Below are 49,969 nucleotides of genomic sequence, written 5' to 3' on the forward strand. Positions count from 1 at the left end.
AAGGCATCGACGAGATCGAGGCTCTCATAATACCAGCCGCTGCCATCCAGCGTCTTTTCGTATTCATCGGCGCAGTGGAACACGATGTAGCGCGCCTCCGGTTTCAGCCCGACCGATTGCAGCAGGGCGCCGAGCGGCAGGCCCGTCCATTTGCCGATCGCGCTCCAGCCTTCGACGCAGTCGTGCCGGGTGATCTGCGTGCGCGACGGCATCGCCTTCAACTGCGCGAGCGAGAATTGCGACGGCTTTTCCACCAGTCCGCCGACATCAAGCCTCCAGGTCGAGAACTGCCGGCTCATCCAGTCGAGATATTGCGGGTTATCGGGCATGCTGGTGCCGTTGGAGCGAAAGACCGGCGAGAGATCCGCCTCGCTGAATTCGCGGGCCAGCGCATCGTCGCCGAGCAGCAGGCGCTGCGTCTTCATGCTGAAGCCCTCGGCGATCTTCAGGACGGATTTCGTCCGGTCGCTTTCGACCAATGCGTCGCAGCCGGATAGCCCCAGTGCCGAGGCGGTCAAGGTCGAGCCGATCAGGAAACGGCGGCGGGTGATCAGGCGGCTCATCATTCGTCTCCCTGTTCGATGGCGTAGTAGCCGGTGATCATCGAACGTAGATTGTTGAAGACGCCCGACAGGATGACCATGGCGACATGCACCACGACAAAGGCGACGAGCGAGAAGGCGGTGAGGAAATGGATGGTGCGGGCCGATTGCCGGCCGCCGAAGACATCGAGCAGCCACGGTGCGACGGCATCAAAGCCCGGCGACATGGTGAGACCCGTCGCCAGCATCAGCGGCAGCAGCAGGAAGATCACCACGAGATAGGTCAGCTTCTGCAGCGTGTTGTAGTGCCGCGCTTCGGCGCCCTTGGGAAACCGCAGCCTGGCATGGTTGACGACTTCGTGCGCGAGATGGGCGGGCGTCAGTTCATCGACACCAGGCGCGAGATCACGGCGAAAATGTCGGCTGACCAGTCCGTAGACGAGATAGACGAAGCCGTTGAGGACGAAGAGCCAGGCAAAGAAGAAATGCCAGCGCCGGCCGGTCGACAGATCCTGATAGCTTGGAAGGGTAATCCAGCTTGGAAAACCCCTCGCCGTCGCCTCCCCGTCGACATTGGAGAGGCCGAGCACACCAGTCGTATCGAAGGCGAACGAACCGATATGTGTGCGCCCCTTTGCCTCACCGCCGTCCTCGACGGCATCCATCGAGATGAAGGACGGATCGTAGTCGGCGCCGTATTGGCCCCAGTAGAGCGCCGGATGGGCATTGAATATCTGCAGGCCGCTCATCAGCAGCACGGTCAGGCAAAGCACGTTCACCCAATGCGGCAGGCGCACGGCGAGGCTGTGGCGGTAGATGAGCGTGCGGCGGGTTTCTTTGCCGGCATCGGTCGTCGCCATGATCGTTCTCCGGATCGATGGAGTTTCAGGAACAAAGGACGCGGCCGCCGCGAAAAAAGTTTCAGCGGCCGCGCGGAAGCGGGCGCTTATTTCATCGCGTCGCAGGTCTTCATCATGTCGGTCTTCTTCATCGCGTCCTTTTCCATGCCGGCCTTGTGCATGCAGTCCTTCTTGGTGCCGGACATCTTCATGGCGTCTTTCGACATGTTGTCCGTATGCATCGTGTCCTTTTTCATCGTGTCGGTCTTCATGGCGTCCTCGGCCGAGGCGACGCCGGCGAGCGAAAGGCCGACGATAAAGGTGCAGGCTGCAAGGCTGGAAAGAAGCTTGGTCATGGAATTCTCCTCGGAGTAATTGGCGTGTCCGCCGGCTGCCTGCCGATGGCTCACATCCACCCATTCGAGGCGGCGTCGAGATGCGTTACAGCCTCACATCTATGTGATAGAGCAGTGATGCCAGAATTGTTTTCGCACTGCCCTGTAACCGACCGGCTGTTTTTCCGAATGAACTCTTCGACAACATGACATCAGCCCATTCGGAAGAAGCCCTGAAAGCCTTGATGCTTCTTTCCCTTGACGGAGACGAGGCGGCGTATCGGCGTTTGCTGACGGCTTCGCGCGCGCTGCTTGTCGGTTATTACAGCCGCAGGATGGCTGCGGCGGCGAAGGCGGATATGGAAGACCTGGTCCAGGAGACATTGCTGGCGCTGCATTCCCGCCGGTCCACCTATGACAGGGAAAGGCCTTTCACGGCCTGGTTCTTCTCGATCGCTCGCTACAAGCTGATCGACCACCATCGCGGCCGCGGTGGGCGCAGGCTCAGCGAGACCGAGCTTGGCGAGGAGATCGAAAGCGACTTCAGCGAGGAGGCGCTGACGGCCCGCATGGACGTCGAGCGTTTGCTCGACGGTTTGCCACCGAGACAGCAGGAACTGATCCGGCAGGTGAAGCTGGAGGGCCAGTCGGTCGCCGATGCCGCAAGCCGCACCGGCCAGTCCGAATCGGCGGTCAAAGTCGGTATCCACCGGGCGCTCAAGGCGCTCGGCGAGAGATTGCGAGGCGCATCGTGACAAAGACGGACGACATCATCGAAAGCCTGGTCGGCGACCTGAAGCCGGTGCCGCGCCATGCGCTGCGGCGCCGTTTCGCGCTTGGCCTATTGCCCGCCCTCGGGCTCTCGCTGCTGCTGATGCTGGCCATTCTCGGCCTCAGGGTCGATATGCCGGATGTGCTGATGCTGCCGGTCTTCTGGATTAAATCGGCTTATAATGCGTTGATTGCGGTGACAGCTCTCTTCGCCGTCGTTCGGCTTTCCCGTCCCGACGGTTCCGAAGGACGCTTTTTCGGTTTGCTTGCCACGATCTTTGCCGCGATGACGGCAGTCGCAGCCATCCAGCTGATGATGGCTCCCGTTGGATCTTCCCGAGTACTGATCCTTGGCTCCTCAGCGCTCCATTGCCCGCTGCTGATCATCGGCTTCGCATTGCCGGTCTATGCCGGCGTGGTCTGGGCGCTGCGTCGCGCCGCACCCTCCGATCTCAGGCTGACCGGCTTCGTCGCCGGCATTGCCGCGGGAGCAGCAGGCGCCTGGGTCTATTCGTGGTTTTGCACCGAAAACGGCATGCCCTTCGTGCTGATCTGGTATTCGCTCGGCATCCTGCTCACCGGCGCGCTCGGCGCCTTGACCGGTCCTCGGCTGCTCCGCTGGTAGATCCTTCTCTGCCGCCGCTGTCCATCTGCTCCGAAACTCAGGCGTTTGCTCCAAGATTTGATGGTGCGATCTCATCCGACCCACACAGGACACCTTCAGGAAACCTTTCTCGGTGTCGTCTCATTCCGCCGGCAGATTAAACCTGCCTCTGGCTCCGAGGCGGGCCAATACAGGCCGGGAAAACGGCCGGCCGGACCATTTCAGCACGCTTTCGCGAAAAACCTGTCGTTCCTCTTCTGAGGCGAACAATCTGGCCGGCCACGGGTGAGACACCAGTCTGGACATCCAAAAATGGAAAGTTCCCGCATCCTCTTCGAGCGCATAGAGTGACTGCCACGTGCACGTGACCGTCTGCCCCAGGACCGTGTAGCTGATTCCGCTCTCATCCACGGTAGACTCGACGGGCTTGCCGATAGTCCCCGCCTTCACCAGCCGCCTGCGATACATGGAACGCAGCAACCGCCGGAATGGCTTCAGCAGCAGAAAGGCCAGGAGCGCGCAGGCAACGACTGTAGCGAGGACATAGACAATGAATGTGCCGACGTCACCCGCCTGCCATTTGTCGAAATTGGTAATCAGCGCGACGAACAGCGCGACCGTTCCCGCGGCGCCGATAGTTGGACCAGGAGGCAGAAGCTGACGCGATGCATGCTGGACATCGAGATGGTCGTCGAGTTCCAAAGCGAAGGTTTTGCGAAAGGCGGGGCGATCCGCAGACGGCCAGATTTTCGGGACTGAGGCGGGGGGACCCTCGGACATGTTCAACCTGCCAAACCGGAGAATGCTCGACTAGAAAATTCTCCCATAGGTAGCAATTGCTTCCTCTTGCGTCAACGAGAGCCCAATCGCGTGCTTGTCGATTCCAGCATGGCGCAAATGCAGCCCACCCGACTGAGGGGGCATTCTTATCGCCAGTCAGTGCCTCATTACGCCGCCTGCGGCCGATATATCGTCCGGCGTATCCACGTCGAGATGGGCTGCATCGCCAACGTCGACATCGAGCACCGGCAGGCCCGACGTGGCGATGATACCGCGCGCACCGACGTCGCCTTCAAGTCGCAGGATCGCGTGATCGAGAGAACGTGGCAGAACAACCGGATTGCCGGGCTCGCCGCACGAGACGGCGCGCACAACGGCCTTGCCGCCCGCGCTGCGAAAGGCGGAAATCAGGGCATTCAGATGCGCGATGGAAATGCCGGGCATATCGGCCAGCATGACCAGAATGCCGTCGGTGCCGTCGGCACCCTTTGATGATAGTCCTGCGATGAGCGAACTCGCCATGCCATCGGCGTAATCGGGATTATCGACGAGAGCCAGCGGAAGCCCGCCGAGCGCGGCCTCGATCTCCGGCCGGCGATGCCCCGTGACTACAATAACGCAGGCTGCATCCGACCCGAGCGCGGTCAAGGCGCACCGTCGCACCAGCGGCACGCCGTCGAACTCGGCCAGCAGCTTGTGCTTCCCACCCTTGCCCATCCGGCTGGCCTTGCCGGCGGCGAGAATAACGATCGCGACCGACGCCTCAAGCATAAGCCATCAGTCTTGCCGCAGCGACATCTGCCAGAACCGACAGGGCCAGCGAGGTTGCATCCCGCGTCGGGCCGAACATTCCGATCGGCGCCTTGATACGATCGATCTCGTCCTGCCCGAAAGCGAGCGCCGTCAACCGCTCGACACGTCGGCGATGCGTGCGGCTGCTGCCGAGCGCGCCGATGTAGAACCCTGGCGAGACCAGCGCAGCCTCGAGAATGGCGGCTTCGGCGTCGAGGTCGTGATGCAGGAGCACGACGGCCGTGAAGCGATCGATGGCGCCGGCCGCCCTGCCCTCCTCGCCCTGCCCCCGGATGATCACATCGTAGCCGGAGGCCTCGGCCAGTCGTGCAACGGCCTGCGCTTCGATTGTCTGCCCGGACAGGACGACGCGGGTGCGGGGACGATAGACGCCGACGAAATCGCGCTGCAGCCAGCCGGCCCGTGGCGGCGGGTCTACCGGTTCGAGGCTCTGTTGCTCGGGTGAATAGGCCAGGCCTGCAGCCTGCCTCTGTCCGAGACGATCCAGAACATGCTGCAAAGCCCCGACATCTCTGAGAACATGGATGGCGAGGGAGATTCCGCCGCCGCAGGGAAGGACGATGTCAAAGAAGGGAGAGCCGTCGCCGAACTTCACCGTGCGGTCGCACCCATCCGCCATTGCCAGAAGCGCTTCGGAAGCCACTGCGGCTTCGACGCATCCGCCGGAGACATAGCCGCAGAACCGGCCATCGGCCGCGACAACCACGTGGGAGCCGAGGGTGCGGGCCGCGCCGCCGCGTATGTCGACGAGGGTGGCGAGCGCTACCGCTCCACCAGCATGGGCGTCTATCGCGAAGCGAAGCAGTTCCGCAGGATCGTCGGTGGCCGAGACCCGGACGGGAACGGGCGCCGCGATGGAGCCGAGTGTCTGATCCATGAGACGTCCTTGGGAAAGGGACGGCGATCCGGCGAGACCGCCGTCGACATCGTCAGGCCACATCCGGCAGGCCGCCGATCAGTTTGTCGAGCGTCAGGGGGTAATGCCGAACCCGCACGCCGGTTGCATTGTAGATGGCGTTGGCGATGGCGGCGGCGACGCCGCAAAGGCCAAGCTCGCCGACGCCTTTTGCCTTCATCGGCGAGGACATCGGATCGGTCTCGTCCATGAAGATCACCTCCTGGTACGGAATGTCGGCATGCACCGCCACTTCGTAGCCGGCGAGATCGTGGTTGACGAAGAAGCCGCGCCGGGTATCGACCGCCAGCTCCTCGGAGAGCGCTCCGCCGGCCCCCATCGTCATTGCGCCGATCACCTGGCTGCGGGCGGTGATCGGGTTGAGGATCCGGCCTGCGGCGCAGACCGCGAGCATCCTGCGGATGCGGCTTTCTCCGGTGGCGACGTCGACACCAACCTCCACGAAATGCGCTCCGAATGTCGATTGCTGATGTGTTTCGGTGAGATCGCCCCATTGGATCGTGTCCTCGCCGACAAGACCATCCGGACCGGCAGCTTCTGCAAGAGGCACCGAACGATTGCCCGAGCGGACCTCTCCATTCTCGAAGACGATGTCTTCGGAGTTGAAGCCGAGCTTCTTGGCGACGGCCTCACGCAGCTTGACGCAGGCTGCGTAGACGCCTGATGTCGAGGAATTGGCACCGAACTGTCCGCCGGAGCCCGCCGAGACAGGAAAACGCGAGTCGCCGAGCTGGACGGCAACCTTGTCAATGGTGACCCCCATCATTTCGGCGGCCGTCTGCGCGATGATCGTGTAGCTGCCGGTGCCGATGTCGGTCATGTCGGTTTCCACAGTCACGACGCCTTCCCGGTCGAGCTTTACCCGCGCGCCGGAGGGAAGCACGAGGTTGTTGCGGAAAGCAGCGGCAACGCCCATGCCGACCAGCCAGTTGCCCTCCCGTTTGAAACCCGGCCTTCCCCGTTCATTCCAGCCGAACCGCTCGGCGCCGAGCTTGAGGCAGCCGACGAGATTGCGCTGGGAAAAAGGCCGCTGCGGCTTTTCCGGATCGACCTGGGTGTCGTTGATGATGCGAAACTGCACGGGATCGATACCGACTTTCTCGGCAACCTCGTCGATGGCGATCTCGAGCGCCATCAGTCCCGGCGCCTCGCCGGGAGCACGCATGGCATTGCCCTCGGGCAGATGCAGCGTCGCCAGCCGCATCGCCGTCATGCGGTTCGCACCGGCATAGAGAAGGCGAGTCTGGTTGACAGCGGTCTCCAGGCCTCCGCCAGGAAGGTCCCCGGACCAGCTTTCGTGGGCAATGGCGATTATCTTGCCGTCACGCTCGGTTCCGATGCGAATCCGCTGGATCGTCGCCGGCCGGTGGGTCGTGTTGTTCATCATGAACGGCCGCGGCAGGGCAACCTTGACGGGGCGCCCAATCGCACGCGCCCCGACAACGGCCAGCACGGCATCGGCCCGCAGGAACAGCTTGCCGCCGAAGCCGCCGCCGATGAAGGGCGACATCAGGTGGATCTTCTCCTTGTCGATGTCGAGCGTCGTCGCAAGGTCGGACCTCCACCAGTCGACCATCTGGCTGGAGGTCCAGACGGTCACCTCTTCGCCGTTCCAAGCCGCGATCGATGCATGCGGCTCCATCATCGCATGCGACTGATCAGGCGTCGTATAGGTCGCGTCCAGAGTGACGGGAGCCGCGCCGAAGGCAGAATCGAAGTCGCCGGCCGCGGTATCGGGCTGCTGCGATTCATCCGGCTTGACGGCCGAATCCTTTGCCTGGGCGAGGTCGAACGCGCCCTTTTCCTCGGCATAGTCGACATTGACCAGAGCGGCTGCGGCGCGAGCCTGCTCGAAGGTCTCGGCGACGACGACCGCGATTGCCTGGTGATAATGCTGAACCTCGTCGCCCCCGAACAGCCTGGCGGTGTTGAACCTGCCCTTTTTCCGCTCGCCGATATCGAGCGTCGTCACCACGGCAAGCACGCCGGAAGCCCTCTTGGCGGCGGAGACATCCATGGATTTGATGCGCCCCTTGGCGATCGCCGCGCCGACGGGATAGCCATAGGCATAGCGCATGTTCGGATCGTGCCACTCATAGGCGTACATCGCCCGGCCGGTGGTCTTGAGCTGGCCGTCGATGCGGTGGATCGGCTGACCGACGACCTTCAGATTGTCGATCGGGTTGGTTGTCGCTGGTGTATCGAACTGCATGGCTCAACCCCTTGCTTCGGCCATGACCGCGCCGAGCGTGCGCTCGACCAGATCGACCTTGAAACGGTTCTGTTCGGTAGGATGGGCATCGGCGAGAAGGACGCCCGCCGCCGCCCGCGCGCCTTTCGGCAGCTCGGCATCGGCTGCCTCAATGCGCCACGGCTTATGGGCGACACCCCCGACGGCGACACGTCCTGTACCGTCCGGCTGGATAACGGCGCCGATCGAAACGAGTGCGAAGGCGTAGGAAGCGCGGTCTCGAACCTTGCGATAGATGTGCCTGCCGCCGATCGGGGGCGGTAGCAAGACCGCCGTGACGAACTCGCCGCGCTCAAGAACCGTCTCGATCTCAGGCGTGTCGCCGGGCAGCCGATGAAAGTCGCCGATCGGAATCGAGCGGCGGCTGCCGTCGGCCTTGACCGTCTCGATGACGGCATCGAGCGCCCGCATGGCGATCGCCATATCGCTCGGATGGGTAGCGATGCAGCTTTCGCTCACCCCGACCACCGCATGCTGGCGGCTGAAGCCGCCGATCGCGGAACAGCCGCTGCCCGGCTGCCGCTTATTGCACGGCTGGTTCGGGTCGTAGAAATAAGGACAGCGCGTCCGCTGCAGGAGGTTGCCGGCCGTCGTCGCCTTGTTACGCAGTTGGCCCGACGCGCCCGCGACCAGGGCGCGGGATAACAGAGCGTAGTCGCGGCGAACGGTTTCGTGGGCCGCAAGATCCGTGTTGCGGACCAAGGCGCCGATGCGCAGCCCGCCCTCCGGCGTAGCTTCGATCTTGTCGAGGCCGAGACCGTTGATGTCGATCAGATGCGCCGGCGTCTCGATTTCTAGCTTCATCAGGTCGAGCAGGTTGGTGCCGCCGGCGATGAACTTGATTTCAGGATTGGAGGCGGCCGCCTTGGCCGCGGCCTCGACGGACGAGGCGCGTTCATAGGTGAAGGCTCTCATGCTTTGATCCCCGCGACTTCCGAAATGGCATCGAGAATGTTGGAGTAGGCGCCGCACCGACAGATATTGCCGCTCATGCGTTCGCGGATCTCGGCGGGCGTGACGGCCGTCTGCGCAGTAAGGTCGCCTGTGACGTGGCTCGGTATGTTGGCCTTGATCTCCTCGAGCACAGCCACCGAGGAACAGATCTGTCCGGGTGTGCAGTAGCCGCACTGGAAGCCGTCATGTTTCACGAAGGCTGCCTGCATCGGATGAAGATGTCCGGGCTGTCCGAGACCTTCGATCGTGGTGATCCGGTCGCCTTCATGCATGACCGCCAGCGTCAGGCAGGAATTGATGCGGTGGCCGTCGACCATGACCGTGCATGCGCCGCATTGGCCATGGTCGCATCCCTTCTTCGTGCCTGTAAGATGCAGGTGCTCGCGCAACGCATCGAGCAGCGAAGTTCTGTTGTCGACCTCGAGATCGTATTTGTCGCCATTGACCGTGAGGGAAACTTTCGATGTATACGCCATTTCATTTCCTGGGGACTGTGCCGCCGCGGGAGTGACGGCTGCGCTTACCGCAACCGTTGCGGCCGACGAGATAAGCAAATCCCGACGGGAAAGTTCCAGTTGTGTCTGGCTTGGCATGATTGTTCCACCTTGCTCGTTAGACATCGGCGCGCGTCGACGCCGTCTTCAAAGCTAGTGCAACTCAGCCTTTTGATTAGGCCCGTTCCTTTGCATACGCTTATGAATTGAGGTCATGAATTCCTGCGCGGCAGCAGCGCAATGACATGCATCATTCGCCTAAAGGCGAGGCCGCGCCGTTGGGCGTCAGGGCGGCAGGTGAGCTTGTGTCGCGGATTCTGATCTGACCTCGGTCGAGCGTCATCTTTGCATCACGCGGCGCGGAGCGACCAATCGGACCGGCATGTTGCCTTCGAAGGATCTGCTGCCGCGTTGCATGTCCGCCGCGCCTTTGTCACTGTCCAATTGAAACTGATTGACCAGATCCCGCAGACGGCCTGCCTCGGAGGACAACGATGCGGCGGCAGCCGTCGACTGCTCGACCATTGCCGCATTTTGCTGGGTCGTCTGGTCCATTTGATTGACGGCGGTATTGATCTCGGCAAGTCCAGTCGACTGCTCGCGCGCCGAAGTGGCAATCGCATCCATGAGCTGGTTGATCTGGACGACGTACTCGCCGATCGACTTGAGCGACGTTCCGGTTTCGAGAACCAGTTTCACGCCATTTTGCACTTCGGTAGACGACTTTTGAATAAAGCCCTTGATTTCCTTGGCTGCTTGGGCAGCGCGTTGGGCAAGCTCACGGACTTCTTGTGCGACCACGGCAAAACCCTTGCCCGCCTCACCCGCACGGGCTGCCTCGACGCCGGCGTTCAGCGCCAGAAGGTTTGTCTGAAAGGCAATTTCATCGATTGCCCCAATGATGTTCGAAATCTGTTCTGAACTGTCCTCGATGCGTCGCATGGCCTGTTCCGCCTCCGATACGACGGTTGCCGACCGCTGAGCGCTGACATTGGCTTCCAGGGCCACATGGCGTGCCTCATCGGTGCGTTTGCTGGCCATCGTCACGTTCGACGTGATCTCGTCCAAGGCTGCGGCTGTCTCCTCAAGAGAAGCTGCCTGTTGCTCGGTACGTTTGGAAAGGTCCTGCGCGGCAGAGGCAATTTCACCGGTACCATTGTCTATGCTGTGCACGGTCTGCAGCACCGCGCCGATCGTCGCGCCCAATTGCCGGAGCGAAGCGTTGAAGTCTTCGCGCAAGGTTTCATATTCCGCGGCGAACTGTTCCGAGAGCTGGAAGGATATGTCGCCTGCCGCTAGCCGCCGCAGGCCTTCGCCCAATGTCGTGGTTGCGAAGCGCAATTGTTCAGCCTCGCGTTCGGCGCGCTGCTGGGCTGCAGCGCGCGCCGCCTCACTCTCACTGCGGGAGTCGGCGGCCTCCTTCTCAAGCCTGACGACGTTAAGGGCGTTCTGACGAAAGATCTCGACTGCGCTGGCCATATCGCCGACTTCGTCGGCGCGGCCGGCATAGGGAATATCACTGTCGAGGTCGCCGCCCGACAAACGCTTCATGGCGGATGCGGTTCTTCGGATCGGGTTGGCAATTCCTGATATGGCAAATACGATGCCCGCCATGGCAACGAGTAGGGCGATCGCTGCAGTTGCTGCCGTCAGGATGAAAGCGGAATCCGCCGTAGTGCCGCTCGCAGCTACGAAGCCTTCGGCCTGGCTGAGAATGAAGGCAACCAAATCCGCTACCGCCTTGTTCATCAGAGCAGCTTGCGGTTCCATATTTTCCTTGAAGAAACGAACGGCTTCAGGCGTCTTCCCGCTGGCCTCGAGCGCGATCATTTGATCTGCCAGTTCGCGGTATTTGCTGAGTTCCGGCTTGATCTGATTAATCAGTTCCCGGCCACGCGCCGTGCGAACACCGTTTTCATATTCGGCGACAATTTTGTCGAGCGCGATGCCTACGGCGTCGATCTCTTGCTTTCCGGCTTTCTGCTCCTCCACCGTGTCTTCCAGGAGATACTGAGCATAGCTCAGTTTCAGATCGAGGAAGTTGTCCTTGATCTCACGCGCCGTCACCAGCCGCTGCATCCAGAAGGTCCCGATCTGTTCAGCATTGACCCTCAGCGTCGACATAGTGGTCAGCGAAACATAGGACAGTCCAACCATGAACAGGCTGATGATAGACAGCTTTAGGATCAGGGCCTGCTTGATACTGGGGCGCTTCATGCGGGTCTCCTCGAAGCTTTGCTGGGACGACCGGCTTGCCGGTTGATGCAAAATCTGTCACCGGATTCAATAATTTAGTATTAACTAAACAGCGACCCCAGTGTCGTTTTTAGGAAACTTTTGCATCGGTAGAAACTTCCGCGATTAGTCCGAACGCAGCACGACTCAAAGTTCCTGGAAACCGCCGGAAAAAGCAGCCATGGCGAGCGAAAATCTCTCCTCGTCGGATCTCGAGACACCGCAATATGGCTCGACCGAGATCGACTCTGCGCCGATCGTCGGCCGTGGAGCGGAGCCAAAAGAAGTCGTGAAATTAACTTGTGTGGCGCCCGCCAGGGAGTGGAACGCCGCTGCCTGCCGCCCCACTACGTCGGCAGGCATCTGCACGCTTGCCAATCAGTCCAGGGAACACATACTGGATCCATGCAGCTATCAGAAAACCAACCTGCCGGCATCGAAATCTCCCTCTGGCAGTATTCCAGGAGCGAACGCGACTGGAACCGCTGGATGCGGTCGCTCTCACCGGATGAGCGGGATCGGGCGGCGACCTATCGGTTTGAACGGGATCGAGCCTCGTTTATTGCCGGCCGCTATCTCCTGCGGCGGCTGTTGAGCGGGTATGTCGCGACAGTGCCGAGCAAGGTCGTATTGGCCACGGACGAGCACGGCAAGCTGAGCTTTGAGGGTAGCGATAGACTGCAATTCAGCCTGTCCAATGCCGACGGGCTGGTGGCGGTCGCGGTTGCGTCGGGCTGCGAGCGCATCGGAATAGATTGCGAGCGCGCCGACACCGAGATCGAAGAGGTGACTTTAGACGCCTATTGCAGCCTGGAGGAACAACGCTGGCTCGATGAATTGCCCGCGCATGAACGTGCGCGAGCCGCCGTTGAGCTTTGGACGCTCAAGGAGAGCCATCTCAAGGCGCTTGGCGTGGGCTTGCGGGAAGATCCCCGCAATTTCGTCTTTTCCCGGAGGGTCGGCATCCCTGTCATGATCGGCGATCGCGACCGGCGATGGCATCATCGTTTGATCGAAAGTGGCAGCCAGCACGTCGTTGCGCTGGCTGCCTGCTGCCAATCCGGGCTCCCCGGCATTTCCACGCGCCTGTTTCAGGACGACAGCATGCCGTCAGAATAGCCGGCGCGCAGCTGATGCGGCATTGCCGAAGCGGTCTCGCTCGCCCAGGCCAGCTGCGCATTGTCCGGTTCCGCGTCGAAATGCTGCCGGCCAAGCAGCGTATTGACGATCGTCGCGCTGCGCCAGGCCATCAGGCTGAGCTGAGAGTCGGCGATACCATGCGAGTATCGGCCCGCATTCTGCGCAAACAACCGATTTGCCCTCGGGCCTGTCCATTGCATCGTGTAATCGTCGTTGAGGATGGGATAGCCGTTTCTGTCGAGCGTTATCCGTTCCCCCAGCGAGCCGAGAGCATCCGGCAAGCGGAACCGGTAGCCGGTTGCCAGGACCACCGCATCGGCGTGCAGCACCTCGATGCCGCCGTCGAATTGATTCCGGACGATGAGCCGATAGGCATTGCCGTTCCGCTCCATCTGGATCACGTCGCGGTTGGGCGCCAGAGATGCATTGAGCATGCTCGGCTCGAGGTAGCGCAAGGCGTAGAGGCGGCGGTAGATCGAATGGATCGTCGAGATCGACAGGCCGTCGCTGGTCAGGATCGAGTTCTTCAACGCCGCCTGCTTCTGCTCGCCGCCGAGCTTCAGATAGGCCTGCACATATTCCGGCGAGAAGACCTGGTTGGAAAACGGCGTGTCGTTGATCGGCTCGAAATTGTGACGCCGGCTGATCCAGGTCAGCTCCTTTATCGAACCGGGATCCCCAAGCAGGGCTTCCACGACCTCGCCGCCGCTCTGGCCGCCGCCGACCACGACGATGCGGGCGGCGCCGAGATTGCCGAGGCGCGATTTGGCCTCACTGTTGTGGAAGCAATTCGCACCGAGGAAGGGTTTTGCCCAGTCGGGCACGAAGGGCAAAGAGCCGGTGCCGATCACCAGGTTACGCGCGTCTTCCTGGCCGTTGTCGAAGCGTAGGACGAAGCGGTCGTCGCGATGCTCGACATCGCGGATCTCCGTCGAAAAGCGCAAGCCATCCACGCCCTGGGCGACCCAGGCGAGATAACGTGCGAATTCCTGCCGGGGAACGGCTTCGTAATTGGCGTTCAAGAAGGCGTAGAGCCGCTTATGAGCCACCAGATAGGAGACGAAGGACCAGCGGCTGGTCGGCAGGACCGGGGTGACGAGGTCCTTCAGGAAGGACGATTGCAGCTCGACGCCGGGCATCATCATGCCGGGATGCCAGTCGAAGGCGCCGCGCCGCTCGAAGAAGCGGCTGCGGACCTCGGGCACCGATTCCAGCAGGCAGGCAAGGCTCAGATTGGAAGGACCAATGCCGATGCCGGCAAGATCGAGAGGCTCGTTGAGGGCATCCCTGCGGGTAAATGCGACGGTCATGCGAAATCCTTCTCTGTTTCCTTGAGACGCAGGGCAAGCCTTGAGTGGAAGGCGGGAGACCCGATCATGTGCAGATGGTTGGTGCCGGTGATGATTTCGGCCGCATGCGCCCGCGGCGACAGGCGGCGCCAATCGATCAGGTTGAGGCCGCGGTTGAGGCTGTCGTCGGCCGCCCAGGGATAGATCGGCACATCATGGGGAACGAGCCGGTGCTTGCGGAAGATCAGGGCATTGTCGATCAGCACCCAGAACGTATGCTCGCGGCTGCTGATATCGGGCCCGTCTGTCGGAAGCGGATCCTTCTCGTCGCCGACGAAGCGCAGGAACTGCTCATAGGTCTCGGCGTCCATCGTCTGGAGCAACCGATCCCATTCGGCGCGCATCGCCGTCTTTTGCAGCCATGCCTGCACGTCGCGGTGCAGCATATCGCGTTCGCCCGGCCGGAAGCGCGGCTTGGCGCCGATCGCGAATTCCGATCCGAGGTCGCAAACATCGACCATCGCCATCATCCTGACATCGACCTCGTTGCCGAGGGTGCGAGCGGCCTCGTAAGCCAGCAAACCGCCCCAGGACCAGCCGAGGAAGGTGCAGGGCGCACCCCTGCTGTGCTTCCTGATATAGTCGACATAGCTCGCGATGATCTCTTCAACAGGCGCGCCGACTTCCTTCTTCTCGGACAGCGAGTGGCAAATGAAGCCGGTCGCCGGCTGGTCGGCCCCGAGATAATCGACAAGCTTCACATATTCGCGGGTGCTGACGAGAAGACCGGGGAAGCAATAGAGCCGCGGCTTGGCGCCAGAGGCGCGCAGCACGATCACTTCGGAGAGATCCCGCTCTTCCCCCTGCTCCATCACGCCGGCAAAGGCACGAATGGTCGGGTTGTTGAAGATATCGGCGACAGTGAGCGGAACCTTCGGCCGGCGCTGGCGCAGCAGAGAAAGAATGCGGATCGCTCCCAGCGAATTGCCGCCGATCGCGAAGAAATTATCCTCGACGCTGATTGCCTCCAGCTTCAGAACCTGGCGCCAGACATCCAGCACCTCTTCTTCGAGCGCGGTCGCCGGCTCGACGACGGCGCGCTTGACCGGCTGGGGTGCGGGCAGCGCGAAGCGGTCGAGCTTGCTGTTCGGATTGGTCGGCATCTTTTCCAGTTCGACCACGGCCGCCGGCACCATATAGGAGGGCAGGCTGCGTTCGAGGCCGGCGCGGACCGTCTCGACGTCCAGCTTGTCGTCCTTCTTCGCGACGACATAGGCAACCAGCGCCTTCTCTCCGGCATCGTCATCGCGCAGCACGACCAGGGCTTCACCGACGCCGGGCTGCTGGAGCAGCGCCGCTTCGATCTCGCCGAGCTCGATCCGGTAACCGCGCAGCTTCACCTGGTGGTCGACGCGGCCGACGAATTCGACGGTTCCGTCCTCGCGCCAGCGCGTCAGGTCGCCGGAGCGGTAAAGCCGGCCACCCTCCTTCGAGAAGGGATCGGGGATGAATCGGTCGGCCGTCGTATCAGGCTTGCCGAGATAGCCGCGCGCAATGCCCTCGCCGCCGATGTAGAGTTCGCCGGTCACGCCGATCGGGCACGGATTGAGATCGGGGTCGAGCACATAGACGCGCCTTAAACCGACGGCACGGCCGAGCGGGGCATAGACGCCCTGGAATTTCGTTCCGGCCCTCACCTTCCAAACCATCGGTGTCATGATGGTTTCTGTGGGACCGTAGCCGTTGATCAGCCATTCCGATTTCAGCGCCCGCGACAGGAGGTCGAAGGTCGATTGCGCCAGCCCCTCGCCACCGAAGGAATAGAGGCGCATCGGCGGCGCGCCGTCCGTGATGTCGGCCCATTCCGCCAGCTGCTGCAGATAGGTTGTGGGAATGCTCGCATTGTTGGCGCCGTGCTTGCGCATCGCCGTCAGCGTCTCTTCCGGCGTCCAGAGCGGCTGGTCGGGAAGGATGATGCTGCCGCCTTCCATCAGCGGGTTCATCCAGCGCTCATGGCCGCCGTCCGAGCTGAAGGGCAGGAACGGCAGCTCGCGGGACTCCGAGCTCATGCCGTAGACACGCGAGGTATTCTGCAGATGGTGCGTCAGCGGGCCGTGCTCGACGGCCACCCCCTTCGGCAATCCGGTCGACCCCGAAGTGTACATGACATAGGCGAGCTGATCCTTGTGGATGGGAACATAGAGCGGTGTCTCCGGCTCGCCGTCGAGATCGAGCTTGTCGAGTTCGAGGACGATGGCGTCGAGTTCCTCCGGCAGGCGATGGCGCAGCCAGCTGTGGGTGAGAACGATCTTCACCCCGCCGTCGCGCAGGATGTGGTGGTTGCGCACCGGCGGATGATCGGGCTCGACGGGGATATAGGCGCCGCCGGCCTTCAGCGTGGCGAGGATGCCGACGATCGCTTCCGGCGAACGCTTGATGAAGATCGCGACCGTCACCTCGGCGCGAACGCCGAGCTGCCGCAGCCGATGCCCGAGGCGGTTGGTGCTCGCCTCCAGCCAGCCATGGCTCCATTCCTCGTCGCCATAGACAATCGCCGTCTTTTCGGGCGTCCGGCGCGAATGGGCCGATATCAGCTCATGGACCGGCCTGTCGTCGTTGACGACGTCATCCTCGTAGGGCGCAGACAGCCAGTCGAGCTCGTCGCTGCCGACGAGTTCGATATCCTTGATCCTGAGGCCAGGCTGCGCAACGATCTGCTCGAGCACCAGGCCGAAATGTCTGGCGACACGGGCGATCAGGGCACCGTCATAGAGATCCTGGGCATAATCGATCAGCCCCCATGCGCTCCCGTCCAAACGCGCCTCGACAACCAGGGAAAGCTCGCTGTCGGCGCGCGCACCTGATGGTTCCAGGTTTGTCGCATGGCTCGCAACCGGATAGGGCTCGCGGAATTCGAACAGCGCCTTGACCACGGCTTCCTGGGCGGCGGCCTCGTCGACCACCAATTCCTGCGTGATGCGCTCCAGCGGCACGAGGCGGGCAAGCCCCTCCTCCGTCGCCATGGAGATCGCCGCGACGACCTCGTCGAGGGAGTTCTTGGAAGCAAGCGGCAGAACGAGGGGAAGAACCTGTTCGGCACGGCCGCGGCTGGCCAGATGCGCCGTACCGGGCCGCGCGACCAGGAGGCCGGTCAGCAGAGCGTAGTTGCCGCTATAGCGCGCCAGCAGCGCTGAGAAGGCGGCATGCAGCACACGTTCGACCTGAAATCCTTTTTCGCCCGCATGCCTTTCAAGCTTGCTCCAGAGCTCGGGGCCGATTTCAAAGCGATGCTGCGCACGCGCCACGCCAGCGAGGCCGCCGCTGTTGAAGCGGGTGGGAAAGGTCGATGCCGCATAATCGAGACCGATCGTCTCGCGCCAATAGGCAAGCGCTTCCCGCGCCTCGTCGGTCTCCAGCCATTCCTCTTCCCGCGTTCCGGCCGAAATTTCCGCCGGTTTGATGTCGCCGGTTTCACCGTCGAGAATTCGCGCCAGCGAAGCGGCGAGCGCGGATTTTTCGCGGTCGTCCGAGATGATCGGATGCAGCACGATCGTCAGCAGCGACTGCCCATCGGCAAGCTGGATGATCTGGATACGCGCGCCTGGCCCTTCCAGCAGATCGAAGCGCCTGTCGCGAAAGGCTTTCCGCGCGGCCAAGGCATCAGTCTCGGAAAGGGCGGTTCCTTCTTTTCCCAGGATCTCCATCGGCACGGCGTTCGATGCGCCGCGATATTGCTCGATGCGGCCGCCAGCCAGCCGGCGGAAGCGGGTGGTGAGTGACGGATGCTGAACCACGAGCGCGCGGCAGGCGCCGGCAATCGCCTCGGCGCCGATCGAGGCGCTCAACCGCAGCCCGATGACCTGGTCGGGAAAGACCGTGTAATTGCCGATCTGCTCCAGCGACCAGATGCGCTTCTGCGCGATCGTCAGCGGAAAGCTTTCGAAGACTGCGTCCACTGCCGCATCGGTCGGGCGGGCATCGGCGAAATTGGTGATCTGCTTGTTCATCTTGCCATCCGGATGTTTCAGAAACGCGCGTCGCTTGATATTGCCGAGCGCAGGGAGAGCGGGCGCGGATCGGCCCAGACCTGGCGGATATGCGCCAGGCATTCCTGCCGCGAACCGGCAAAACCCGCAGGCTGCCAGCTCACCGGAATCCGCTTGTCCTGCGGCCAGACCGAGTAGTGATGTTCGGTGTCGAAGACGACGATCCAGAGATCGTCGCCGGGCTCGAGATTATCCATTGAAGGCTCCTGCCGTGATTGACGTCATGCGCAAATGACGGATGCCACCGGCTGGAGTTTAGAAAATTGCTGAGAATTTTTTTCTTCTCTCGCCCCTAAATCCGGCCGAGGATGGATCGTCATTCTACCAAATCGGCACAGGAGCGGGCTTCATGCTCGCATCATCAAAAAGCCTGCCGATCAAGGAGAACATCATGGATTTCGACGCCGCCAAACAAAGGCGGGCTCTGCAGGCGCGCAGCTATGTCAGGCTTGCCCCTAATCTCGTCCATCTCAACACCGTGCACGGAAATCACGGAGTCGCCCTCGAAGTCGAAGGCGGCATCGCCTCGCTCACCTTCTATGAGGGCAATCCCGTGCAATCGGCCGAGCTTCTCATGACCGCCGCCGAAGCGGTGACGGCGCAGGACCGCTCGATCAAGTCTGTCGCCTTCGAAGGGCATCAGGCAAGCCTTTCCCGGCACATCTCGGGCGTCGGCGGAAGGCTCGATTCCGCGATCCTCTGGCAATGGCCCTCACTGTGGCTGCCGCAGCTTTCCTATCCGCTGCCGCCTGTGCAGGAGATGACCGCGGGCCGCTATCATCCGCGCCGGCCGGTTAAGCCGAAAGGCACGGTCTACCAGCGCTTCATCCCCTGGCTGGAGCGGGACATCAGCTTCAGGGTCGCCGATCCCGAAACCGATCTTGCCGCCTTTCACCGCTGGATGAACGACGAGCAGGTCAACACGATCTGGGAGGATGCCGGTTCGCTCGACAAGCACCGGCAGATTCTGCAGGAGAGGATCGCCGATCCGCATGTCCTGCCGCTGATCGGCAGTTTCGCAGACATCCCCTTCGGCTATTTCGAAGTCTACTGGGCCAAGGAGAACCGGCTGGGTCCCTTCTACGACGCGGACGATTACGATCGCGGCTGGCATGTCGCGATCGGCGAGCCCGACTATCGCGGCAAGAAATGGATCAGCGCATGGCTTCCTTCGCTGATGCATTTCATCTTCCTCGACGACCCCCGCACGAAGCGCATCGTCGGCGAGCCGCGCGCCAGCCACGAGCAGCAGATCCGCAACCTCGATCGTTCGGGCTTTGCCAAGGTCAAGCATTTCGACTTTCCGCATAAGCGGGCGCTCTTGGTGATGCTGACCCGTGAGCGCTTCTTCGGCGACCATCTCTGGGTGCCCGCATCATGAACGACATGAGCGGGATGAGCGGCAGCCTTCGGAAACGGCGGCTTGCGCCGGAAGATCTTGCCAGTCCGCAGCTTTTCCGGCTGCTGCTGCGGCTTGGGCTGCCGGCCATGTTCGGCCTGTCGATCAACGCCGCGCATCACACGATCAACATGGTCTTCGTCGGCATGATCGGCGAAGACCAGATCGCCGCGATCATGATCGTGCTGCCGATCCTGATGCTTGTCGCCGCTTTCGGCGAGGGCATCGGCGTCGGCGTGGCAACCGAGGTCGGGCGGGCGCTCGGCGCCGGCAACCGATCGAGAGCCGGCACCCTTGCCTCGGTCAGCCTTGCCGCAGGCGCCGCCTTCGGCGCGGCCAGTGCGCTCGCAATCGCCGCATTTCCGGATTTGCTGCTGTTCGCTGCCACGCCCGCGCTTCAGCCGCTGGCGCAGCATTATCTCCTCATCATCGCGGTCTCGATCCCGCTGACGATGGCGCAGATCATCCTCGATTTCCTGGCGATCGCCGAGGGCAATGCCCGCTTCAGCATGTGGACGCTGGTCGCCTGCTTCGCGCTGAACATCATCCTCGACCCGATCATGATCTTCGGTTTCGGCCTCGGCCTGCAGGGCGTGGCAATCGCCACCATCCTGTCCCAGCTCGTCGCACTTTCCATCTATGGCGTTTACCACGCCAGGCGCCTGGGGACGGTTCGGCTGACGCTCGGCTGGCGGTGGAGAGATATCGCAGACCTCCGACCGGTTCTTGCCGTGGGCGTACCGACGACGCTGACCAGTCTGGCAACGGCAGGCGCGATTGCCGCCATGCTGTCGCTCGCCGGCACCTATCATGGCGAAGCCGGCATTGCCGGCGTCGGGATTGCCTTGCGGCTGCTCGCCGTTGGAACACTTCCGGTGATCGGCCTTTCGCTTGGGGCCCAGTCCATCCTGAGTTTTGCCTGGGGCAGCGGGGATGTCGCCCGGGTGCTGTCGGCAGTCCGCATCCTGACTATGGTCACCAGCGCGGTCGGCGGCGTTTATGGACTGGCCGCACTCGGCTTTTCCGAAAAGCTCGCCTCGTTCTTCACCAAGGATCAGGCCGTGCTTTCGGTCGCAAGCCAGGCGATCGTCGCGACCCATCTTCCCTTTCTGCTGTTCGGCCTGCGGCAAACGCTGCTGGTCCTCTTCCAGGCACAGGGCAGGCCGAAAGCCGCGCTGGCAATCGGTCTGGCGCAGAATGGCTATCTGCTCCTGCCGCTGCTTGCGCTGCTGCCGCCCTTCCTCGGCTTTTCAGGCCTGCTCGCAGCCATGTTCCTCGCCTCTGCCCTGACCGGCCTGTTGTCTGCCGTTTGCCTGATGAGGACGCTCAGCGCACTCCGGCAGCGTTCGGCCGGCCATCCAGCCTCCATCCGTCCCTATCCCAGCTTTTGTCCATGAGAGGATAACCATGAACCAGTCGATCAACCCGCATGATCTCGGCGCCCATGCGATCGCCGACGATCTCTTCACGCCCGTCGATCCCGCAGCATTCAACGCCGTATCTCCCCCGATCTTCCAGACCTCGCTCTTCACCTACGACAGTTACGAAGCGATGGAGGATGTCTTCGCGGGCCGGGCGCGCAATTACATCTATTCGCGCGGCGACAATCCGACCGTCCGCGAATTCGAACTGCTGGTCGCCCGCCTCGAGGGCGCGGAGGATGGGCGCGCCTTCTCCAGCGGAACGGCCGCCATCACCTCGACGATCCTCAGCCTCGTGGAAGCCGGCGACCGGGTCGTTGCGGTCCGCCACCTCTATAATGACGTCTACCGCCTGCTGGTGAAGCTGCTCGGCCGGCTCGGCGTCGCCGTCGATTTCGTCGACCCCGCCGATCACGACGAGGTGCGCAAGGCGCTGTCGGGCGCCAAGCTGCTCTATCTCGAAAACCCGACATCCTTCGTCTTCGAACTGCAGGACATAACGGCGCTGTCGGCCATGGCGAAGGAGGCCGGCGTTACCACCGTCATCGACAATTCCTGGGCGACACCGCTCTTTCAGAAGCCGATCCAGCACGGGGTCGATATCGTCATTCACGCCGCGTCGAAATATCTCGGCGGCCACAGCGATACGGTCGCCGGCGTCGTCGTCGGCTCGAAGGAGGCGATCGCCAGGATCAACTCGACCTCCTACCCCTATGTCGGCGCCAAACTCTCGCCGTTCGAAGCCTGGCTGCTGTTGCGCGGCATGCGCACGCTGCGTGTCCGCCTCAAGGAGCATGAGCGCAGCGGGCTTCTGCTGGCCGACCAGCTGAAACAGCATCCGGCCATCGCCCGCGTCCGCCACCCGGCCTTTCAGGATCACCCCGGGCGGGCGACGCTGTCGGGTTATGCCGGGCTGTTTGCCTTCGACCTCACGCCCGACATCGATGTCGCGCGCTTCGTCAACGGGCTTCGCGACATCCGCCTCGGCGTCAGCTGGGGAGGACCGGAGACGCTGGTCGTTCCCGCCAAGGTCGCGCTGCAGATCCCCGACCGGATGACCTCTTTCATCCGATTCGGCGTGAGCGAGCAGACGATCCGTTTCGCCGTTGGGCTGGAAGAGCCGGAACTGCTGTGGAGCGATCTGCAGCAGGCGCTGCACGCCGCGAGACGTTAGACGCCTGCCGATGGTCATGATCGGGGCGGATGGCAGGCTCGGTGATTGCCAGATGGCAATGCTGCTCCGCCGCCTTGATCATGAAGTTGACGAGGGTGCGGGAGACACCGAGTTCGGCCGCAATATCCTTCTGCGGCACGCCGTTGAGGCGGTGGCGGATGAAGGCGTCATTGGTACGCTTCGGCAGAGCCTCGAGCGAGGCCAGCACATCGCGCAGGGTCTCGGCGGCGACAAGCTGGTCGAGCACGGTGGGGATGGGAGCGGTGATCTCCTCAACCTGATCGATCGACCTATAGTTGTTCATCCGCTGGCGCCGCCGGCGGCTCTCGTCGAGTGCGAGATTATAGACCATGCGAAAGGCGTAACCGATCGGGCAACGAATGTCGTCGGTTTTCACCCCATAGGCTTTGATAACTCCGTCCTGAAAGATATCCTCGGAATATGATCTTGATTTGACAACACTTTCAATCGTTTTCAAGAGTTTATCCTTGTTCTCGATCATAGCGTTGACCACGGCGTTTCCGTTCACATCACGATGCGATGCTCGCATAGTCCTGCACCCTTTTTACAAATGGAAAATCAGGCTCTGTCGTTGCTGGTCGGTTCGGTCTCGGCGCTCCTTTTTTGAGCGGAAGTGCACGATTTGATTGCAGTGTCTATTTTAAGGTGATAACAAGAGTCAAGTTTAAATCGACCGGATGAATGCGAGAAAAAATGGGAAGAACAGTCGAGATCCTGACAGGCAAGGCGGAGCTCTGCCGATCGATCATGGGAGCCCTGCCGGACTGGTTTTCAGAACCGGAGGTCATTGAAGCGAGTGCCGCGGCGCTCGAGGATCTGCCGGTGTTCGGCTATGTCGAGGCGGATGTCGTGACGGCGCTGATGGCCTTGAAGCCGCATCTGCCCGGCGCCGTCGAAATCGCGCTGATTGCGACGCGCCCCGAATATCACGGCCGCGGCGCCGGACGACATCTCCTCGACGAGGCCGAACGCTTCGGCCATCGATCCGGCGCCCGGCTGCTCACGGTCAAGACGCTCGCTCCGCGCGGCCGCGACGAACCGCAATTCGAGGCGACGCGGCGGTTCTACGACCGGAACGGCTTCGTCAGGGCGGAGGTTTTTGCCACGCTCTGGCATGAGGATCATCCGTGTCTGTTCATGGTCAAGCCGCTCGCGGCGACCGAGGCAGGCGAGACCGCATTTTGAGACGACGCGACTTTCTGCTTGGCGCCATGGCCATATCAAGCGCACCCACTATGACGCGCGCCGGCGACGGCGGCGTGGTTTCGCTCGACTATGGACTGGCATCGACAATGCTTGCGCTCGGCGCGGTACCGCGCGCGGTTGTCTCCTTGAGAAACTGGGGGGAATGGGTGGTCGTGCCGACAATGCCGCCCGATGTCGTCGATCTCGGCACCTCCTCGGAAATCAATCTCGAAGTGCTCACCAGCATCCGGCCGTCGCTCATTCTCAGCACCCCTTTTCTTGCGGCGCTGGATGAAAAACTGTCGCGGATCGCCCCCGTCGAGCGGTTCACCATCTATGCCGAGCACGCCGAGGCACTCGACTGTTCCTACGCCGAAACGCTGCGGCTCGGCACGATGATCGGGCGGCCACAGGAAGCAAAAGCATTTCTGTCTCTTGCCGACGCCACATTCGATCGTTTGCGGGAGCGGACGAAAAGCCTATCTTCGCCTCCAATTGCCGTCATCAATTTCATCGACAACAGACATGCGCGCATCTATGGCGGCCCGGGGCTTTTCGGCGGCGCCATGCGGCGCATCGGGCTCGATAATGCCTGGAAGGGCGAGGCCAGCTACTGGGGATTTCAAACGATCGGCCTGGAACAGCTCGCCGAACTCGACGAAGAGGCGCATCTGATCATCGTTTCGCCGCTGCTTCCGCCCGACGTCCTCACACAGCTTTCGCAAAGCCCACTCTGGACCAGCCTTCCCTTCGTCAAACGGCAACGGATTTCGGTCATCCCAGGCGTTCTGATGTTCGGAATGGTCCAGGAGGCGCTGCGGTTTTCCACCCTGGTCGTCGATGCCCTGGAGACTGCCGCCCGATGAAGGCCAGATTTTCTCATCTCGGGGCGCCCGCACTTGCGGTGCTGCTGCTCCTGTCCGGATTGGGCCTTGCCCTATTGGAGGTTTTGCCGGCCCTGCCCCATCTTAAGGCCGCGACCGGCGGTTACGATGCGCAACGCCTTCTCCTCCTCTATTCGACGCTTCCGCGCATGGCGACGGCTTTGATAACCGGCGCCGCCCTCGCGCTCTCCGGCACGATGCTGCAGCAGGTGCTGCGCAACCCGCTCGCCTCGCCGACGACGCTCGGGGTGTCGGCCGGCGCCAATCTGGCGCTGGTTTCGGTCATGCTCGCCTTTCCCTCGCTGACGGGATGGGGCCGCGACGCCGTCGCGCTTTCAGGAAGTGCGCTGGCTGCCCTCGCCATCTTCTCGATCAGCGCACGGCACGGCTTCTCGCCCTTTTCCCTCATCCTGTCGGGCCTGATTATCGGCCTCTGGTGCGGGGCGGCGGCAGCCATTCTGGTGCTGATGAACGATCAATATCTCTCGGGGATCTTCATCTGGGGCGCCGGATCGCTGTCGCAGCAAAGCTGGGCGATCCCGACATCGCTGCTGCCGAAGGTGGCGCTGCTTTCCGGGCTTGCCCTTCTGGCCACAAGGCCGCTCGCTCTCAGCCAACTCGGCGATGCCGGCGCAACAAGCCTCGGCCTGCCGGTCAAATGGGCACGGAGTTTCATCCTGGCGATTGCCATCGCACTCTGCGCGCTCGTCACCAGCGCTGTCGGCGTCATCGGCTTCATCGGGCTGGTCGCCCCGCAGATCGTGCGGCTCGCCGGCGCAAGACGGATCATCAGCCAGTTGATCTGGTCGCCGGTTGCCGGCGCCGGTCTTCTGCTGCTGACGGATCAGGCAATCAAGCTTCTTGCTCCCGGCGATTTCGTACCGACGGGAGCGGTGACCGCACTGCTCGGCGGACCGATCCTGATCGCTCTTCTGCCGCGTCTCGCCACGGCCTCGCGCACGCTGCCCGGCGTAACGCCGCCGCGGCATGCAGCCGGAAACAAAGCGGCATCATTCGCCGTTCTGCTTGCCTGCATCATCGCCTTGGCGATGGCCGCAATCTTCTTCGGCCGCGCAGCCGACGGCGCCTGGGCGTGGCTGCCGGCCGCCTCATGGGATGAAATCCTTCCGCTTCGGCTGCCGCGGGTCGCCGCCGCATTCGGTGCCGGAACCGTGCTCGGCGTGACGGGATTGATCCTGCAGCGGCTGACCGGAAACGAAATGGCGAGCCCCGAAGTGCTCGGGGTCTCGGCAGGAGCAACGCTCGGCGTTGCGGCTGCCATGTTCACCTTTGCCGCACCGGGACTGACGCTCCAGCTTGCCTTTGCCGGCGGGGGCGCTCTTGTCGTGCTGACGCTGATCTTCCTGTTGAGCGCGCGTTCCGGCTTCGGCCCGAACCGCGTGCTGCTCGCCGGCATCGCCTTCGGCGCGATCCTCGACGCCGGGATCGGCGTCCTTGCCGCGAGCGGCGATCCGCGGGGTCTGGCACTGATCCGCTGGATGGCGGGCTCGACCTATTTCGTCGACAATGCGGTGGCGGCAACCGCCCTTCTGATTGCGCTCGCCTGCCTCATCGCTGCCTTTCTCGCGAGCCGATGGCTTGCCCTGCTGCAGCTTGGGACCGAGACGGCAAGCGAACTCGGCCTGAGGATCGTTCCCGCACGTGCTGTTCTGTTCGGGCTTTCGGCGATCATGACGGCGGCGGCGACGCTCGTCGTCGGCCCCTTGAGCTTTATCGGATTGATGGCGCCGCACCTTGCCCATGGACTCGGTCTTCGCCGGCCCTCCACCCAGCTCCTCGCCGCCGCCCTGATCGGGGCCACCCTGCTGGTCATTGCCGACTGGACGGGGCGGATGATCGCTTTCCCCTATCAGATCCCCGCCGGATTGATCTCGGCTCTGGTCGGAGCGCCGATGTTGCTGATCGTTCTGCGCCGGCGGACGTGAATTGCAAGGCATTCGCATTTGAACGAGGGCCTGGGATAACGCAGCCCCACCATACGTATTATGCCGAACATCGGGTTGCGCCTGCACACATCACGCACTGTCTTCAAGCAGCGCTACACCGCCTTCCGGGCGATGACCCGTCTAAATGTCACGGTCGCAAACATCCCTGCCGGGGTAGGACGATACCTGTCTGCAGAAAAAAGTGAGCCGCTTCCGTGGCAACAGGAAAACGGGCTACGCCACCGGGCCGTCGCGGTCGACGGCCCGGTGGCGATAGCATGATCGACGATAAAGTCGGGCGGGAAGCCGCCCCCTTCATCTCAATCGCCGTGCTTACCACCGATACTTCAGTGTGCCGGTCATGTTGCGGCCCTGGCCGAGGTAGCAGAAGCCCTCGTTGCAAACGGTGTCGCGCTCGTCGGCAATGTTGCGGATATTGAAGGCAGCTGTCAGGCCTTCGTATTTCTTGTCGACTGCGCCGAAATCATAAGCTGCGGATGCATCGACATAGAAGCTCGAAGGGTTCTTCGAGGTGTTGGCGGTATCGGTCCAATTTTCGCTGACATAACGAACACCCGCGCCGACAGACAGGCCATGGAAGGGATTGGCTTCCTGGAACGTGTAGTTGGCCCAGAGGCTTGCGACATGCGAGGGTGTCACAGCCGGCGTGTTGCCTTCGTTGGTTCCCGCAGTCACCTCAGAATGATTGTAGGTGTAAGCGGCGATGAGGTCCCAGCCATTGCCCACGGCTGCGCGGGCTTCAAGCTCGATACCCTTTCCCGTCACCTCGCCGAGCGAGTCATAGGCGAGGGTCAACGGATCGACGAGCACCGGCTTGTTCTGTTCGACAATATGATAGGCGACCGCCGACAAGAGGATATCGGAGCCCGGCGGCTGGTACTTCACGCCGAGTTCGTATTGTTCACCCTCGGTCGGCTTGAGAATCTTGCCGGATGTCGACCGGTTGGTCACCGGGTCAAACGACGTCGAGTAAGAGACGAAGGGCGCAATGCCGTTGTCGAAGAGGTAAAGCGCGCCGGCCTGCCAGGAGAAGGCGTTTTTGTTGACGTCTTCCGAGTCGTTCAGGCCGAAGGAGGGGTAGGTCGTATCACGTGTCTGATTCACCCAGGTCTGTCGGCCGCCGAAATTGAAGCGCCAGTTGCCGGCCTCGATCTGGTCCAAGGCATAGACGCCGACCTGGCGCATATCGGCGTCGGCCACGATGAAGTTATAGGCCGGCGTGGCACCGGAGACGCCATAAGTCGGGTTGGCGATATCGAAATCGAATGCCGAATTGACGGCGCCGATGCCATAGCCCCAGTTCGACTGGAGATTGGTGTAGTCGACTCCGAACAGCATCGTATGGGCTAGCGGGCCCGTATCGAACTTCGCCTCCAGCTGATTGTCGACCTGGAAGACGTTCATTTCGTCGCGGATCGAACTTGCGTTGCGATGTGCGACGGTCCCGGTCCAGCTTGAGATGCCGAGGTAGCGGGCGCGAAGATCGAGATGCGAATAACGCAGATTCTGCCGGAACGTCAGGCCGTTGTCGAATTCATGCTCGAATTGATAGCCGACCTGCTGCTGCTTGACCTTCTGGTAGTCGTAGTCCGGATCGCTCTGCCTGATGTCGAGAATCTTGCCAGCTTCGGTCGTAACCGCACCGACATTGGAATTGGTCTCGTCGGACTGCACCAGACCATACACTGTCAAGGACGTGCCCTCGTCAGGCTTCCAGGTAAAGGACGGCGCCAGGAAATAGCGGTCGTCGGCAATATCGAAATTGGTATCGCCGCGCCGCGCAAGGCCGACGATGCGGTAGAGGAAATCGTCGTTGTCTTCGCTGATCGGCCCGCCGAAATCGAACATCCCCTGCACCCGATCCTTAGTGCCGTAGGTAATGCCGACTTCGCGAATCGGCTCTTCGGTCGGAAGCTTCGAGATCTTGTTGACGAGGCCACCCGGCGATCCCGAGCCGTAGAGAACGGACACCGGCCCCTTGATCACCTCGACGCGCTGCAGTTGATACGGGTCGGTGCGGAACATGCCGTAATTGATGTAGGGCTGGCGCAAGCTATCACGATAGTCGCCGACGGTTGTGACGTTGAAGCCACGAATGAAGATCTGGTCGAAACGCGGATCGAAGCCGTTCGGTCCAGTCGTCACGCCAGCGGTATAACGCACCGCCTCGATAACCGTCTGCGCACCGCGCTGCTCGATTTCCTTCTCGGTGGTGACCGAGACGGAACGCGGCGTTTCGACGAGCGGCGTGCTGATCTTGGTCGCGCCCGCGCTGTTCTTGGCCGTCACCGACGTCCGATCAGTCTTGCTATCAGAGGATGCACCTTGAATGACGATCGGTTCAAGCGTCGTCGCGGTGTCGCCTGCGGAGGCGCTCTGAGCGGAGGCCGGCGATGCAGCAATGCCGATCAGAACAACCGCCGTCGTGGCCAATAGGCTCTCTCTATAAATTCGCGGTAGATTATTAGAAACATTCAAAAAAACACGCGCCATCACTTGGTCCCTACGTCACAGATGCGCGCGGAACCTATGGAGCGAAATTGGCCTTGTCAACATAAGGTGATTGTTTTAGTCATCTTTTATTCGATAAAATCTCCGCGCGTGACTCTCCCGAACAGGTTGCACGCAATATCGAGGTCCGCGACGTTCTCCGCCGGGTGATTGCCGACGGAGGGCGGTTTTGTCGTGCGACAGGCCAAGTGCGGAGCGAGCGGCCAACGGCCGGCCTTGATGGGAATCGAACCGTGAATAGACTGTGGCCCGATGTGACACATTGTTGACGGCAGACTGTCATCATCCGGTACAAAATCATTAGGCCAAGCCCATCGTCTTTTCGGGCGAACTCCGCGGCCCGCCTTGTCTCCGGCCATCTTCTCCCTAGATCCGCCAGATGGATACCGAGCGAACCACAGCTCCTATCAAAGCGGTAAGGGCGTCTTCGCGGAAACCTCTCCAGAGGTTGAGCCCGGCCATCGCAGAGCAAGTCGAGCGCCTGCTCGGCGGACGCACGCGCGATATCCGCCTGCATGGGGAGCTGGCTCGGCTTTTTCGCGAACGCTCCTGGCCGCGCACGGCCAAGATCATCCGCGCATGGATGGTTTGGGTTATCGTGCTCGACATCCTGACATTGGCCCTCAATGCGATCCTGCTTCCGGCAGAAACCGTGATGTCGATGCTTTGGCCGGCGTCTATCCTTCCCCCCGCCGCCCTTGTCGCCGTGCTGGTCTTCCGGCGGCCGCACGCTTTGTGGCTGCAGGGCGTTTTCATCCTCTCGACGGTTTTTCTCATCCTGCTGTCGGTCGCCTTGGTGGGCGTCAACAGCGGCGGCGAGTTTTATGAGCGGCATTTGACCATCATGCTGTTTGTGGCCGTCACCGCCATCATCATCTTTCCCGTTCCGCTCGGCTGGGCGATGGCGATCGGTGCTTCCGCGCTTGGTCTCTATCTTGTGTTTCAGCTGCACAATCCCGGCATCGAAGCGGGAAGCGCTCTCGCCGGGACGCTGTTTTTCGCGAGCGGTGTGGCCGCAACCATCGTTGCCCGGCGCACGACAACCATCTTCGCTCAGAAGACTTTCCTGCTTGAGTTACGAGATCGCAGTCGCCTCGCAGAGCTGACCGACGCCAACTCGCAGCTGGAATTGCTGGCGCGGACCGATCCGCTGACGGGCGTCGCCAACCGGCGTTCGATGATGGAAACGCTCCATCACTTCTGGAACGAGGAGCTGAAACCTACGAGCGGCGCCGCGATGCTGATGTGCGATCTCGATGACTTCAAGCATCTCAACGACAATCTCGGGCATGCCGAAGGCGACCGCTGCCTGGTGAAAGTTGCCGGCATCATTCAGAGCAGCATGAGGGACGAGCGGGATCAGGTCGCCCGTTACGGAGGCGAAGAGTTTCTCGTCTTTCTACCTGGCTCCGATGAAAAGGAGGCCAAGGCGGTCGCCGAGAGAATCCGCAGCCGGGTTGAAGCCGCGTCTCTTCCCAATCCCACCTCCCGCGTCGTTCCCTGGGTCACGGTCAGCATTGGAATGGCGATATTGCAAAACGGTTGCGCCGTGTCCGCAGAGCACATGCAGCGCCAGGCGGATGCGGCGCTCTACCTTGCCAAGAAGACTGGCCGCAACCGCGTGGTGGTCCACACGCCAGAGGCCGAGCAGGCCAGCTGACCTTTCGCCGTGACCTCGGCTATTCGAACGCTGCTCTCGACAAGCTTTTGAGCGCCATCGGCAATCGGGGACCCGTGGGCATTCGTTTGGGCTTTCCCTATCCTTCGATAGACGCAGCGGGGGCGGTCAGGTTGCGACGCATCGCACGCCCCGAACTCGCCGATCTTTTCCTCTGAATTTGCTCGTGTCGGGCGGAGACAAATGATCTGGGGTTTGCTGGGCCAACATCGCCCTCCCGGAGTAACGGCAAGAGGCAGGAGAAGAATTTTCGGTTGTCGCAAATGAAAAATCTGATTTACTGCTACTCCGCTGCTTGGCTTTGAGGGGGATATTGCCGATGCCGTGGACACGCAGAGATATTGTGCTTGGTGGATTGGCGTTACTTGGCGCCGGTGCCGTTCAGAAACCCGCATTTGCCGCGGCGTCTTCCAATTTTGCCGGTACCGCTGTCGACAATGGCGTGACCTTCCAAAAGACCAACTTCGCCAAGATCGACAAGAAGTGGCAGCGTCAGGTCGTCAAATATTTCAGCAGCGAGCCGATCGGCACCGTCGTCGTCGATACCAGACACCATTTTCTCTACGTGATCATGGAGAACAAGACGGCCATCCGCTACGGCGTCGGCGTCGGCCGCGAGGGCTTCAAATGGTTTGGCCGCGCCACGATCGACGCCAAATCCCTTTGGCCGCGCTGGACGCCGCCGCCGGAAATGCGCAAGCGCCATCCCGAACTGCCGGAATTCGTGGAGGGAGGCTCACCGAAGAACCCGCTCGGGCCGCGCGCCATGTACCTGCATCGCGACGGCGTCGACACCGGCTATCGCTTCCATGGCACGCTTGAGCCGTGGAGTATCGGCAAGGATGCCTCCAGCGGCTGTATCCGTATGTTCAACGAAGACGCCATCGACCTTTATCAACGTTGCCCCATCGGCACGGCTGTTCAGGTTCTGCCGCATATTGCCGACCAGGCCGAAAGCGCCACTCAGGTCAGCCAAACAACCCCGGTCGAATAAGGATATCACCCTGATGTCTGCTACTGCAGAATATACGAGGCGCCTTCTCGCCGCGGCCATGCTCCTGGCGCTTGCCGCCTGCTCCACCACAGAGGTCGCCTCCCTGGAAGAACCCACGGCCGCGCCGATGACCGGCCAGACCAACGATCCCGCGCCCGGTTTCGAGAATGTCGCGGCCGGCAGCGAAGAGGATTTTATCCTCAATGTCGGCAGGCGGATCTATTTCAAGCAGGACTCCGCCGCGCTCGATTCCGTCGCCATGGCAACCTTGGACAACCAGGCCGTCTGGCTCAACAGGAACCCGACCTGGCTGCTCAAGCTGCAGGGATTTGCCGACGATTCCGGCTCCGCATCGAAAATGGAGACGCTGTCGCAGAAGCGCGCCGATGCGGCGATGGCCTATCTCGCCTCGAAGGGCGTGGACCCCAAGCGCATGTGGGCCAAAGGCTACGGCAACGACCGGGAAGTCCGCGACTGCACGGAGCGCTCCTGCAAAGTGCAGAACCGGCGCGTCGTCACCAATCTGCGCACCCAGCCCGACGCGGTCTGATCGCGGACGCCCCAACCGGTAACGGCTACGCTCGAATACGACATAGAGTCGCCGGCCTGCCTTTATTGCGAGGGCGGCAGCACATACTCGCGTGGGGACGGCAGATCGATGACGAACCTGATATCCCCCGCATTCGCCGCCACGACCAGCTGGTAGTCGCCCGGCTCGGCCCGGAAGGCGCCGGCCTCGACGTCGAAATAAGCGAGATCGCGCGGCCGGATCTTCATCACCGCCGTGCCGGTCTCGCCGGGCTGCAGCGAGAGCTTTGCGAAGGCGCGCAGTTCCTTGTCCGGCCGTTCCACCTTGGCCTTCGGCGAACTGATATAGAGTTGCACCAGTTCGGAGCCCGCCCGATCGCCTGTATTGGTCAGGTCGAGGCTGACGGTGATGCCGTCGGGCCCCATTTCCCCGGCCGACAGCCGCGGTTCACCCCAGCTGAAGCGCGTATAGCCGAGGCCGAAGCCGAAGGGGAAGAGCGGTTCGACGGCGCGAGTGTCGTGGTGACGGTAGCCGACGAACACGCCTTCGGCGTAGCGTACATGCCCATCCTTGCCGGGATAGATGGCGGGATCGCTCGTGATGGCGGAATTGTCGGCCAGCGCCTTCGGGAAGGTCTGCGGCAGGCGCCCGCCGGGCTCGACATCACCGAACAGGACATCGGCGGCGGCATTGCCGAGTTCCTGCCCCGGATACCAGATCTGCAGCACGGCGCGGACCTTGTCGAGCCAGGGCATTTCCACCGGACCGCCGGTCTGCAGCACAACGACGGTATTGGCATTGGCGGCGGCCACCTTCTCGATCAGTTCCTCCTGCCGGCCCGGCAGCCGCATGTCGGGCAGATCAAGCCCTTCCGTATCCCATTCACCGTCGCGGCCGACGAAGACAAGCGCGACATCGGTATTGCCGGCCGTCTCGACGGCTGCCGCGATATCGGCCTCACCGAGCGGCTTTTCGACGCCGAAACGAATGGCGATGAGGTTGATGCCGTCCCCGCTCGCGGTGGACGGCTCATATTCGACGGTGATCGCATAGGCCCGGCCGGCTTCGAGCGCCACCGTGCCGCGCTGTTCGTCATTGGCGGTGCCGAAATAGTTTTCGCCGCGGGTCCAGCCGTCATGGCCGTCAACCGTCAGCGCGCCATCGACGAAGAGCCGCGCCAGGCCGGCATTGGTCATGCCGAAAACATGATCGCCGCTCTCCTCCGGCACGAATTGCATGGTCATCCGGGCCGAGAAATCGGCCGGATCGAGTTCATCAGACGGCAGTTCGAACCAGAAGAACTCACCCTTGTCGACGGTCTCGACATGCAGCGGATTGCCCTGGCAGCCGCGGCCCTTGAAATATTCGACGAGGATTTTTCCCTTGAACACGTCGATCAGACGGTTATGGCGGCAGCCGACGGCGTGGCTGATGCTGTTGGCATTGGCAAGGGCGGCGCGAATGCCTTCGAGTGGGCTCACCGTATAATGCGCGGCGATCTGGGCGCTGCCGCCGCCCATGACGCGCGCGGTGGCGGCGTTCGGTCCGATGACGGCAATGCGGTCGAGCGAGGTCTTGGCAAGCGGCAGGATACCGTCGTTCTTGAGGAGGACCGTGCCCTCGGCGCCGAGGCGGCGGATCAGCGCCCGATCCTCCGGCAGATCGATCGCCCGCTCGGTGAGATCGGGTTTGCTCTCGAAGGCGCCGACCCGCTCGAGCAGCAGCAGCATGCGCCGCGCCGCCGCCTTCACGGTTTCGGCCTCGACCTTGCCCTCGCGCACGGCGGCAACCAATTTCTCGCCGCGATCGCGCGCCGGACCCGGCATTTCGAGATCGAGACCGGCATTGATCGTCTCGGCCGTCGAATGCGAGCCGAACCAGTCGGACATGACGATGCCGTCAAAACCCCATTCCTGGCGCAGCACCTCGGTTAGCAGCCAATGATGCTCGCTCGTATAGGTGCCGTTGAGGCGGTTATAGGAGGACATGACGGCCATCACGCCGGCGCGGCGGACGGCCTGTTCGAAGGGCGACAGGTAGATTTCGCGCAGCGTCCGCTCGTCGATATCGGAAGACATGGTCTGCCGCTCGATCTCGGATTCATTGCCGGCGAAGTGCTTGATGGTCGCCGCGATCCCTTCGCCCTGTACGCCGGCGATATAGGCGACGGCCAATTCGGCGGTCAGCATCGGATCTTCGGAATAACATTCGAAATTCCGGCCGTTGAGGCCGGAACGATGGATATTCACCGTCGGCGCCAACAGCACGGCGGCCCCCTTGCTCTTGGCCTGGCGCGCAAGGGCTGCACCCATCTGGGCGACGAGTTCGGGATTCCAGGTGGCGCCGAGCGCGATGCCGACGGGAAAGCAGGTGGCCTTGACGCCGGCGACCAAGGAGCCGGCGCCACGCGCGCCGTTCGGGCCGTCCGTCACCTTGATTTTCGGCACACCGAGACGCTCGACGGGAACGGTCGTCCAGAAATCGGCGCCGGATAGCAGGGAGACCTGCTCCTCGAGCGTCATCTGGTCGAGAATGGAATCGATCATGCAAGCCTCCCAAGGAAATCCTTAAACCTACCGATTACTCGGTATTTTTAGGATGTCAATCGGGCAGGCCTGATGTATGGATGGGAGCACAGGAGAAATCGGCTAAGAGCCGTGGCAGACGAGGACGATGACAGAATTGTCGGAACAGAAGGCCGGACCGGCGCAAAAGCGGCAGCGCCGATCCCGCAAGGGAGAGACACGCCGCGCCGAAATCCTGACGGCAGCGATGCGGCGCTTTGCCGAAGACGGCTACCAGAATGCCGCCATCGCCGACATCGCCCGCGATGTCGGCCTGTCGCTGCCCGGCCTGCTGCACCACTTCCCCACAAAGGTCGATCTGCTGCTTGCGATCCTGGCCAAGCGCGATCTCGAAAGCGCTGATTTCATCGGGCACTATCGTTCGGATCTCAGCGGCTTGCTGAAAGGCATGGTCGAGGTCTTCCGCCGCAACGCCGGAATGATCGAGGTCGTCAGAGCCTTCGCCATCCTCAATGCCGAGAGCCTGATGAAGGATCATCCCGCCAAGGCATGGTTCCTCACTCGCGCCATTGAGATGCAGAACGGCATCGCCGCGACTTTCGAGCGGGCTATCACCGATGGCTCGATCGATGATAAGACCGACAGCCGCGCGATGGCCGCCGAACTGATCGCCGTGATGGACGGGCTGCAGATGCTCTGGCTGCGCGACCCCGATCGCTTCGACATGGTCGGCGGCCTGGAAGCCTATGTCGGCCGGCTGCTGGCGAGCCTCGGTTTGGAAGGCTGATCGGCTTTATCGTCAAAGCGCGCCAGCCAGACCCGCTCCGCGGGCTCGTGGCGGAATTGGGCGAGTGCGGCTCAGCGAGCCGAATATCTCAAGCGACTATGCACCCCGCTCAGCCGCGCAATTTGCTGATATGGGAAATCAGTAATTTCGGTCGAGCCTTGATACTCGCGCTCGTTTTTCTGCTGTTTCAATGGAAATTTCGGTGCGCAGGACCGCCTTTTGGGCATCGGAAAAATCGGCAGCGGCTTGTTCTGCCCGCTCTTGGACGGCGAGCCGGGCGAGCTTGCGCGTCTCAAGCAACACTCCCGCATCGGCTTTACGGCTGCGCAACACGGATTGCCGCATCAGCGCGTCCTGCAGCTCAGCGCCGGAAACAATGCCGTCCTTGCACAATTCGTCGGCGACAGGGTTGCCTGCGGCCCGGCTCGCAGCGATCTCGTGCAGTTCGGAGGCTTTCATCTCCTCTTCGCTTGCCCGCGCGGCAGCCGCACGCGCCTCGGAGAGGCTGCGGCAAAGATTGTCCGCCCGCAGATTGCGTATCTCCAGCAACTGTTTGAGAGATCTCAACGCCGTCATGACCGCCGCTCAGGCGCCGTTGCTCGTCGACAGGATTTCCATCTGGCCGCCCTTGATGACCTTGATGCTGTCGGTCTGCTGCCGGCTCAGCACATCTTCGACGGCCTTGACGAACACGGCCGGGCCGCGCACCAGCACCAATCCGCTGGCCGCATCTTCACGCAACGCATCGTCGGGCAGGACCGGGAACAGCGCGCGGATGGCATTTTGCTCGGTCTTCCAGCTGCGGCCGCCGCGATCGAGGACGACGGTGGTGACCTCCTGCTTCGGCGCGATGATGATGCGGCTGCCGTCATAGGCCACGAAGAGATTGCTGGCATCGCCAAGCTTGACGAAGGCATTGGCGCCGCTTTCCCGGACGGACCAGTGCTCGACCTTGCCGCTGAGGGTCCCGACGGTGGTGACCGGAATGCCGGACATGAAGGACAGCGTCTGGACGACATCGCCAAGCGGCAGCGAGACGACATCGAGGCGCACTTCCCGTTCGCTGGCTCCGGCCGACAGGGGAAAAGCCGCCAGCAGTCCGAGTACAGCCATGTAAACAAAACGCGAAAACATATGAGTTTACCTCACAATCCGGATATCGTCCGCCAACAACATGATCGAAGGAGGCATGGATACGAAATAGCGATCATTAAGACTTCTCTGACTATATTGTTGCAGATCGCCAAGGCGCGGGGAACAGCCTCGATATCCACTTCGCGCATTTGGTGTACATATTGCGAATTAATAGTTTTTTAACATAAGATATTGAAATCTATTTTGAATTCTGCGAGGTTCTGGCCGCCAATCCATGCAAGGAGTTTAAGACATGGCTACCAGCACCAGTACTTCTACACTTGACGCGGGCATCAGCTCCGCAATTTCCGCCTTCAAGTCGGCTCAGAACGAAGCAACCGCGCAGAGCCTGCAGGTCGCAACCGAGATCACCAAGATCAACGGCGTCGCAAACGCCATCAAGAAGATCGGTCCGGGCTGATTGAACGCAATGGTGAGACGGGTTCGCCCGTCTCGCTTCCCCGCTCTCGAAGACAATAGAAGCCGCGCGACGGACGGTTCGGGAATAGATGGCTACCGATTTGGATTCCTCCTCACCGACATTCAACCCCGGCAAAGGCACCGCCGGCAACGCGGCTGCCGATAGCAGTGTATCCTTGCGCATCACGCGCGCCGGGCGAAGCTCCATTCTGCCGTTGGCGACGGAGCGACAGGTGGTCGGCGGCAGCGCCGATTGCGACCTGATCATCCTCGGCGACAAGCCGGAGCCCGCCTTGGCCATATGCCTGCAGCGCTCGCGCGGCTCCTACACGGTGTCGTTGACCGCACTGCGGGACGGCGTGACGGTCGATCGCCGCTCCATTCAGCGCGATCAGAAGATTACGCTTGAGAAAAACCAGACCCTCTCTTTCGACGGCACGACATGTCGGCTCGAAGGCCTTGGCGCCGGGCGCGTGCGCTTTGCGCCGCGCCGGATCGCCGCTGCCGGCCTTCTCGTGCTGGCGGCCATGCTTTTGCTGGCCGGCTTCTACAATAGCGATGCGCCGACGCAACAGGCGCCGCTCGTCAAGGCTCAAACGGCACCCGAACCGGCGCCGTCATCGGCTGCGATCGCCGCCGAAATCCGCCAGGCCGTGCGCATGGCGCAGCTTTCTCCCGATTTGAGCGTCGTCACCACCGCCGACGAAATCCGCATCGGCGAGGGATCGGCTCCTCTCAGCCTGCCCGACAAGACCAAGCTGCGCGGCATCATCGCGTCGATGAGCCGCCGCAGCTCCGTCGCCATCGTCGATCTCACCGCCCTCTCCTCCGGCCTCGACGGCTTCGTTGCCGCCGCCGGCTATACGCCCGTCAGGTTCATCATCGGCTCCGACGGCCACCGCTACGAGGAAGGCGATTTCGTCCCGAGCGGCTGGCGGATCAAGGAGATCCGCAACGACCAAATGGTCGTTTCCCGCGACAGTGAGGACGATACGGTCAATTTCGCCTCCGCCGGGAATGCCGATCCCAAGCTGGCCGAAATTTCCAGCAACGAACAAGATTAGCCGATGGCGTCGAAAGCCGGATCATGAAGGTAAGGTCATCCGCCATCGCCATGCTCGCGCAGCGCACGGACATGCTGCTTGCAGTGTTTTTCGCCTCCGTCGTGACGATGCTGGTGCTGCCGCTTCCGACAATCGTTCTGGACGTGCTGATCGCCTTCAATCTTTCCTTCGCCTTCGTGGTGCTGATCACCACGACCTATCTGAAGAGCGTCCTCGAAATCTCGACCTTTCCCGCCGTCATTCTGATCGGCACGCTGTTCCGGCTGGCCTTGACGATTTCCTCGACGCGGCTTGTGCTGGCGGATGCCGATGCCGGCGAGATCATCATGGCCTTCGGCGATTTCGTCGTCTCGGGCAACGTCGTCGTCGGCCTGATCATTTTCCTGATCGTGGCGCTGGTGCAGTTCATCGTGGTGACGAAGGGCGCCGAACGTATCGCCGAAGTCGGCGCACGTTTCACCCTCGACGCCATGCCGGGCAAGCAGCTCGCCATCGACAGCGACCTGCGGAACGGCCATATCAGCACGGATGCCGCCCAGAAGCGCCGGACGCGCCTCGAACAGGAAAGCCAGTTCTTCGGCGCGATGGACGGCGCGATGCGCTTCGTCAAGGGCGATGCGGTCGCCGGACTGGTGATCGTCGCCGTCAATCTCATCGGCGGCCTGGCGATCGGCATCTTCCAGAAGGGTCTGAGCTTTGCCGAGGCCGCCCATCTCTATACGCTGCTGTCGATCGGCGACGGCCTGGTCTCGCAGATCCCATCCATCCTCATGGCCGTCTCCGCCGGCATCGTCGTGACCCGTGTGTCCGACGACGGCAATGGCAGCCTCGGCAGCGATATCGGCCGCGAGCTCTTCCGCGAACCGCGCGCATTGGCGATTGCGGCGGCGCTGACGATCTGCGCGGGCTTCGTTCCGGGATTTCCGACCAGCGTGCTCAGTGCGATCGGCCTCTCCCTGGCGGGCCTCGCCTTCATGGTTCATCGCCGGCGCGCGGGCCAGCCTGCGGCCGGAGCGGCGAACGCAGTGGAAAGCGCCAATTCCTATCCGCTCGACAGGACGAAATATGGCGATCCCGTCGTCGCCACCGTCTCCCTGGAAACGCTGGCGCGACTCGAGGCGATGAGGCTCGGCGAAATGCTGGACGGGCGTATCCGCATGGCGGCGCGCGCCGTCGGCGTCTCCGTGACGGTGCCGACATTCAACGCCGATCCCCGCATGGCCGAGGATCTCATCCATCTTCAGGTCGAAAACGTGCCGGCCGGGCTCATCGGCTGCGGTCCTGAACGAACGGCCGAACAGATTGCCGACGACATGGTGCGCATCGTCCGCCGACATATCGGCGCGCTTTTCAGCGTCGACGATGCCGCGCAATGGCTGGGCAGCCTCGAACCGCGCCTCGGCAAGCTGGCGATCGATGTCGCCACCCAGGTCCCGCTGATGCTGACGGTCGCGGTTGTCAGGCGCCTGCTGGATTCCGGCGTGACGCTGTCTCAGCCGCGCGGACTTCTGGAAGTGATGCTGCACGCCGGCACCGATCATGAGCCGGAGGCTCTCGCCGAAAAGGCACGTGCCGCGCTGGTCAAGCAGATCGCTTTTGGGCTTCTCGACCGGCGTGGATTATTGCCCGCCCTAGTGCTTCCCGCCGAATGGGACCATCTCGTCCGGTCCTATGAGGCAAGCGGAGCAACCGAGAGGATCGAGACCGGCGAAAGACTGCGCCTGCTGGCCGAGAAAACCAGACAGGCCCTGGAGGACGCCAATGAGCAGGGACACGATCCCGTCATCATCGTGCCGGGCGAGTTGCGCTGGCTTACCCAGATTCTGATGATCGGCCACAACTGCCGCATTCCGGTGTTGGCGGCGGAGGAGATCGACCGGGAGATCGTGATCGAAACCGTTGGGGAGATCGGACAAATCCGAAACGCTGCCGGATTGCAACAAAGGTCGAGCTCATAGAACGAGCGAAATAGAAAAAGCCAGCAGGGGATGAATGCAATGTATGGCGTAGAGGGACAGAGGCCCATAGACTTCGACAGAACCTCCCGTTTCGACCTCGAGTCCGGCTGTCATGGCGGCGGCAACAAGGTCGATACCGACTCCAACCGCACCCACACCACGGATTTCACCACCAGCCAGACCCGCAAGGTCTCGCCCTTCGAAGACACCTCCGGCAATCCACCGATGCTGACCTCCTATGTGCCGAAGTCGCGGACGTCGGAAAGCGGCACGTCCGAAGGGAAGCAGGCCAAGACCTCGGAGACCACGACGGAAAAGTCCGATCTCTCCAGAGAAGGCGACGTCATCGTCGTCAACACGCCGATCGTCGTGGATGGAGGCGTGTTCGACGGCAAGGGCGCGACCTATACGGCCTCTTCCAAGCTCGGCGATGGCGGCCAGTCCGAAACCCAATCGCCGATCTTCATTCTCAAGAACGGCGCGACGCTCAAGAATGTCAATCTCGGCGAAAATGGCGCCGACGGCATTCATGTCTATGGCGGCGCGACGCTCGAAAACGTCAACTGGCAGAATGTCGGCGAGGATGCGCTGACGGTAAAAAGTACGGGCGACGTCACTATTATCGGCGGCTCCGCCAAGGGCGCGACCGACAAGATCTTCCAGATCAATGCCGACACGAAGTTCTATCTGAAGGATTTCGTCGCCGACGGCTTCACCACCCTCGTGCGCACCAATGGCGGCAAGCAGATCGACGCCGACGTCACCATCGATGGCGGCGCGTTCTCCAACGGCAGCAACGTTTTCCGCACCGACAGTTCGCTTGCCAGCGTGAGGTTCCTGTCCGATATCACCATGGACAGTGTGAAGAACTGGACGCGTGTGGGTGACAAGCAATCGGGCGTCTGAGACGCCCGGTCATAACGTGAAGATCGAGCGGGCGCCTCAAGCGTCCGCTTTTTCATTGCTGGCCTGGCCCTTGCCTGCGCGGTGGGCCGCTGCGCATTTCCGCGCCGATCTGCCGACGCGCCGATTTCAGCTTCGGATCGCCCTGGGTGTCCTTGTATTCGCGCCGCGCCTCGGTCTTGGTCATGCGATGCTCGTGCCTGAACAGCGCGCGCGAAATGCGGATATCGAAAAATGCCGCTGCCACCATGATGCCGGCAGCGATGACGAGGATCGAGCCGAGCAGATGGGCTGCCGTGGAGAGCGAACATGCCTCTCCGCAAAGAGGCGCCCAGAAAATCCCGTTGAGGAAATAGAGGATCGCACCGCCGCCGGCAGCGGCGAGCAAGACAAATTTGACCAGCCCCTTGATGAACTCGGCGATGCTGGCGAGCGAAAAAAGCCTCTTGATGCCGTCGAACGGATTGAGCCGGGTGAAATCGAAGCTCATATGCTTGAACGAGACGGGAAAGCCTTGTGCGTCGAGGATGGAGACCAGGATGGTCGCGGCAAGGCCCATCGCCAGCGGCAGCCATATGAGATCGAGCAGCGCCACACCTGTTTCGCTCAAGCCGACGGCGACGGCGTCGGAGAGATCGGCCCGGGAGGAGGATTGCAGAGCAGAATCGAAACTACGGGCGAAATCCGCGAGGATTCCCTGCAATCCCCAGGTGACATAAACCGCGATGGCGAGGACGGAGATCGCGACCGGGATTTCCTTCGAGCGCGGAACCTGGCCATCGCGGCGGAGCCGATCGAGCTTCACCCGGCTCGGCGGCAGGGTTTTTTCCTCGGTATCGTCATTTTTGGCCATGGCTCACCTCCAGCATGGCTTTCACCTCGTTGAAGCCATCGACCCAGAGATCGTGGAAATAGCTGGAGATGAAGGCCGTGTAGATGACGAGGATGACCATGACCGCGAAGTTCTTGATGGCGGGCAGGCTGTCGTTCAGCGGGAACTGTTTGGACGAGCGGCCGACGAAGGCCAGCGACAATTCGAGCGCACAGGTGACGATCATGAACGGGGCGGCGAGCAATCCGGCCGCTTTGAAGAGCCGGCCGAAAACACCGAGGATCATGTCGAGCGGGTCGTCGGGCATGGCGGGTGTCAGCTTCAAGAGCGGCCAGAGCTCGAAGGATTTGTAGAAAATCGCGACCAGATCGATGATACCGCCGGCGCCGACGAAAATCACCAGGGCGATCGACATCATCAGCGAACCGAGCGGCGCGGTTTCCAGCGCGTTGATCTGGTCGAAGAGATTGGCGGCATTGGCGCCGCGATAGACATCGGTCATATCGCCCGCCGCCTGCGCCGCCCAGAAGGGGATGCCGAGCCCCATGCCGAGCAAGGCCCCGAAGCAGAGCTCTTTGATCGCAAGGGCGGCGAGATCGAACCAGGACGTATCCCCGAGAGCCAGTACCGAATAAGCGAAGGCGACGGAGGGCGCCGAAAGGCCGATCGCAAGGCCGAAACGTAAGATTCCGACGATGCTGAACAGCGAGAAGATCGGGAAGATCAGCAGGATCCCGAGCGCGCGGGCAGCGCCCAGCATCGCCGCCGCAGGTGCCGCGACCTCGATGCCGACGAGCGGAAGATGATCCGGCCCCATCCCCCTCGCCTCACTGAACCATGGTCGGGAAGTCGTTGAGGATATGAACGGAATGTTCGATCAGCGGCGTTGCCAGTACCCGGCCAAACAGCAGCAGGGTGATGGAGATCACGAAAATCTTGACGATCTGCGCGATGGTCTGTTCCTGGATCTGCGTGGCGGCCTGGAAAATGGCGATGACGAGGCCGAGAAGCGCCGCCAGACCGAGAATGGGGCCGGCCAAGGCGAAGGTCGCCATGACGGACATGCCGATTTCGGCAGCGACCTGATCCTCACCCATGACGGCAAGCCTTTCCCGTCGGCGCGGCAGGCGCCCGAACCGGTGCTGGCGTGAAGGCGCGATGCTCACTGCGCATAGGACAGCACCAGGCCTTCCAGCAATCGCCGCCAGCCGTCGATCGAGACGAACAGCAGCAGCTTGAGTGGGGTGGAAACGACGGTCGGCGACATCATCTGCATGCCGAGCGCGACCAGAATGGCGGAGACGGCGAAGTCGATCATCAGGAAGGGCAGATAGATCAGAAATCCGATTTCAAAGGCCCGCGTCAGTTCCGAAACCAGGAAGCTCGGCGTCAGCACGGTGATGTCGTCGGCGGCAATGGGGGTAACCGGCGCGTTCGCCCAGATCTTCTGCGAGGCCTGCACGAAGAAGTCGCGAACCTCGGCGTCGGAAAATTTCAGCATGAAATCCTTGAGCGGGCCGGCGACCTTGACCATGCCGTCCGCCATGCCGCCGATCGTGCCGAAATCGCCGCTATGGGCCAGCAGCAATTGCCAGCTATTTTGCAGCACCGGGTTCATCACGAAGGCGGAAAGCACGATGGCGATGGCGAAGACCAGCAGGTTCGGCGGGGTCTGCTGGATGCCGATCGCATTGCGCACGATCAGCAGGACGACCGAAATCTTGGTGAAGGACGTCGCGATCACGGCGATGACCGGCAGCATCGAGATTGCCGCCATTGCCACGAGGCTCTGGGCAAGAGGAAAGGTCTGTTCCATCAGTCGTGCAACACTGTCACGCGAACGGCGCTCAATCCATCCACCGAGATGATTTCACCCCGTCCGATGACACGGCCCTGAGCGATGATATCGACGGCATCCGTCAGCGGCCTGTCGAGGGTGAACACATAGCCTTCGCCGATCGTCTCGAGCGTGCGAAGCGGAAGTTCCAGCCGTCCGGCATCGAAGACGAGCTTGATCGGGATGCTGTCGACAGGCGACGGACGCGGCTCGCCCTGCAATTCCTGATCGACGGTTTCATTCGTCATGAAATGCCTCATTGGTCCGGTTGGCGTCGAAAGAAGCGGCTCAGTGAGGACCGCGCCTTTGTCCGATCGCATGCAGGTTGCAAGATAACGTTCGCCGGTGACCGCGGTGATGGTCTCTGTCGCCGCCCCGTCGATGACGATGCCGTCACCCGGTCGCAGGGATTTGATCTCACCGACCGACAGCACGGCATAACCGCGCCGGATGTTGACCGTCGTCGTCAGGGAATCGAGGGTGCGGCGCGGCAGGCGGCTCGCCCAGCCGACCAGACCACCCAGAAAAGTCTCGTCGAAACGGCCGCTCAAGGGCAGGCTGATGCCGTTCCAACCGATTTCGAAGCCGAAATTGCCGGCGAAATCCGGCTCCGGCTCCACACCGATCTGCAGCAGCGAAAGGCCGGCGCCGATCTTGTTCTCGACGGCCTCGAAGGCCTCGGCAAACCGATGCTCGACCACCGCCGCCTTTTCCTGCGGCGACAGTTTTTCCCAGAGAAGCAGCGGTTCCAGTCTTTCGGCCAGCAACCGCAGCGCTCCGGCCGAAGCGATCAGCATCTGCTCCCGCTCGCCGATACGGCAGAGAAAGCCGACCGGATCGGCGATCCGCCCGGCCGCGATATCGGGGGACAGGGGGCGAACGGAAAGGGGCTGCTCCCCGACCGGAATGTGCCAGGCGGCGCGCATCATCACACCGGAACGGGAAAAGAAGCTCTCGGCCATCGATGACCGGGGCCATGCGGGCGCAACGATATTCATCGGACAAGCTCCTCGAGCGCTTCGACGATCGCGCCGAACGGCTGCGGCTTGCCCTTCCCGTCAAACAGGAAGCGCTGGATGAGGCCGTGTTTGGCGACGGCTTCGTCGACGGCGGCATCGCGTCCCTGGCGATATTCGCCGACGCGGATCAGCAATTCCACCTCGTCATAGAGGGCGAGCAGGGCGCGCAGCCGGTCGGCTGCCCGGCGATGGTTCTCGCTGACGACCGCGCTCATCGTCCGGCTTCGGCTGGCCAGCACGTCGATCGCCGGAAAATTGCCTGCCCTGGCGATCTTGTCGGAGAGCACGATATGGCCATCCAGCAGCGACCGGGTTTCTTCAGCGATCGGATCGTCCTGCTCTTCGCCTTCGACGAGCACCGTGTAGAAAGCCGTCATTGTGCCTTTTGCACTGTTTCCGGCGCGCTCGAAGATCTGCGGCAGGACGGCGAAGACGGAGGGTGGAAAACCACGCCGCACCGGCGGTTCGCCGGCGGCGAGCCCCACCTCGCGCAAGGCGCGGGCCATGCGGGTGACGCTGTCGATGACGAGCAGCACATGTTTTCCCTGCTCGCGAAAATGCTCGGCAATCGCCGTTGCCGTCATCACCGCCTTGAAGCGCTCCAGGGCCGGGCGATCCGATGTAGCGACGACCAGCGCCACATCCGACGCAACGCCTTCCGGCATGTTGCCGGCAACGAATTCGCCGACTTCGCGCCCGCGTTCGCCGACCAGCGCGCAGACGATCACATCGGCGTTGCTGTTGGCGATGATCTCGGACACCAGCGTCGATTTGCCGGCGCCAGGCGGGCCGAAAATGCCGATGCGCTGGCCCTGCCCGCAGGTCAGCAACCCGTCCAGGGCGGCAATTCCCGAGGTAAACGGCTGCCGGATGGGACGGCGCGACAAGGGATCGACCGGCTGGCCATAGAGCGGCTGCAGGGAGCGCGTGTCGTCGCCGGCAGGATTGGCGGAAGGACGCAGGACATTGCCGTGCGCGTCGACGATTGCCCCGAGCAGGAAATCGCCGACGGAGACGGCAGGCTCCCGGCCGGTCGGGACGATTTCGGTGCGCTGGGAGATGCCGCGGGTTTCGCCGTGAAGCGACAGAAGCGCCGTCTCGCCGTCGATACCGACGACATCGCCAAGGCCGATGCGGCCCCTGCCTGGCTCATGCAGTTCGCAAAGTTCGCCGATCCGTACCGAGGGAATGACCGCCCGCACCAGCAGGCCCGAAACGCTTTTCACGCGGCCGCTCTGCCGCCGCACGTCCGTCTGTCCGAGTGTCCGCTCCATCCGAAGCAATGCGTCAACCATGGACGAGGGCCTCGATCACGGCGGCGAGCTGGTCTTTCAGGCCGATCTGGCTTCGTCCCGCCGATGTTTGCAGGACGATCTCGCCTGGAGACATCAGCGCATCCGTTTCGACAGTGATGCGATGATCGATATCCGCAATCGCCCGGGCCATCATGGCGACGTCCTCGGGGGCGACATGCAGGGCGACCTCCTCGGCCTCGGCGGTCTCTGAGATGGCGTGACGGACCAATTGCCTCGTCCGTTCGTCGGCCTCCATCGATCCGAGGATCAACCCGACCGATTTCAGCACCACCGTCTCGATCCAGCTGTCGAGATTGGAAATGTCCTGTTCGGCTTTTCCGAGCGAGGCGGCAAGCTGCGCGGCGGCATCGCGAACGCCCTGTTCGAACCCGGCGCGGTAGCCGTCTTGAGCGGCCTGCTCGCCCACTGCTGCCAGTGTCGCCTGGGATTGGGCCGCCTCCTGGCGGGCGGCCGCCAGAATTTGCGCCGCCTCCCTGATCTGGCCGAAATCCTCCGCCGGGATGATGCGGTTATGGTGTGCAAACATCGAGGTCATCGTCCGGCGCCTTCCTGTAGGACGACCTCGCTGACGGCAGCCGCCGCCAGGGCGAGCGCCGGGCTCCTCAGGAGGGAAGCCGAACCCCCTTCGGCCATGTCGCGCCAGCCCGCCGACCGCCAGGCAGCGGAGATCCGGTATTCGTCTGCCAGAAGCGCCAGCATGCACCAGCCATCGGCCTCGACGATACGGCTTGCCTCTCGGCTCAAGAGATCGAGCGGCGGCGTTGCCGCGGAAAGATTGATATGGCCGAGAGCGAATGCGACCGCTTCCTCGCCATAGACAGCCCTGAGTTCCGCAAGGGTCGGGCGATCGACCGCAGGGCAGAAGGCTGCGAGATGATAGGCAAGGCCTGCCCGCAGCGCCGCCCTTGCGCGTTCGTCCGCCGTCATGGAAATCAGGCGGCGGGCGCCGTCGGGAAAGCTGGCGGGATCGCCATGGGCTTGCGCAATCTCCGTGAAAAGCCGCCGATGCAGCCGGGGCGACAGAGACCTCCCACCGGCAAGCAGCGGCCCGATCTCACCCCATCGCGCGGCCGTCGGGATATCGGCGGAGAGCAGGGCTGCCTTGCGGAGCTTTGCCGCATTCGAGATCGCCTCGCCGTCGGAACGCGGCGTGCGCATGCTCAGCGCTCCTTCCGCTGCGGCAATAGCAGCAGCAGGCATGCGCCGATGGCGAGGATGATTGCGCCGATCACGGCCAGATTCGGCGCTTTGACAGCCGAGAGGGCAGTTTGCGCCATCGACAGTGGCGCTGCGGCGGGTGCTGATGTCACGGTTGCCACCGGCACGGGCGTTGCCGTTGCTGCCGGCACGGGCTCGGCCGTCGCCACAGGCACGGGCTGGGCCGTTGCCACAGGCACGGGCTGGGCCGTTGCCGCGGAAGCCGGCTGCGCGCCGACCTCCGACCAGGGGCTGACCACCACCGAGACATCCTCATAGGAGAGGTCGCGGATGCTGTTGACCAGAACCGACCGGCTTTTCATGTCGATCTCGGCGAGATTGGCGCCGGGGCGATATTGCAGCACCGCTGCGGCCCTCGCCTTCTCCTTGATCAGCCCGCGGCCGTTCTCCTCCGGCAGCACCACATGGACGCGCGCCGAAGCAATGCCATCGAGCCCCGAAAGCGTTTCGGCGAGCTGCTGCTCGATGGCGTAGCTCATCCGGGCTTTCTGTTCGTAAGGCGTCACCAGGAAGCCATTGCCCGGAAAAAGTTCGGCGACATTTCCGAACGACTGGCGCGGCAGGCCGGCGCCTGCCAGCAGCTCGATCGCCCGGGCATGATCGGCGGAGCCGGCGGCGATCGCATATGTCCCGCCCTTTTCGCTCTTCATGGTGACGGAAATCCCTGCGCGTTCGAGCAGGACCTGGGCATCCAGCGCATCGCGCTGGTCGAGCCCCGTCAGCACGTCCTGGCTGCAGGCGGCAAGGAACAGGCAGAGGGCGAGCAGGCCGGCCTTCGGAAGCAGTTTGCGTGCGGGCGAAGAGATCGACGATCTCGAATGGGCCGGTGTGCTCATGATGCTCACTGGCCCTGCGTCAGCCGTTTGGACGACGACATCACCGACTGGGTGAGCGACGACAGCAGCGTCGTGCCGGTGGCGAATTGCTGTGATTTCTCCAGCCGGTCGATCGATGTGGCGATGTCCTCGACCTTCGGGCCGCCGTGACCCTTATCCCCTGCAAATTGCACGAGCGGCGTCTCCGGCTGGCCGCTTCCGCCCACGGGCATGAAGAATGCCGACAGCCGATCGAGAATGCTGGAGGGCCTCGTATTGCCGTCCGGCGAATAGGACGGCGGAATCGCGTTGGATTCAGGCGCGATCTTGCGGCCCTGGGTGTTGGGAATGGATGCGAATTCGCTCGGCCTGATGCCGACAAGATCCGTGGGCTGCAGCCCGATCCGCTCCGCCACGATCTCTGCGGTCTTCAGGACATTGCCAGTCGATACGCCATCGACGGGCGGCGTGAAGGCGCGGCCGGAAAGTTCTTCTCCACTCATTGCAATTCCTCAACTCGGTACACGTCAACTGCAAGTGATGAACGGAAAACGCTACTCGTCGCTGCCTTCGTCGATCGCCTCCTTGGCGAAATTGAAGAGCGAATTGTTCAGCATCAGGGTGTTGGAAATCATGCTCGGCAGAAACGCGTCCACGGCCGCCGAGAGAACCTCGCTCTCGCTGTTCGGATCGACCTTTTTCGTCGTGCTGCCGGTGCTCGTCGGATCTTTCTTGTCGATCGTCAGCTCGACGGAGACGGGATTTGCAGGCGCCAGGTTCAGGTCGGAATTCACTGCATCTACGGCCATATGAGCACTTCCATCAAGGAATTATCAAAATGAATGCATGTTTTGATATGGACAAAAAAACAGCTGGTCAATTGTATAAACTTAACCGATGGTTAATTTTCAGAATTTACGGTCTTCTTAGGTAAATTTGTCGCTCATTATATTAAAATGCGATAATTCTTATCCACAATACGCTGCAAATATCCAAATTGCGCATTAAATTTATACTTCAATTTGTTGCAGGGAATGTTTACAGGTCCGGTCGGCGTCAAACCGACCGGACCTGTAAATATCCGTATATTTGCTGTTGCGAAAGCCGGATCAGCCGACCGCCGTACCGCGGCGCTTCTCGACATCAGCGGTGATCGCGTCCCAGTTCTCAGGGGTCAGCTCGCGCTGTTCCGGTTCGCGCGGCGCGGGGCTGACGCCGCCCTTGGCGCCGATGATCGGACCCGTCTTGGCATAGATGCCGACCGTGTCGTTGACCGTGCGCTTGAGCATGTCGTTCATCATGTCGGTCTGCTTGTGGAAGGCTTTTTCCTGCTTGATGCTTTGGTAGATGGTAAAGCCCGACCAGGCGGCCCAGGACACTGCGCCGGCGACCGCGAAGGCGAGCGAAAAGCCGCCGGAGACCAGGGCGACCGTTGCGCCGGTGCGTCCGAGGAAGGTGGAATTCACCAGCATATTGGCGACGCCCGCCAGGCCTTCGATCGCGCCGATCGTGTCGGCCGCAGTTCCGATGCCCATGAAGACGAGGTCGACCGGGTCGCCCTTGCCGCTCGTGAGCCCCTGCAGGAACTGGTAATATTCGATCGGCAGCCAGGCGACGCCGGCAACCGCGCCGACCGTCGTCCCGGTATTCTTGAAGAAGGCGGAAAGCACGCTGCGCTGGGCCCGCGCCAGTTCGTCGGAAACGCCGACGAGCGAGCCGATCCCGTCCAGCAGTGAGAAATTCGAGGCCTTGATCGCCGAGCCGAGCGCGCTGCCCATATGAGCCAGTGCGCCGAGGGCGTGCAGAACCACGACGCCGATGCTGTCCCAGGTCGGGCTGGTCATGTTGAGGCCCGCATAGATCGAACGGGAGGCCGTCAGCACCGACATCACGCCGGAGGATAGCGCCGCCTTGTATTTGACCGGATCGACCCCAGCCGGCGCCGAGCTGGCGGTCTTGTCGATCAGCTTGCCGAGTTCGGCCTTGATGGTCTCGACGCTGCCACCCGGACGCATCGTCGCCCAGAGAGCGGTGAAGATCGTCGTGAAATTGGTCTTATATTGCGCCATGGCTTCGGCATTGCCCTTGAACAAGGTCTCCGCCAGTGCATCCAGGCTCGGGGCGATGATCTTCTTGATCGCTTCCTCGGCGGTCTTGCCGTCGACGATGATCGGATCGATCACATCCGTGCCCGGCATCAGTGTCTTCATCAGCCCCGACATGGAAAGCCCCATCTCCTTGAGGCTCGACGTCAGATATTCGCTGTCGATATAGGGCAGGTCGAGCGCCTGGATGGTCTTGCTCCAGCCATTATCCTTGGTGCCGAACATGCGCTCGGCGATCCAGGCATCGCCGCCGCTGCCAATGAA

At 62.3% G+C, this 49,969-nt stretch carries 46 protein-coding genes and 2 pseudogenes (1 of these 48 cut by a window edge); 18 read left to right on the top strand and 30 right to left on the bottom strand.

The features are described from left to right. The 3 genes from CO666_RS19950 to CO666_RS19960 all read right to left on the bottom strand — a co-directional run. A protein-coding gene (locus CO666_RS19950) for a molybdopterin-binding protein (RefSeq protein WP_097613933.1) crosses the window boundary here: on the bottom strand, positions 1-563 show its 5' portion. The gene continues 214 nt to the left of window position 1, outside the view; only the first 563 of its 777 coding nucleotides appear in the window; it begins with the start codon at positions 561-563; its stop codon lies off the left edge, out of view. Next, positions 563-1,402 carry a cytochrome b/b6 domain-containing protein gene (locus CO666_RS19955; protein WP_097613934.1) on the bottom strand — a complete coding sequence of 280 codons (840 nt, stop codon included), beginning with the start codon at positions 1,400-1,402 and terminating at the stop codon, positions 563-565. The genes CO666_RS19950 and CO666_RS19955 overlap by 1 nt, the downstream gene beginning before the upstream one ends. A gap of 86 nt (positions 1,403-1,488) precedes the next feature. Continuing rightward, positions 1,489-1,737 carry a pentapeptide MXKDX repeat protein gene (locus CO666_RS19960; protein WP_097613935.1) on the bottom strand — a complete coding sequence of 83 codons (249 nt, stop codon included), beginning with the start codon at positions 1,735-1,737 and terminating at the stop codon, positions 1,489-1,491. Positions 1,738-1,922: 185 nt separating this feature from the next. Here CO666_RS19960 and CO666_RS19965 point away from each other — a divergent pair, with 185 nt between their 5' ends. Together CO666_RS19965 and CO666_RS19970 are read left to right on the top strand one after the other, a co-directional pair. After that, on the top strand, positions 1,923-2,471 hold the full coding sequence (locus CO666_RS19965; RefSeq protein WP_097613936.1) for a sigma-70 family RNA polymerase sigma factor: 549 nt from the start codon (positions 1,923-1,925) through the stop codon (positions 2,469-2,471). Further along, positions 2,468-3,112 carry an NrsF family protein gene (locus CO666_RS19970; protein ID WP_097613937.1) on the top strand — a complete coding sequence of 215 codons (645 nt, stop codon included), beginning with the start codon at positions 2,468-2,470 and terminating at the stop codon, positions 3,110-3,112. The genes CO666_RS19965 and CO666_RS19970 overlap by 4 nt, the downstream gene beginning before the upstream one ends. Before the next feature lie 120 nt (positions 3,113-3,232). Here the strand turns inward: CO666_RS19970 and CO666_RS19975 are convergent, their stop codons facing one another. The 7 genes from CO666_RS19975 to CO666_RS20005 form a co-directional block, all read right to left on the bottom strand. Beyond that, entirely contained in the window at positions 3,233-3,871 is a 639-nt protein-coding gene (locus CO666_RS19975) for a hypothetical protein (RefSeq protein WP_245436821.1), read from the bottom strand. A 156-nt stretch (positions 3,872-4,027) separates the two neighbouring features. Continuing rightward, positions 4,028-4,642 (bottom strand): nucleotidyltransferase family protein, encoded by a 615-nt coding sequence (locus tag CO666_RS19980; protein WP_097613938.1) that lies wholly within the window; start codon positions 4,640-4,642, stop codon positions 4,028-4,030. Then, positions 4,635-5,561 carry an XdhC family protein gene (locus CO666_RS19985; RefSeq protein WP_097613981.1) on the bottom strand — a complete coding sequence of 309 codons (927 nt, stop codon included), beginning with the start codon at positions 5,559-5,561 and terminating at the stop codon, positions 4,635-4,637. The genes CO666_RS19980 and CO666_RS19985 overlap by 8 nt, the downstream gene beginning before the upstream one ends. Positions 5,562-5,613: 52 nt before the next feature. Further along, positions 5,614-7,812, bottom strand: a complete 2,199-nt coding sequence (gene paoC, locus CO666_RS19990) for an aldehyde oxidoreductase molybdenum-binding subunit PaoC (protein ID WP_097613939.1) — start codon at positions 7,810-7,812, stop codon at positions 5,614-5,616. A 3-nt stretch (positions 7,813-7,815) separates the two neighbouring features. Continuing rightward, positions 7,816-8,766, bottom strand: a complete 951-nt coding sequence (locus CO666_RS19995) for an FAD binding domain-containing protein (RefSeq protein WP_097613940.1) — start codon at positions 8,764-8,766, stop codon at positions 7,816-7,818. Then, complete coding sequence (gene paoA / locus CO666_RS20000; protein WP_097613941.1) at positions 8,763-9,398, bottom strand: aldehyde dehydrogenase iron-sulfur subunit PaoA; 636 nt, start codon at positions 9,396-9,398, stop codon at positions 8,763-8,765. Before paoA ends, CO666_RS19995 begins: the two co-directional genes overlap by 4 nt. A gap of 240 nt (positions 9,399-9,638) precedes the next feature. Next, complete coding sequence (locus tag CO666_RS20005; RefSeq protein WP_097613942.1) at positions 9,639-11,516, bottom strand: HAMP domain-containing methyl-accepting chemotaxis protein; 1,878 nt, start codon at positions 11,514-11,516, stop codon at positions 9,639-9,641. Between the two features lie 423 nt (positions 11,517-11,939). Here CO666_RS20005 and CO666_RS20015 point away from each other — a divergent pair, with 423 nt between their 5' ends. Continuing rightward, positions 11,940-12,653, top strand: a complete 714-nt coding sequence (locus CO666_RS20015; RefSeq protein ID WP_097613944.1) for a 4'-phosphopantetheinyl transferase family protein — start codon at positions 11,940-11,942, stop codon at positions 12,651-12,653. On the opposite strand, the gene CO666_RS20020 is transcribed toward CO666_RS20015, so the two are convergent. Genes CO666_RS20020 through CO666_RS20030 form a run of 3 tightly spaced genes read right to left on the bottom strand, consistent with a single transcriptional unit; the run spans position 12,626 to position 18,206 of the window. Beyond that, a complete protein-coding gene (locus tag CO666_RS20020; RefSeq protein WP_097613945.1) occupies positions 12,626-13,984 on the bottom strand; it encodes a lysine N(6)-hydroxylase/L-ornithine N(5)-oxygenase family protein in 1,359 nt (452 codons plus the stop codon). The two genes, CO666_RS20015 and CO666_RS20020, sit on opposite strands and share 28 nt — an antisense overlap. Then, entirely contained in the window at positions 13,981-17,970 is a 3,990-nt protein-coding gene (locus tag CO666_RS20025; protein WP_097613946.1) for a non-ribosomal peptide synthetase, read from the bottom strand. The genes CO666_RS20020 and CO666_RS20025 overlap by 4 nt, the downstream gene beginning before the upstream one ends. A gap of 17 nt (positions 17,971-17,987) precedes the next feature. After that, on the bottom strand, positions 17,988-18,206 hold the full coding sequence (locus CO666_RS20030) for an MbtH family protein (protein ID WP_097613947.1): 219 nt from the start codon (positions 18,204-18,206) through the stop codon (positions 17,988-17,990). Positions 18,207-18,400: 194 nt separating this feature from the next. Here CO666_RS20030 and CO666_RS20035 point away from each other — a divergent pair, with 194 nt between their 5' ends. The 3 genes from CO666_RS20035 to CO666_RS20045 are packed head-to-tail and all read left to right on the top strand — an operon-like array spanning position 18,401 to position 22,003. Then, the gene (locus tag CO666_RS20035; RefSeq protein WP_179869728.1) at positions 18,401-19,390 is read left to right on the top strand and encodes a GNAT family N-acetyltransferase; all 990 of its coding nucleotides are present in this window, start codon (positions 18,401-18,403) and stop codon (positions 19,388-19,390) included. Beyond that, complete coding sequence (locus CO666_RS20040; protein WP_097613949.1) at positions 19,387-20,805, top strand: MATE family efflux transporter; 1,419 nt, start codon at positions 19,387-19,389, stop codon at positions 20,803-20,805. Before CO666_RS20035 ends, CO666_RS20040 begins: the two co-directional genes overlap by 4 nt. Before the next feature lie 10 nt (positions 20,806-20,815). Next, on the top strand, positions 20,816-22,003 hold the full coding sequence (locus CO666_RS20045; RefSeq protein ID WP_097613950.1) for a PLP-dependent transferase: 1,188 nt from the start codon (positions 20,816-20,818) through the stop codon (positions 22,001-22,003). Here CO666_RS20045 and CO666_RS20050 read toward each other — a convergent pair. Beyond that, on the bottom strand, positions 21,894-22,553 hold the full coding sequence (locus CO666_RS20050; protein WP_097613951.1) for a sigma-70 family RNA polymerase sigma factor: 660 nt from the start codon (positions 22,551-22,553) through the stop codon (positions 21,894-21,896). The two genes, CO666_RS20045 and CO666_RS20050, sit on opposite strands and share 110 nt — an antisense overlap. 164 nt (positions 22,554-22,717) lie before the next feature. Here CO666_RS20050 and CO666_RS20055 point away from each other — a divergent pair, with 164 nt between their 5' ends. The 3 genes from CO666_RS20055 to fhuB are packed head-to-tail and all read left to right on the top strand — an operon-like array spanning position 22,718 to position 26,039. Continuing rightward, on the top strand, positions 22,718-23,209 hold the full coding sequence (locus tag CO666_RS20055) for a GNAT family N-acetyltransferase (RefSeq protein WP_097613952.1): 492 nt from the start codon (positions 22,718-22,720) through the stop codon (positions 23,207-23,209). A 26-nt stretch (positions 23,210-23,235) separates the two neighbouring features. Then, positions 23,236-24,075 carry an iron-siderophore ABC transporter substrate-binding protein gene (locus CO666_RS20060; protein ID WP_425352422.1) on the top strand — a complete coding sequence of 280 codons (840 nt, stop codon included), beginning with the start codon at positions 23,236-23,238 and terminating at the stop codon, positions 24,073-24,075. Further along, positions 24,072-26,039: a Fe(3+)-hydroxamate ABC transporter permease FhuB gene (fhuB, locus tag CO666_RS20065; protein WP_097613953.1), complete on the top strand. Its 1,968-nt coding sequence runs from the start codon at positions 24,072-24,074 to the stop codon at positions 26,037-26,039. The genes CO666_RS20060 and fhuB overlap by 4 nt, the downstream gene beginning before the upstream one ends. A gap of 333 nt (positions 26,040-26,372) precedes the next feature. Here the strand turns inward: fhuB and CO666_RS20070 are convergent, their stop codons facing one another. Next, positions 26,373-28,553: a TonB-dependent siderophore receptor gene (locus tag CO666_RS20070; RefSeq protein WP_097613954.1), complete on the bottom strand. Its 2,181-nt coding sequence runs from the start codon at positions 28,551-28,553 to the stop codon at positions 26,373-26,375. Between the two features lie 397 nt (positions 28,554-28,950). Between CO666_RS20070 and CO666_RS20075 the strand changes: the two genes are divergently transcribed. From CO666_RS20075 to CO666_RS20090, 4 genes and pseudogenes are all read left to right on the top strand, one after another. Next, on the top strand, positions 28,951-30,231 hold the full coding sequence (locus CO666_RS20075; RefSeq protein ID WP_097613955.1) for a GGDEF domain-containing protein: 1,281 nt from the start codon (positions 28,951-28,953) through the stop codon (positions 30,229-30,231). 2 nt (positions 30,232-30,233) lie between these two features. Beyond that, a pseudogene (locus CO666_RS34580) lies at positions 30,234-30,407 on the top strand (dihydrodipicolinate synthase family protein); the annotation flags it as partial. A 161-nt stretch (positions 30,408-30,568) separates the two neighbouring features. After that, positions 30,569-31,243: a L,D-transpeptidase gene (locus CO666_RS20085; RefSeq protein ID WP_097613956.1), complete on the top strand. Its 675-nt coding sequence runs from the start codon at positions 30,569-30,571 to the stop codon at positions 31,241-31,243. A gap of 13 nt (positions 31,244-31,256) precedes the next feature. Beyond that, on the top strand, positions 31,257-31,793 hold the full coding sequence (locus CO666_RS20090) for an OmpA family protein (protein ID WP_097613957.1): 537 nt from the start codon (positions 31,257-31,259) through the stop codon (positions 31,791-31,793). 62 nt (positions 31,794-31,855) lie between these two features. Here CO666_RS20090 and CO666_RS20095 read toward each other — a convergent pair whose 3' ends face one another. Then, a complete protein-coding gene (locus tag CO666_RS20095) occupies positions 31,856-34,318 on the bottom strand; it encodes a beta-glucosidase (RefSeq protein ID WP_097613958.1) in 2,463 nt (820 codons plus the stop codon). Between the two features lie 127 nt (positions 34,319-34,445). Here CO666_RS20095 and CO666_RS20100 point away from each other — a divergent pair, with 127 nt between their 5' ends. Further along, positions 34,446-35,084 (top strand): TetR/AcrR family transcriptional regulator, encoded by a 639-nt coding sequence (locus tag CO666_RS20100; protein WP_097613959.1) that lies wholly within the window; start codon positions 34,446-34,448, stop codon positions 35,082-35,084. Between the two features lie 138 nt (positions 35,085-35,222). On the opposite strand, the gene CO666_RS20105 is transcribed toward CO666_RS20100, so the two are convergent. Together CO666_RS20105 and CO666_RS20110 are read right to left on the bottom strand one after the other, a co-directional pair. After that, entirely contained in the window at positions 35,223-35,660 is a 438-nt protein-coding gene (locus CO666_RS20105; RefSeq protein ID WP_097613960.1) for a hypothetical protein, read from the bottom strand. Positions 35,661-35,669: 9 nt separating this feature from the next. Beyond that, positions 35,670-36,218, bottom strand: coding sequence for a hypothetical protein (locus CO666_RS20110; RefSeq protein ID WP_097613961.1), 549 nt, complete (start codon positions 36,216-36,218; stop codon positions 35,670-35,672). A gap of 253 nt (positions 36,219-36,471) precedes the next feature. Here CO666_RS20110 and CO666_RS34205 point away from each other — a divergent pair, with 253 nt between their 5' ends. The 4 genes from CO666_RS34205 to CO666_RS20125 all read left to right on the top strand — a co-directional run bounded on the left by CO666_RS34205 (position 36,472) and on the right by CO666_RS20125 (position 40,566). Next, positions 36,472-36,639 carry a hypothetical protein gene (locus CO666_RS34205; RefSeq protein ID WP_164740457.1) on the top strand — a complete coding sequence of 56 codons (168 nt, stop codon included), beginning with the start codon at positions 36,472-36,474 and terminating at the stop codon, positions 36,637-36,639. A gap of 88 nt (positions 36,640-36,727) precedes the next feature. Beyond that, a complete protein-coding gene (locus CO666_RS20115; RefSeq protein ID WP_097613962.1) occupies positions 36,728-37,702 on the top strand; it encodes a SctD/MshK family protein in 975 nt (324 codons plus the stop codon). Between the two features lie 23 nt (positions 37,703-37,725). Then, positions 37,726-39,660 carry a flagellar biosynthesis protein FlhA gene (locus CO666_RS20120; protein ID WP_097613963.1) on the top strand — a complete coding sequence of 645 codons (1,935 nt, stop codon included), beginning with the start codon at positions 37,726-37,728 and terminating at the stop codon, positions 39,658-39,660. 39 nt (positions 39,661-39,699) lie between these two features. Next, the gene (locus CO666_RS20125) at positions 39,700-40,566 is read left to right on the top strand and encodes a pectate lyase (protein WP_097613964.1); all 867 of its coding nucleotides are present in this window, start codon (positions 39,700-39,702) and stop codon (positions 40,564-40,566) included. A 52-nt stretch (positions 40,567-40,618) separates the two neighbouring features. Here the strand turns inward: CO666_RS20125 and CO666_RS20130 are convergent, their stop codons facing one another. From CO666_RS20130 to CO666_RS20185, 12 genes and pseudogenes are all read right to left on the bottom strand, one after another. After that, entirely contained in the window at positions 40,619-41,416 is a 798-nt protein-coding gene (locus tag CO666_RS20130; RefSeq protein ID WP_097613965.1) for an EscU/YscU/HrcU family type III secretion system export apparatus switch protein, read from the bottom strand. Next, on the bottom strand, positions 41,403-42,212 hold the full coding sequence (locus CO666_RS20135; RefSeq protein WP_097613966.1) for an EscT/YscT/HrcT family type III secretion system export apparatus protein: 810 nt from the start codon (positions 42,210-42,212) through the stop codon (positions 41,403-41,405). The genes CO666_RS20130 and CO666_RS20135 overlap by 14 nt, the downstream gene beginning before the upstream one ends. 10 nt (positions 42,213-42,222) lie before the next feature. Further along, on the bottom strand, positions 42,223-42,492 hold the full coding sequence (locus CO666_RS20140; RefSeq protein WP_046977183.1) for a flagellar biosynthetic protein FliQ: 270 nt from the start codon (positions 42,490-42,492) through the stop codon (positions 42,223-42,225). A gap of 65 nt (positions 42,493-42,557) precedes the next feature. Beyond that, positions 42,558-43,211 (bottom strand): type III secretion system export apparatus subunit SctR, encoded by a 654-nt coding sequence (gene sctR / locus CO666_RS20145; RefSeq protein WP_097613967.1) that lies wholly within the window; start codon positions 43,209-43,211, stop codon positions 42,558-42,560. After that, positions 43,211-44,230 (bottom strand): FliM/FliN family flagellar motor switch protein, encoded by a 1,020-nt coding sequence (locus tag CO666_RS20150; RefSeq protein ID WP_097613968.1) that lies wholly within the window; start codon positions 44,228-44,230, stop codon positions 43,211-43,213. Before CO666_RS20150 ends, sctR begins: the two co-directional genes overlap by 1 nt. Then, complete coding sequence (locus tag CO666_RS20155) at positions 44,227-45,546, bottom strand: FliI/YscN family ATPase (protein WP_097613969.1); 1,320 nt, start codon at positions 45,544-45,546, stop codon at positions 44,227-44,229. Before CO666_RS20155 ends, CO666_RS20150 begins: the two co-directional genes overlap by 4 nt. After that, positions 45,539-46,093: a type III secretion system stator protein SctL gene (sctL, locus tag CO666_RS20160; protein ID WP_245436823.1), complete on the bottom strand. Its 555-nt coding sequence runs from the start codon at positions 46,091-46,093 to the stop codon at positions 45,539-45,541. The genes CO666_RS20155 and sctL overlap by 8 nt, the downstream gene beginning before the upstream one ends. A 5-nt stretch (positions 46,094-46,098) precedes the next feature. Next, the gene (locus CO666_RS20165; protein WP_097613971.1) at positions 46,099-46,725 is read right to left on the bottom strand and encodes a hypothetical protein; all 627 of its coding nucleotides are present in this window, start codon (positions 46,723-46,725) and stop codon (positions 46,099-46,101) included. Between the two features lie 2 nt (positions 46,726-46,727). Further along, complete coding sequence (gene sctJ, locus CO666_RS20170; RefSeq protein ID WP_425352421.1) at positions 46,728-47,621, bottom strand: type III secretion system inner membrane ring lipoprotein SctJ; 894 nt, start codon at positions 47,619-47,621, stop codon at positions 46,728-46,730. A 5-nt stretch (positions 47,622-47,626) separates the two neighbouring features. Beyond that, positions 47,627-48,103, bottom strand: a complete 477-nt coding sequence (locus CO666_RS20175) for a hypothetical protein (RefSeq protein ID WP_097613973.1) — start codon at positions 48,101-48,103, stop codon at positions 47,627-47,629. A gap of 51 nt (positions 48,104-48,154) precedes the next feature. Beyond that, on the bottom strand, positions 48,155-48,409 hold the full coding sequence (locus CO666_RS20180) for a hypothetical protein (RefSeq protein WP_097613974.1): 255 nt from the start codon (positions 48,407-48,409) through the stop codon (positions 48,155-48,157). Positions 48,410-48,709: 300 nt separating this feature from the next. Further along, positions 48,710-49,969, bottom strand: a pseudogene (locus tag CO666_RS20185) (hypothetical protein); the annotation flags it as partial.

This window comes from Rhizobium chutanense, from assembly GCF_002531935.1.
Taxonomy (GTDB): Bacteria; Pseudomonadota; Alphaproteobacteria; order Rhizobiales; family Rhizobiaceae; genus Rhizobium; species Rhizobium chutanense.

Coding starts and splice junctions, on each gene's coding strand:
- CO666_RS20045 (WP_097613950.1), top strand. CDS start 20,816: ATGAACCAGTCGATCAACCCGCATGATCTCGGCGCCCATGCGATCGCC.
- sctL (WP_245436823.1), bottom strand. CDS start 46,093: ATGTTTGCACACCATAACCGCATCATCCCGGCGGAGGATTTCGGCCAG.
- CO666_RS20095 (WP_097613958.1), bottom strand. CDS start 34,318: ATGATCGATTCCATTCTCGACCAGATGACGCTCGAGGAGCAGGTCTCC.
- CO666_RS20135 (WP_097613966.1), bottom strand. CDS start 42,212: ATGGGGCCGGATCATCTTCCGCTCGTCGGCATCGAGGTCGCGGCACCT.
- CO666_RS20050 (WP_097613951.1), bottom strand. CDS start 22,553: ATGCGAGCATCGCATCGTGATGTGAACGGAAACGCCGTGGTCAACGCT.
- CO666_RS19960 (WP_097613935.1), bottom strand. CDS start 1,737: ATGACCAAGCTTCTTTCCAGCCTTGCAGCCTGCACCTTTATCGTCGGC.
- paoA (WP_097613941.1), bottom strand. CDS start 9,398: ATGCCAAGCCAGACACAACTGGAACTTTCCCGTCGGGATTTGCTTATC.
- CO666_RS20035 (WP_179869728.1), top strand. CDS start 18,401: ATGGATTTCGACGCCGCCAAACAAAGGCGGGCTCTGCAGGCGCGCAGC.
- CO666_RS20100 (WP_097613959.1), top strand. CDS start 34,446: ATGACAGAATTGTCGGAACAGAAGGCCGGACCGGCGCAAAAGCGGCAG.
- CO666_RS20120 (WP_097613963.1), top strand. CDS start 37,726: ATGAAGGTAAGGTCATCCGCCATCGCCATGCTCGCGCAGCGCACGGAC.
- CO666_RS20025 (WP_097613946.1), bottom strand. CDS start 17,970: ATGAACAAGCAGATCACCAATTTCGCCGATGCCCGCCCGACCGATGCG.
- CO666_RS20180 (WP_097613974.1), bottom strand. CDS start 48,409: ATGGCCGTAGATGCAGTGAATTCCGACCTGAACCTGGCGCCTGCAAAT.
- fhuB (WP_097613953.1), top strand. CDS start 24,072: ATGAAGGCCAGATTTTCTCATCTCGGGGCGCCCGCACTTGCGGTGCTG.
- CO666_RS34205 (WP_164740457.1), top strand. CDS start 36,472: ATGGCTACCAGCACCAGTACTTCTACACTTGACGCGGGCATCAGCTCC.
- CO666_RS19975 (WP_245436821.1), bottom strand. CDS start 3,871: ATGTCCGAGGGTCCCCCCGCCTCAGTCCCGAAAATCTGGCCGTCTGCG.
- CO666_RS19995 (WP_097613940.1), bottom strand. CDS start 8,766: ATGAGAGCCTTCACCTATGAACGCGCCTCGTCCGTCGAGGCCGCGGCC.
- CO666_RS20020 (WP_097613945.1), bottom strand. CDS start 13,984: ATGACCGTCGCATTTACCCGCAGGGATGCCCTCAACGAGCCTCTCGAT.
- CO666_RS19985 (WP_097613981.1), bottom strand. CDS start 5,561: ATGGATCAGACACTCGGCTCCATCGCGGCGCCCGTTCCCGTCCGGGTC.
- CO666_RS20115 (WP_097613962.1), top strand. CDS start 36,728: ATGGCTACCGATTTGGATTCCTCCTCACCGACATTCAACCCCGGCAAA.
- CO666_RS20110 (WP_097613961.1), bottom strand. CDS start 36,218: ATGTTTTCGCGTTTTGTTTACATGGCTGTACTCGGACTGCTGGCGGCT.
- CO666_RS20085 (WP_097613956.1), top strand. CDS start 30,569: ATGCCGTGGACACGCAGAGATATTGTGCTTGGTGGATTGGCGTTACTT.
- CO666_RS20165 (WP_097613971.1), bottom strand. CDS start 46,725: ATGCGCACGCCGCGTTCCGACGGCGAGGCGATCTCGAATGCGGCAAAG.
- CO666_RS20125 (WP_097613964.1), top strand. CDS start 39,700: ATGTATGGCGTAGAGGGACAGAGGCCCATAGACTTCGACAGAACCTCC.
- paoC (WP_097613939.1), bottom strand. CDS start 7,812: ATGCAGTTCGATACACCAGCGACAACCAACCCGATCGACAATCTGAAG.
- CO666_RS20005 (WP_097613942.1), bottom strand. CDS start 11,516: ATGAAGCGCCCCAGTATCAAGCAGGCCCTGATCCTAAAGCTGTCTATC.
- CO666_RS20105 (WP_097613960.1), bottom strand. CDS start 35,660: ATGACGGCGTTGAGATCTCTCAAACAGTTGCTGGAGATACGCAATCTG.
- CO666_RS20040 (WP_097613949.1), top strand. CDS start 19,387: ATGAACGACATGAGCGGGATGAGCGGCAGCCTTCGGAAACGGCGGCTT.
- CO666_RS20090 (WP_097613957.1), top strand. CDS start 31,257: ATGTCTGCTACTGCAGAATATACGAGGCGCCTTCTCGCCGCGGCCATG.
- CO666_RS20015 (WP_097613944.1), top strand. CDS start 11,940: ATGCAGCTATCAGAAAACCAACCTGCCGGCATCGAAATCTCCCTCTGG.
- CO666_RS20175 (WP_097613973.1), bottom strand. CDS start 48,103: ATGAGTGGAGAAGAACTTTCCGGCCGCGCCTTCACGCCGCCCGTCGAT.
- sctR (WP_097613967.1), bottom strand. CDS start 43,211: ATGGAACAGACCTTTCCTCTTGCCCAGAGCCTCGTGGCAATGGCGGCA.
- CO666_RS20075 (WP_097613955.1), top strand. CDS start 28,951: ATGGATACCGAGCGAACCACAGCTCCTATCAAAGCGGTAAGGGCGTCT.
- sctJ (WP_425352421.1), bottom strand. CDS start 47,621: ATGAGCACACCGGCCCATTCGAGATCGTCGATCTCTTCGCCCGCACGC.
- CO666_RS20030 (WP_097613947.1), bottom strand. CDS start 18,206: ATGGATAATCTCGAGCCCGGCGACGATCTCTGGATCGTCGTCTTCGAC.
- CO666_RS20155 (WP_097613969.1), bottom strand. CDS start 45,546: ATGGTTGACGCATTGCTTCGGATGGAGCGGACACTCGGACAGACGGAC.
- CO666_RS20150 (WP_097613968.1), bottom strand. CDS start 44,230: ATGAATATCGTTGCGCCCGCATGGCCCCGGTCATCGATGGCCGAGAGC.
- CO666_RS20055 (WP_097613952.1), top strand. CDS start 22,718: ATGGGAAGAACAGTCGAGATCCTGACAGGCAAGGCGGAGCTCTGCCGA.
- CO666_RS20070 (WP_097613954.1), bottom strand. CDS start 28,553: ATGGCGCGTGTTTTTTTGAATGTTTCTAATAATCTACCGCGAATTTAT.
- CO666_RS19955 (WP_097613934.1), bottom strand. CDS start 1,402: ATGGCGACGACCGATGCCGGCAAAGAAACCCGCCGCACGCTCATCTAC.
- CO666_RS19965 (WP_097613936.1), top strand. CDS start 1,923: ATGACATCAGCCCATTCGGAAGAAGCCCTGAAAGCCTTGATGCTTCTT.
- CO666_RS20140 (WP_046977183.1), bottom strand. CDS start 42,492: ATGGGTGAGGATCAGGTCGCTGCCGAAATCGGCATGTCCGTCATGGCG.
- CO666_RS20130 (WP_097613965.1), bottom strand. CDS start 41,416: ATGGCCAAAAATGACGATACCGAGGAAAAAACCCTGCCGCCGAGCCGG.
- CO666_RS19980 (WP_097613938.1), bottom strand. CDS start 4,642: ATGCTTGAGGCGTCGGTCGCGATCGTTATTCTCGCCGCCGGCAAGGCC.
- CO666_RS20060 (WP_425352422.1), top strand. CDS start 23,236: ATGGCCATATCAAGCGCACCCACTATGACGCGCGCCGGCGACGGCGGC.